We start from the raw sequence: 56210 nt of genomic DNA, 5'->3' as shown, positions 1-56210 counted from the left end.
GCAGAGGGTTGCTGAATATGACTCGGCGATGATTCCGGCGGACTAAGCTCGCCCGGAGCGCGGCGAGTTGAAACGAGTTGCGATAGATTCGCGCGCTTGTTCCCAGATCTTTCGATTGTTCGCATACGTCTCCAGCTCCCAACTCCCCGTAATCTCCCCCCATTTCCCAGCATCACCCCCCATTCCTCCCCCAAGACAAGTGTTCAGAGGGCATACATGGTGAGTGTTCAATCGCCTCCCGGTGGCCGAGAAGTCCCTTACGCACGTGTGCTGTTGCTGCCCGCCATGCTGATGGCCGCGGCCACCGGAGCCGCCGTCGCAGCGGTAACGGAACCCGCCCGCATCGCGGTGGGCTGGTGCGGCGCCATCGCGACCCTCGTGGTGATCGCGGTCGGTGCCGAAGCCGTGCGTCGCGGCCGGACCATCCGGGAGTTGCACACCCAGCACGCGCAGCGGCTCGCATTCCTTGAGCGGCGCATCGCGGCCCATGACGACGAGACCATCCGACTGGGCAGGGAGATCATCCCTGAAGCCGTCTTCCGGCTCCGGCAGGGCGAAGCGCCCTCGGAAGTCATCCGCAATCTCGTCGACGCCGACGAGTCCTTCTCCGAACTGCCGCATTCGCAGCGCAAGTTGCTCCGGAACGTCCTGGACACCCTGGACTCCGGAGAGGCGATGCGCGAGTCCTCGCAGCGCGCCTTCGTCAACATCGCCCGGCGCGTCCAGGCCATCGTCCACCAGCAGTCCGCGGAACTGCGTGAGATGGAGGAGTTCCACGGCCGCAACCCCGAGGTCTTCGACGACCTGCTCCGCATCGACCACGGCACCGCGCTGATCGGCCGCCTCGCCGACTCGATCACCGTGCTCGGCGGCGCCCGCCCCGGACGCCAATGGCCCAAGCCCGTACCGCTGTTCAGCGTGTTGCGCGGCGCCATGTCCCGGATCCTGGAGTACCAGCGCGTCGATCTGCACTCGATCGCCAAGGTCGCCATCCGCGGCACGTCCGTGGAGCCGCTCATCCACGCCTGCGCCGAGCTCCTCGACAACGCCACGCGCTACTCGCCGCCGCAGACCCGCGTGCACGTCACCGCCGTCGAGGTGCAGACCGGCATCGCCGTAGAGATCGAGGACGGCGGCGTCAGCCTCAGCGAGGAGGCGCGGGCACGGGCCGAGCGCATGCTCGCGCAGGCCCAGGCCGGCTTCGACCTGAACGACCTCGGCGAGAGCCCGCGCCTCGGCATGGCCGTCGTAGGCCGGCTCTCGCAGATGTACAACTTGCAGGTCTCGCTGCGCCAGTCCGCGTACGGCGGCGTCCGCGCGGTGCTCATCGTCCCGCACGAGATGATCACCGCCGGGCCCGCCCCCGGCCTCGCACACGGCATCGGCGCCTCCGCGGTGCCCCGGGTGAACTCCGAAGGCGTGCCCATCGAGGAGGCCGTCGGCATCCGGCGCAAGAAGCCCCGCGTGATGACGGCAGGCCCCCCGCTCTCCAAGTCGCTCGGCGCGGCCATGGAGGACGACATCCCCGAGGTCACCGAGTGGACGTCGAACGGTCTGCCGCAGCGCCGCAGCCGGGTCCGCACCCCGCTGAGCGAACGGCTCGCGCAGGAGGCCGCGGACGCGAAGTACGCCGCGCAGCGCGCCCAGTACGCCCAGCAGGCGGCCGCACCGGTCGTACCGGAACCGGCGAAGGAGAAGAAGGAGGAGAAGGAACCCGGCCTCTGGATCGAGGCCTTCATGAAGGGCGTCAACGGCGACGACTCCGCAGCCGATGACCCGTTGTACCCCAAGGGCCACAGCGAGAACGACCACGGCACCGCCGACAGTGCCGACAACGCCGACGAGGGGGGCTGGAAGTGATCCAGCAACGGGCCAATTTCGACTGGATGCTCAAGGAGCTCGCCGACGGCGTGCCGCAGACCCGGCAGATCGTGGTGCTCTCCGCGGACGGCCTGCGCATCGCGCGCTACGGCGGCGACCCCGACGCCGCCGACCGGATCGCCGCCGCCTGCGCGGGACTTCAGTCCCTGGCCGCCGCGGTGGCCACCGAGATCCCGCGGAGCGACGGCGGGATGCGCATGGTGATCATCGAGATCGACGGCGGCTACTTCTATCTGATGGCCGCGGGAGCCGGCGCGTATCTCGCCGTGCTCGCCGACGAGACCGTCGACGCGGGCCTCATCGGCAACCGCATGCGGGACCTGGTCGTCCGGATCGGCGCCCATCTGACGAGCCCGCCCCGGCGAGACGGGCAGGCCGTATGAATCCTCCGCAAGGCGAGCACCCCTCCCACCGAGACGACCCTCCCCAACGGCAGCGGCGCAGCCCGGAGAACCCCGAGCGGCTCTACATCCTGACCGGCGAGGACACGGAGCGGGCACCGCTCGACCTCGTCACGCTGATCGTCGCGCACGGCGAGGCACCGCCCTCCGCGGAGCCGGAGCACTCCGTAGTCCTGCGGCTGTGCAGCACGCCGCTGTCCGTCGCCGAGCTCTCCGCCTACCTCGCGCTGCCGTTCAGCGTGGTGACCGTCCTGCTGACGAAGATGCTCGGGGCCGACCTGGTACAGGCACGGGCGCCGATCGTCCGCTCCACGCTCCCCGATCGTTCCCTCCTCGAAGCGGTGATGCATGGACTTCAAAAGCTCTGACACGATCACCGGGCCCAGCAGCGAGGACGTCCTTCCGCACACGGCCACGGCCGCCGTGAAGGTCGTGATCGTGGGCGGGTTCGGGGTCGGCAAGACGACGATGGTCGGCTCGGTCAGCGAGATCCGTCCGCTGACCACCGAAGAGACCATGACCCAGGCCGGCATCGGCGTCGACGACAACTACGGCTCGGAGACCAAGACGGCCACCACCGTCGCGATGGACTTCGGCCGGATCAGCATCACCGAAGAGCTGGTGCTCTATCTGTTCGGCACCCCCGGCCAGGAGCGCTTCTGGTTCCTGTGGAACGGCCTCTTCGAAGGGGCGCTCGGCGCTGTCGTCCTCCTCGACACCCGGCGCCTGGAAGTCAGCTTCGACGTGATCGGCCGCCTGGAGGAGCGGGGCGTGCCCTTCGTCGTCGCCGTCAACGACTTCCCCGACGCGCCCCATCACTCGATGGAGACACTGCGCCGCGCCCTCGACCTGGACGAGGACGTGCCGATGGTGAAGTGCGACGCCCGGCAGCGCGCGTCCAGCCGGGACACCTTGCTGACCCTCATGCGGTACCTGCACACCCTGACCGTGGCCCGCGTCTGACACCTCACCTCACCTCACCCGCAACCCCGGAATCTCTTCCGCGACCCCGGAGCGACGAACGTGACGACTCCCTCCCACTCCCACCTCGGCACGGACGACCCGGCCATGCCGCCGCCCGGCTGCCCCGCGCACGGCCTCGGCCCCGGCGGCCTGCGCCGGCTTTTTGGACCCGAGGCGGACACCGACCTCGCGGGCGTCTACGAGAAGCTGCGCGCCGAGCACGGAGCGGTGGCCCCGGCCCTGCTGCACAACGACGTACCCATCTGGGCGGTCCTCGGCCACAGCGAGAACCTCCACATGGTGCGCACCCCCTCGCAGTACACCCGCGACTCGCGCCAGTGGCGGGCCGTCCTGGACGGCTCCATGCGCCCCGACAACCCGCTCGCCCCCGTCGTCACCTGGCAGCCCATGGCCAGCTTCGCGGAGGGCGACGAGCACCAGCGGCTGCGCGGCGCGGTCACCGGCGCCATGGCGGGCCTCGACCACCGGGGCATCCGCCGCTACATCAACCGCTACAGCAACCTCCTGCTCAACGACATCTGCCAGGACGGCCGCGCCGACCTCGTGAGCGGGTTCGCCGAGCATCTGCCGATGATGGTGATGTGCCATGTCCTCGGCATGCCCGAGGAGTACAACGAGCGGATGGTGCAGGCCGCCCGCGACATGATCCGCGGCACCGAGACCGCCATCGCGAGCAACGCGTACATCATGGACGCGCTGATGCGCTTGGTGGCCCGGCGCCGGGCGCAGGCCGAGGAGGACTTCACCAGCAACCTCATCGCGCAGCCCGCGCAGCTCACCGACGACGAGGTCGCCGCGCACCTGCGGCTCGTACTCATCGCCTCGTACGAGGCCACGGCCAACCTCATCGCCAACGCCCTGCGCATGGTCCTCACCGACCCGCGCTTCCGCGCCCAGCTCAGCGGCGGCCAGATGACGGTGCCGGAGGCGGTCGAGCAGTCGCTGTGGGACGAGCCGCCGTTCAGCGCGATGATCGGCTACTTCGCCAAGCAGGACACCCAGCTCGGCGGCCAGAAGATCAAGAAGGGTGACGGTCTGATCCTCGGCATCGCGCCGGGCAACGTGGACCCCGTCGTACGGCCGGACCTGGCCGCCAGCATGCAGGGCAACCGGTCCCATCTGGCGTTCAGCGGCGGCCCGCACGAGTGTCCGGGGCAGGATCTCGGCCGTGCCATCGCCGACACGGGCGTGGACGCGCTGCTCATGCGCTTCCCGGACGTGGAACTCGACGTCGAGGAGCACGAGTTGAGGTGGAACTCGTCGATCCTCTCCCGGCACCTGGTCGCGCTTCCGGTGCAGTTCGCGCCGCGGCCTCCGCAGGACGTGATGGCGCGGCCCATGGCGCGGGTGCCGGGCGCGCGCAACGACTGGCAGGTGTCGTCCCCCGCGCCGCGGCCCGCCTACCCCGCGACGCCGGCGCCCCAGCCCGTGGCGCCGCCCGCCCCGCCGCCGCCCGCGCCGGAGCCCGTACCGGCCGCGGTGTCCGTGCCGCGGCAGGGGGTGTGGCGGCGCCTCGTCACCTGGTGGCGGGGCTACTGACCGCCACCGCCCGCTGACGGGTTCGCCCAGCTGTCGTACGAGGTCCAGGCGCCCAACTCACGTGCGCTGACGAAGCGATGGTCGGCGCCCGTGACGGGGTCCGTGAACTCCAGTACGCGGGCGAGCAGTTGCAGGGGCTGCCGGAAGTCGCCCGGCGGCACCGGCCCTGCCACCACCGGGTAGACCGGATCGCCGAGGATCGGCAGGCCCAGCGTGTTCATGTGCACGCGCAGCTGGTGGGTGCGGCCGGTGTGCGGGGTGAGGCGGTAGCGCGCCAACTCGCCTTTGCGTTCGGCGAGTTCGATATGGCTCTCGCTGTTGGGCTCGGCGCCCGGGACCTCGTACGCGGCGATGATGCCGCGCTCCTTGACGATGTGGCTGCGCACGGTGCGGGGGAGTTCGATTCCGGGGTCGTGGGCGGCCACGGCCTCGTACTCCTTGCGCACCCGCCGCTCGCCGAACAGCGTCTGGTACGCGCCGCGTTCCTCCGGCCGCACGGTGAAGAGGATCAGACCCGCGGTGAGCCGGTCCAGACGGTGCGCGGCGCCGAGCGCCGGGATGTCCAGCTCCCTGCGGAGCCGGGCGAGCGCGGTCTCGGTGACGTGGCTGCCGCGGGGCATGGTCGCCAGGAAGTGCGGCTTGTCGGCGACGACGATGTGCTCGTCGCGGTACACCACGTCGATGCTGGACGGCACCGGGACCTCGTCCGGCAGATCCCGGTGGAACCACACGAAGGTGCCGGGCACATAGGGAGCGTCCGGAGCCACGGGAAGCCCGTCCACGCCGACGATCAGCCCGTCCCGCAGCATCCCGTCGATCACTTCGGGCCCGGCCCTGAGCCGCTCGACGAGATGATCCCGTACGGTCGCCCACGCTCCGCCGGCGGGCAGCTTGATCCGCATGGGGTCGACGCCCTGCCGCTGCGGCAGGGGAGAGGGCGGGATGCGGGGCTTACGGGTCACAACCGGCAAGAGTACGGGGCCTGGCGTGGGCGCTTCGCCAGGTCAGGAGCCCTCTTGGACGCGGGCGTGCAGATGCATGTCGTGCCAGCCGTCCGTGTGCAGCACCGCGCTCCGTTTGGTGCCCTCCGGCGCGAAGCCGGCCTTGAGCGCGACACGGCAGGAGGCTTCGTTGGCCGTGGCGTGGGTGAGTTCGAGGCGGTGCAGACCGAGTTCGCCGAAGGCCCAGTCGGTCAGCGCCGTGAGGGCGCGCGGGGCGATGCCCCTGCCGCGGGCCGACGGCATGGTCCAGTAGGCGACTTCGGCCTGTCCGTCGGCGAGCACGATCAGGCGCAGCGATATCCGGCCCACCACCGCGTCCGTCGTGGCGTCGGCGATGGCCCAGTGCGCGTCGCGCTCCTCGGACCAGGCCTTGAGCCAGCCGTCGATCCAGCCGCGGGTCTCGTCGACGGAATCGGCCTCGCGCGCGTGCCAGCGCTGGATCACCGGGTCCTGGAACGCCTCGTACACGGCAGGCGCGTCGTGGGGCGCCCAGGGGCGCAGGACCATCCCTCCCGGGACGGGGATGACGGACTGTTCCTGTTGGGCGAGGGCACCTGCGGCGACGACGTCCGGGATCTTGTAGGGCATGGGGGCATGGTGTCAGCGGCCGACGGTGGAGGGAACGGGTTTTCGGGGCCCCGACAGGCCGCGGGGAACTGCGCGACCAGCCCCCACCGGCGGGCGGATGCGGATGGTCCCGCACCGGGGTGGTCGTCCAGGTTCACCGGGGCGGCCACCCCGTCACTGTGCAGCCGAGGGCAACGTTTCCTGCTCTGCCTCGACCTCCGCGTTCCAGTCGCGCTTGGATGCCTGCCAGCCGTCCTCGTTGTGGCCGAGGCGCCAGTAGCCGGAGATCGAGAGGCGCTCGCGCGGCACCTCGCGCTCCATGCGGAGATAGCGGCGCAGTTCCTTCACGAACCCGGCCTCGCCGTGCACGAACGCCTGCACGTCGCCCGCCGGGAAGTCGAGGGAGCGTACGGCCTCGACGAGGGCCTGGCCCACGGGGCGCTGCCCGCGGTGCAGCCACGTGATCTCCGCGACGGAGCTGATCTTCTGCTCCTCGTCCGCGTCGGCGACCTCGACGAAGGTGTACGCCTTGGCGCCGTCGGGCAGTGCCTCCAGGGCCGCGGCGATCGCGGGCAGCGCGCTCTCGTCACCGGCGAGCAGATGCCAGTCGGCCTCGGCGTCCGGGGCGTACCCACCGCCGGGACCGAGGAAGCGGACCGTGGCGCCCGGCTGGACGCGCTTGGCCCACGGGCCCGCAAGGCCCTCGTCGCCGTGGATGACGAAGTCGACGGCGAGCTCACGGGTCTGCGGGTCCCAGGAGCGCACCGTGTACGTGCGCGTCACGGGCCACTGGTCGCGGGGGAACTCCTCGCGGATCCGCTGGATGTCGAACGGCTCGGGGTACGTGACGCCCTCGGCGCCGAAGAGCAGTTTCACGTAGAGGTCGGTGGAGTCGCCCGCCGTGAACTCGGCGAGGCCCTCGCCGCCCAGGACCACGCGCTGCATGTGTGGGGTGAGGCGCTCGGTGCGCACCACCTGGGCGACGTGGGTCTTCGGTGCCTTGCGTGCCGGTCGTTCTGCCATGGCGGCGGCCTCCCCTGATCAAATGTTGCTTAGGCTTACCTAAGCTAACACCTCACCCCTGGAGAGTCGTGAGCAACCGCTTCAGTGCTCCGCCCAGGTTCCACCGCGCGGCCAGCTCGTCCAGGGCCGCGGGATCACGCGGTTCGCCCGGCAGCGCGAGGTCCACGTCCGGCAGCGGTACGTCGCCCGCGACGCGGACCACCGTCGGCGCGACGGCCACATACGCGCGGGATTCGTCGAGCCGCTTGCGCTGGGAAGGCGTCAGCTTGCTCGTCCGGTCGTCCACCGCGGCCATGATTCCGGCCAGATTTCCATACGCGTCCAGGAGCTTGGCCGCCGTTTTCTCGCCAATGCCGGGCACGCCGGGCAGGCCGTCGCTGGGGTCGCCGCGCAGCAGGGCCAGGTCGACATAGCCGGAGCCGTCCACCCCGTACTTCTCGCGGAGCCAGGCCTCGTCCGTGAGCTGGAGGGAGCCGACGCCCTTGAGGGGGTAGAGGACGCGGACGCCCCGGGCGTCGTCGACCAGCTGATAGAGGTCGCGGTCGCCGGTGACGATGTCCACCGGTCCCGTGGCGCGGCCGGCGTACGTGCCGATCACGTCGTCCGCCTCGTACGACGGCACGCCCACGCGGGCGATGCCGATGGCGTCCAGGACGTCCTCGATGATCGGGACCTGCGGGGAGAGGGTGTCCGGGGTCTCCTCGACGTCCGGGCCCGGCTCGATCTCCTCGGCGACGCGATGCGCCTTGTACGAAGGGATCAGCTCGACCCGCCAGTGCGGCCGCCAGTCCGCGTCCATGCAGGCGACCAGGTCGTCGGGACGGTGGTCCTGGACGAGCCGGGCGATGAAGTCGAGCAGGCCGCGCACCGCGTTCACCGATGTGCCGTCCGGGGCCTTCATGGAGTCGGGGACCCCGAAATAAGCGCGGTAGTACAGGGACGCCGTGTCGAGCAGCATGAGCCGTCGCGTTCGCTGAGTCACCTTCGCATCATGCCGCACGGCACTGACAGCGGACCGGGTCCGGCTCCGTCCAGGCGTTGTTTCCGCCCCGGTGGGCAGAGGCCTGATCACAGCGCATTCCGGTCGACAGAAGTGAATGGAATGTGAACTGGAACACTCTTGCGTTTGATTTGTGTAAGTGGGGGCAGGCGCCGAGCCGGAGCGCCTCCGGTCGAGGATTCAACTATTTCGCCGGGTAAATAGCGGGCAGAACCCGCGTCGCTCCACGGCCCGCCGGCGGGGGAGGCGGGCCGTCTTGGTTCAACCCGAGAGGTGTATGTGTCCAGGCTGCAAGCCGAACACCTGTACAAGGTATTCGGCAGACGACCCGCTGACGCGGTGGAGAAACTCCGCCACGGAACCGACCGAGAGGAGCTGCGCGCCGAGGGCACCACTGCCGCGGTGATCGATGCTTCCTTCACGGTCGAGCCGGGCCAGATCTTCGTCGTCATGGGTCTCTCCGGATCCGGCAAGTCCACGTTGCTGCGCATGCTCAACGGTCTGTCGGAACCGACGGCCGGACAGGTGCTCTTCGACGGTCAGGACCTGACTGGTCTGAGCGCCCGTGAGCTGCGCGAGGTGCGCTCCAAGAAGATCAGTATGGTCTTCCAGCACTTCGCGCTCTTCCCGCACCGCAGCGTCCTCGAGAACGCCGGTTACGGCCTCGAGGTGCAGGGCGTGCCGCGCGCCGAGCGCGAGGAGCGCGCCACGGTGGCGCTCGAACTCGCTGGGCTCAAGGGCTGGGAGAAGTCCTGGCCCGACGAGCTCTCCGGCGGTATGCAGCAGCGCGTGGGCCTGGCCCGCGCCCTCGCGACCGACGCGGACCTGCTCCTCATGGACGAGTCGTTCAGCGCGCTCGACCCGCTGATCCGCCGCGACATGCAGGACCAGCTCCTGGAGCTCCAGAAGCGGCTGAAGAAGACCATCGTCTTCATCACCCACGACCTGAACGAGGCCATGCGCCTGGGCGACCAGATCGCCGTCATGCGTGACGGTGAGATCGTCCAGATCGGCAATGCCGAGGACATCCTCGTCACCCCGGCCAACGACTACGTCGCCGCGTTCACGCAGGACGTCGACCGCTCCCGTGTCCTCACGGCGGGCGCGATCATGGCCGAGCCTGAGACCGTCTTCGGTACGAAGACGTCCGAGGGCATGGAGCTGAAGACCGCACAGGACGTGCTGTCCGCGGCCCCCGCCACGGTCAGGGCCGAGACCCCGATCATCGAGCTGTTCACGCCGTGCTCCACCAGTGATGTGCCGGTCGCCGTCACCGACGTCGAGGGCGCGCTCACCGGTGTCGTGCCGCGGGCGCGGCTGCTCGCGGTGCTCGGCGAGCCGATGAACCCCGAGGACGAGCCGCAGGACACTGCCGTCCCGCTCCAGAAGACGCAGGACGACGGCGAGCAGGCCGTGGGCAAGGTGGTCAGCGGTGCCTAGGATTCCCTTCGGCGAGTGGGTCAACGACAGCGTCGACTGGCTCCTCAGCCACATGGCCTGGCTGTTCGACTTCTTCAAGACCGTCTTCCAGGGCGCCTACGACGGCATAGCCGACGTGCTCCAGGCGCCCGAGCCGCTGCTCCTCGCGGGCATCTTCGCCGTCGTCGCCTTCTGGCTGCGCGGTGTGGTCGCCGGTGTGCTGACCTTCGCGGGCTTCGCGTTCATCGTCTCCCTCGAACTGTGGGACCACGCGATGATGACGCTGGCCCTGGTGCTCGTCTCGACGATCATCGCCCTTGTCATCTCCGTGCCCGTGGGCATCTGGGCCGCGCGGTCGAGCACGGTGAGCGGCATCGTCCGCCCGGTGCTCGACTTCATGCAGACGCTGCCGGCGATGATCTACCTCATCCCCGCCATCCTCTTCTTCGGGATGGGCGCCCCCGCGGGCATCGTCGCCACCCTGATCTTCGCCCTGGCCCCCGGCGTCCGCATGACGGAGCTGGGCATCCGCCAGGTCGACAAGGAACTGGTCGAGGCCGCGGACGCGTTCGGCACCACGCCGCGCAACATCCTGCTGCGCGTCCAGCTGCCCCTCGCGCTCCCCACGATCATGGCCGGTGTCAACCAGGTCATCATGCTGGGCCTGTCCATGGCCGCGATCGCGGGCATGGTCGGCACGGAGGGCCTGGGCGCCGACGTCAACGAGGCCATCGGCCAGCTGAACGTCGGCCTCGGCTCCGAGGCGGGCGTCGCGATCGTCATCCTGGCGATCTACCTGGACCGGATGACCAGCTCCCTTGGCACTCAGGTCTCCCCGCTGGGCCGTCGCGCCATGGCGAAGGTGCGTGCCGCACAGGGCCTGAACATCTGGAACTACCGTCCGCAGGCCGCCGTCGCGGTCGTCGGTGTGGTGGTCCTCGCGCTCGTCGCGGGCGGCATGGGTGCCTTCGGCGGCTCGAAGTCCGAGAACTCAGCCACCGACGGCAAGAACGTCGGCCAGGGCAAGGAAATCAACATCGGCTACATCCCCTGGGACGAGGGCGTGGCCTCCACCTTCCTCTGGAAGGAGATCCTGGAGCAGCGCGGCTTCAAGCCGCAGACCAAGCAGCTCGAGGCCGGCCCGCTCTACACCTCGCTCTCGCAGGGCAGCATCGACTTCCAGACCGACTCCTGGCTGCCGACGACGCACGCCGCGTACTGGAAGAAGTACGGCGACAAGCTCGAGGACATGGGCTCGTGGTTCGGCCCGACCTCGCTCGAGCTCTCCGTGCCCTCGTACGTGAAGGGCGTCGACTCGCTCGAGGACCTCAAGGGCAAGAGCGGCAAGTTCAAGGGCAAGATCGTCGGCATCGAGCCGAGCGCCGGAATGATGGGGCTCCTCAAGGACAAGGTCCTGGGGGAGTACGGCCTCGACAAGGAGTACAAGGTCGTCGACGGCTCCACCCCGGCGATGCTGGCCGAGCTGAAGCGCGCGTACGCCAAGAAGGAACCGATCGTCACCACGCTCTGGTCGCCGCACTGGGCCTACAGCGACTTCGACCTGAAGAAGCTCAAGGACCCGAAGGGCGCCTGGGGGAAGGGCGACGGCGTGCACAGCCTTGCGCGCAAGGGCTTCTCCAAGGAGAACCCGCAGGTCGCCAAGTGGCTCAAGGACTTCAAGATGAGCGAGAAGCAGCTCACGAGTCTTGAGGCCGAGATCAACAAGGCGGGCAAGGGCAAGCAGCAGGAAGCCGTCAAGGCCTGGCTGAAGAAGAACCCGGGCGTCGTCGACAAGCTGGCCCCGCTGCCGAAGAACTCCACCCCCGCCGAGGCCAAGCGTCCGCTGAACGCCGCGTACTTCGCGTGGGACGAGAACATCGCCGTCACCAATCTCTGGAAGCGTGTCCTGGAGAAGCGCGGCTACAAGATGAAGCTGACGCCGTCCGACGTCGGCCCGGTCTACACCGCCCTCGCGCAGGGCGACCTCGACCTGGATCTCGACGCCTGGCTGCCCACCGCCCAGAAGCAGTACTGGGAGAAGAACAAGGCGAACCTCGAGGACCTGGGCTCCTGGTACAGCCCGACGTCCCTGGAGATCGCCGTCCCGTCCTACGTCAAGGACGTGAAGTCGCTCGAGGACCTCAAGGGCAAGGGCGACAAGTTCAAGGGCAAGATCATCGGCATCGAGCCCGGCACGGGCGTGATGACGGCGCTCAAGGACAAGGTCCTGCCGGGCTACGGCCTGGACAAGGAGTACAAGATCGTCCCCGGTTCGACGCCCGCGATGCTCTCCGAGCTGAAGTCGGCGTACGCCAAGAAGGAGCCGGTCGCGGTCCTGCTCTGGTCGCCGCACTGGGCGTACAACGAGTACAAGCTCACCAAGCTGAAGGACCCCAAGCTCGGCTTCGGCAAGGGCGACACGATCCGCACGATCTCCAGCAAGGAGTTCCCCAAGCAGTACCCGCAGCTCACGAAGTGGCTCAAGGACTTCAAGATGAGCGAGAAGGAACTGGCCAGCCTGGAGAACGAGATCAACAAGGCGGGCAAGGGCAATGAGCCCGAGGCCGTCGACACATGGCTGAAGAAGAACCCGGGCTTCGAGCAGAAGATGACTCCGCAGTCCTAGTTCTTCACCGGCTGGAACGCTGAAATCACCCCGAGGGGTGGGCCTCGCCCTTGTGGCGAAGCCCACCCCTCGGGGCGTTCCCGGGGGCACCCCCGCTCCCTAGGCTGGGCAGCCTCCCCGCGTCTCCAACGTAAGTGCCCCTCCGTGACCGTCCCCACGCCCCGTGTCGCCGTGCTCATCGCGGCCACGGCCCTCGCCCTCGCGGGCGCGCTGCTCCTCGCCCATCTGGCGAACGCGAGCTCCGCACCGGCCTCCACCGGCACCGCCCGCCTCGCCGCGCTCGCCGAGGACGTCACCGCCGCCGACGGCCACCGCTACGACACCCGGGACCACACCGGCCGCACCATGGACGCCGCGCAGATCGAGCAGACCCCCGACGGCACCTATCTGGCCGTCTACCACACCCTTCTGGACGACGGCCGCTTCCACGCCGCCGTCGCCACCTCCACCGATCTGCGGCACTGGCACCGCCGCCACGACTTCGGTCCCGGCACCCACCAGGCGTCGCTCGCCGCCGACGGACGCGGCGGATACGTCCTCGCCTACGAGAAGGACCCGAAGAACCACATCGCCGTGCGCGCCTACGCCGATGAGACCGCGCTGCTCGACGGGCGCGCGTCACGGGCCTTCGACGCGCCCCGCACCCTCTCGCGGTGCGCCGAGGGCACGCCCAGCATCACCGACGTACGCGGCAACACCATCGAGCTCACCGGGCACTACCGCGCCGACTGCGACACCGACCGCCAGCTGCATGCCACCCTCACCGGGTTCCGCGACTGGCACGCGACGCCGGACCGGCGGCTCGACCGGGCGCTGCAGACCTGGGGCAACGGCGGGAACCTCGGCGACCGGGCGCCCGTCGAGCTCGACGGGCGGCGGATGCTCCTCGTGGAGGGACAGCGGTGGCGGGGCGACTTCGAGAGCTGGCGGACCTACGCGTACGACCCCGTGAGCGGCCGGGCCGACCGGCTCGCCATCTCCACCCACGGCGGAAGCCGCGCCTTCGCCAATCCGTCGGCGACCCTCGTCACCGACCCACAGGGCAGGCCATCCTTGCTGGTCAGCCTGTTCATACCGGCGGAGGGAGCGGCTCCGGGAGAGTCGGGTCAGCTTGTCTACTGGCACAAGCTGTAGAGGGCGGTCCTCGCAACGGGGCAAAACCGTTTGGCGAACATGCGTAGGGTGCAGAAAACCCAACAGGGTTGAGAGTGGACCGACGCACAGAAGGGAGCCGAGGCGATGGACGAGCAGAAGGAAACCCTCCGGGTGGGCTCGGCCGTGCGGCGCCGCCGCCGGCAGCTGGAGCTCACCCTCGCCGTGGTGGCCGAGCGCAGCGGTCTCTCGGTGCCCTTCCTGAGCCAGGTCGAGAACGAGCGGGCGCGGCCGAGCAGACGCTCCTTGCAGCGGGTCGCCGACGCCCTCATGACGACCGACGTCGAACTGCTCGCCGCCGCGGATCCCGCGTGCACGGTCGACCTGATGCGCGCCGAGGAGGGCGACGGCGAGGGTTCCTCGCCCGACGCCGACGCCCGCGTGCGCAATCTGGTGCGCGGCCACCATCAGCTGCACGCCATCGAGTTCACCGGCGACCACGACGAGGGCCGCGAGTTCCAGCACCGGAACGACGAGTTGATGTACGTGGTGGGCGGCGCCGTCGAGGTCGAGGCGGAGGGCAGGGCATACCGCCTCGGGCGCGGCGACAGCCTGTATCTGACCGGCGGGGTGCGTCACCGGTGGCGGGCGACCGTGCCGGACAGCCAGGTGCTCGTCGTGGCCGTCGCCGATCACATCGAAGCCCTGGACGGCTCGCGGCGCTGAGGGCGGGAATTGGTCGTGGCTGGAGTACGGGTGGTCTCGCTGGTGCCCTCGCTGACCGAGGCGGTCGCGGTGAGCGTGCCGGGAGCGCTGATGGGGGCCACGGAGTGGTGCAGCCACCCCGAGGACCTGGACGTCGTCCGCGTCGGCGGCACGAAGAACCCCGACGTGCGCCGGATCATCGGCCTCGCCCCGGATCTGGTGATCGCCAACGAAGAGGAGAACCGCGCGCCCGACCTCGCGGCGCTGCGGGCGGCGGGGCTCCAGGTGCTCGTGACGGAGGTACGCGATCTGCCGGGCGCCTTCCGTGAGCTGACCCGGGTGCTTGCCGCCTGCGGGGCGGGACGGCCCGGGTGGCTGGACGAGGCCGAGGCGGTGTGGGGCCAACTGCCGGTTCCAGAAGCCCGGTTGAAGGCGGTCGTGCCCATCTGGCGGCGCCCTTGGATGGTCCTGGGGCGCGACACGTTCGCCGGGGACCTGCTGCGGCGCCTCGGTGTCGACAACGCGTACGCGACGCACGCCGAGCGCTATCCGCGGGTCCCGCTCGATGAGCTGCGGGCCGTGGGCCCGGACGTGGTGGTCCTGCCTGACGAGCCCTACCGCTTCACCCCCGACGACGGCCCCGAGGAGTTCACCGCCCCCTCGGCGCTCGTCAGCGGCCGCCACCTCACCTGGTACGGGCCGTCCCTCGCGGAGGCACCGGCTGTTCTCGGCGCGGCGCTGCGCGCGGCATGTCCGTGACCGGATGCCGGCGTTGGCGCAGGGTGAGAAGGATCAGCAGAGCGAAAGCGGCGAACGCGGCGCCTGTGCGTGCGTAGTTGAAGGCCTCCCAGCGGGCAAGGACGTCGGCGTGGTCCGCGGGTGGTGAGGTGACAGCCCACTTCTTGATGCGGCCGTTGATGGGCACGTTGCCGAGGCGGGTGATCAAGAAGGACGCGACAGCGAGGGCCCCGGCAGCCGCGGCGAGCCGCCGTGGGACGCCACGCGTCATCACGGCGAGTGCGAGCGCGCTGAGCGCCGAGATGCCCATGGCGCCTTGCATGGTGATGCCGTTCATCTGCATCAACTGGGCGTGGAAGGACAGCCTCATGTCGAGCGGTACGGCGTTGAAGGTGGGGACGAGGTTCGCCGCTCCGTAGCCGAACGCCCCGGCTAGGACGCCGGTGGACATCAGGGCGAGGCCCTGGACCAGCCGGATGACGCGCGGACGGCTCACGCTCCCGCCTCCGGTCGTTCGGCGAGCGGCGTACGGCCGAGTTGGTGGATACGCCGTACCCGTCCGTCGACGGCGACCTCGCCGATCAGGAGCAGCTCGGTCACCACATGGCCGAGCTTGCGGTGTTCCGCGCCGAGGCGGCAGCGCGCGGCGAATCGGCGGCCGTCGACCAGGAGATCGTCGATCCGCATGTCGCTGGCGGTGACGTTCTTGCGGACCGGGGTCGCGTGCGCGATCAGTTGATCGCGGCTGAGCTCTCTGCCGTCGGTGACCCAGACCGCGTCGTCGGTCAGGGTGCGACCCACGATCTGTGCCGGGTCCTCGTCGGAGAGTGCCATGTCGCGGGTGTAGTCGATCAGGAGGCGGCGTGCCGCTCGCTCAGTTGTGTCTGACATGCGCGTCAGTTTTGAGGCGTGCCATATAGTTGTCAATCGTGTCAGAGATAAGGCGTCGCCGTCAGCGGGTGGAGGTCCGGCGCAACCGCGCCGCTCTGGTGTCGGCTGCGGTCCAGGTGGTCGCCGAGCGTCCCGAGGCGACCATGGCGGAGATCGCTTCCGCCGCCGGTGTCACGCGGCAGACCGCCTACGTGCACTTCGGCTCCCGTGAGGCTCTCCTCTCGGCGGTGCGCGATGAGTTGAGCCGCCGGGCGATCGCCGTGCTGGATGCCGCTGATCTTGAGGCCGGGACGGCGACGGAAGCTCTTGCCCGCTTCCTCACCGCGGCCGGAACGCTGTTGGCCGAGCAGTCGGCGTTCGTCCCGTCGGACAGCGACGCGGAGGCCGAAGCGTCGCGGCACGTGCCGGTGGAGCAGCGGCTGGAGGATCTGATCCGGCGCGGGCGCGACAGCGGTGAGTTCACGGCAGACCTGGAGACCGGGTGGCTGGTCGCCGCGGTGATCGCGCTCGGCCACGCCGCCGATCATCAGGTCCGTGTGGGGCGCATGGACGCGGGGGGCGCGGCACGGCAGTTCCGGTCGTCGGTGATGCGTTTGTGCGGTGCCGAGGAACCCGGGCCGGAGTGAAGTTACTTCGGCTGAAGGGAAGTTACCTCCGCTGAGGCGAAGTTACGTCCGCTGAGGCGCCGCGAGCAGTTTGCCGTTGACGACACCGCGCAGTGTCCGGGCGAGCGCGAGCGCCCAGGCGGTCACCAAGAGGGCGTACAGGGCGACCGCCAGCCAGTCGTAGACCGCGAGTCCGGTGTGCTTGCCCAGGCCCTCGGCGCCCGTGACGCACGTGCCGACGGGGAAGGTGAACGCCCACCAGGTCATCGCGAAGCCCATGCCCCGACGCCGGGCCCGCACCACCATGGCTCCCGCGAGCGCCAGCCACAGCAGGGCGAAGCCCATCACCGGGACGCCGTAGAGCACGGCGAAGACGGCGAAGCCCTGGTCGTACGGGGCGGGGACGACGCCTGTCGCCGCGGTGTCGGCGAACTTGTTGACGGCGGTCGTCGACTGGCCCAGCGGTCCGAGCACCAGGAACAGCGTGGGGGTGAGCGCGAGGGGGAACGGGCCGCCGGTCAGCAGCCTGGCGAAGATCATCGGCAGCATCACCAGGGTGGCGAGCAGGCTCAGGCCGAACATCGCGAAGCAGGCGAAGAGGAGCGTCTCCTGTGCCTGGCCCGCCGGGAGATGCGGTACGAGGAGCGGGCCGAGGGCGGCGGACACCATGGGCGCCACCAGGGGCAGCAGCCAGACCGGCGACGCCTGGCCCGGCTCCACGCGGTGCTTCACCACCATCAGGTACGGGATCGCGACGGCCGCAGCGAGGCCGATGACCGTACCGGCGGTGAAGAGCACGGCGTCGAGCGCGACCGCCGCGCCCGTCCCTATCCAGTCCTCGCCCACGAGGAGCGCGCCGCCGCCGACCGCGAGCAGGGCCATGGAGAGACAGCCGTAGAAGGGGGCGACGGCCGGGTCGAGGAGATGGGCACGGGCCTGGTCGCGGTGGTGGATCCAGTGCAGGGCACGGGCGGCGAGCAGCGCGGTCAGCATGAGCAGGGAGAACGCCCAGACCGCCGTGCAGGCGGTCCGCAGGCCGGGGATGGGGACCGGCAGGGTCGCGCCCGCTCCGGCGATGATCGCCGTGCCCATGACGGAGGCGTACCAGTTCGGGCCGAGGTGGCGGGTGGCGAGGGTGATGCGGGTGCCGGGGGTGCCGGGGGTGCCGGGGGTGCCGGGGGTGCCGGGGGTGGTGGTGCGAGTGGTGGTTGCTGTGTGCGGGGGTGTCTGGGGGTGGGCGACGGTGACCATGAGTCCACGGTCGCCGTTCGGCGGGCCCCCCACCAGGAGTCATGTTCGTATGAGGGCATAACCTGGGCTTATGAGTACGTCTTCTTCTGGTTCCGCCGGTGTGTCCGATACGTCGCCGGGGGCGCCCCTCGCGCATCGGGTGCCGGACCTCGGTGCGCTCGAGCTGCTGCTCGCCGTGGCGCGGCTCGGCAGCCTGGGGCGGGCCGCGAAGGAGCTGGGCATCACACAGCCCGCCGCGAGCAGCCGCATCCGGTCGATGGAGCGGCAGCTCGGGGTCGCACTGGTCGACCGGTCACCGCGCGGCTCGCGGCTCACGGACGCGGGGGCGCTCGTCACGGACTGGGCGCGGCGGATCGTGGAGGCGGCGGAGGCGTTCGACGCGGGCGCGCAGGCGCTGCGGGACCGGCGGGACTCGCGGCTCCGGGTCGCCGCGAGCATGACGATCGCCGAGTATCTGCTGCCGGGCTGGCTGATCGCGCTGCGGACGCAGCGGCCGGACACGGCGGTTTCGTTGACGGCGGGCAACTCGACCGCGGTCGCGGAGCGGCTGCTCGCGGGGGAGGCCGACCTCGGTTTCGTGGAGGGGCTCGCCGTGCCGACCGGCCTGGACTCGGCGGTCATCGCCCACGACAGCCTGATCGTCGTCACGGCGCCTGGCCACGCCTGGGCGCGGCGCGGAAAGCCGCTGGGCGCGGGGGAGTTGGCGGCCACGCCGTTGATTCTCCGGGAGGAGGGTTCGGGAACGCGGCAGGTCCTTGACGCGGCTCTGGGCGGGCTTGCCCGCCCGCTGATCGAGCTGTCGTCCACCACCGCGGTGAAGGCGTCCGCGGTGAATGGGGCTGGGCCTGCGGTCCTGAGTGAGCTGGCGGTGGGCGAGGAGTTGTCGGCTCGGCGTCTGGTGGGCATCCCCCTGGAGGGGGTTCAGCTACGCCGTGCCCTCCGGGCGGTGTGGCCTACGGGGCACCGCCCCACGGGGCCTGCGCGGGACCTGCTTTCGCTCACTCGGGCGGGGGCGCCGTCCCCTGGGGGGTGAATGCCTGCCTCGCCTCCGGCGAGTGCTTTCCCACCCACCCACCCGATTACCGTCCCTCGTGCGGGCGAGGGTCCCGGTCCTCCGCCGTCTTTCATCTGCGGGTGCGACATCTTTCCCGCCTTCGGCGGGGTTACCCACCCACCCACCCGTTACTCCCGGGTAATCGGGTGGGTGGTTGGGGAAGGTCCTGCCGGAGGCGGGAGTGACGTTGCGGCTTCGGCGGGGCTTGGGGCCCCGTCGTTGTTGCCTGTAGCCCCGCGGCTTGGGTATGGCTGGGGCCGGCGCGGTGTGCGTGCCGGGTGATCGGGTGGGTGGGTGGGAGAGGTCCTGCCGGAGGGGATACCCGGGGGTGCGGGGAGTCGGTGGCAGGACGTGTACCCCCGGCCGGAGGGCGAACCCCCGCGGCGCGATCCGCCGAGGGTCAGGTAGAGCCCCGGCCCCGCAGAAGGCGCCGCCAAGGCTCACGCTCAAGGCCGAGCGGCCCGGACCAACGCTGACATGACCCGGAGATCCTCACCCATCTCCGGGTGCCACTGCACGCCGAGCACCCAGCCCGGAGCCGGCAGTTCCACCGCCTCCACGGTGCCGTCCTCCGCGTGGGCCGACACGATCAGGTCCCTGCCCAGTCGGTCCACCGCCTGGTGGTGGTACGTGGGCACGGCGGACGCGTCCGGCGCGATGGACGCGTAGAGCGTGCCCGGCACCGGCTTCACCTCGTGCGTCCCGAAGACGCCCACCGCCTCCACATGCCCCTCCAGGTGCTGCACCAGCGTCCCGCCCAGAGCCACATTGAGCAGTTGCATGCCCCGGCAGATGCCGAGCAGCGGCGTCCCCGACGCCAACGCCGCCTCGATCAGCGCGAGTTCCCACGCGTCCCGCTCCCGCGCCGGTGGGCCTGTACGCTCCTCACGCTCCGAGCCGTAACGGGAAGGATCGACATCGGGGCCACCCGCGATGACCACGCCGTCCAGCCTGGCGACGACGGCATCGGCGTACGAAGGATCGTCCGGCGGAAGCATCGCGGCGAGTCCGCCCGCCGCCTGCACCAGGCGCGGGTAGCCGGCGGGGAGCAGCGCAGCGGGCAGCTCCCACACGCCCCAGCTCGCCTTCGACTCCAGGTAGGTGCTGACGCCGATCAGCGGCCGGCCGGTGGTCACGCTCACCCTCTTCTCCTCCATGTCCCTCATGTCCTTCATGCTCAGCTGCGTCTTCAGCCGCGCCCTCAGCCGCGTCCTCAGCCGCGCTCCAGTTCCGCCTCCGCAGCGGCCAGCGCCGCGAACTCCTCCTCCGGCGCCCGCGCCACAAGCCGCTTCCGGCTGTAGATCCCGAAGTACGCGATCGCCACCACGTATACCGCGAGCGCGATCAACGCCGCCGTCACGTCCACCAGGAACGTCGCGACCAGCGCCGAGCAGGCAAGGGCCAGCGCCACCGACGAGGTCAGCATGCCGCCCGGCGTCCGGTACGGCCGCTCAAGGCCCGGCTCCCTGCGGCGCAGCACGATGTGCGACAGCGACATCAGGGCGTACGAGATGGTCGCCCCGAACACCGCCACGTTCAGCATCCGCGCCCCGTCCCCGGTCGCCGCCGCCAGGCCGAAGCCGATCGCCCCGGGGACGAGCAGGCCGAGGTACGGCGCCTTGCGGCTGCTCGTCAGGGACAGGAACCTCGGCAGGTAGCCCGCCCTCGACAGGGCGAAGAGCTGCCTCGACCCCGCGTAGATCAGGGAGAAGAACGACGCCACCAGGCCGGCAAGCCCCGCATAGTTGACGATGCGGCTGAGCGCCGTCGCCTCACCGCCCGGCTGCAACGCCTCCACCAGCGGATTGCCCGCGTCCTGGATCGCGTCCGCGCCGCGCGCCCCGGCCGACGCGAAGAACGTGAGGAGCGCGAGGACGATCAGGATGGCCATCGACCAGCGGATCGCGCGCGGCAGCGTGCGCGCCGGGTCCTTGGTCTCCTCGGCCGCCAGCGGCACGCCCTCCACGCCCAGGAAGAACCACATGCCGAACGGGAACGCCGCCCAGATGCCCAACAACCCCATCGGAAGCCATGAGTTGGAGCCGAAGGCCTCCGTGTCCACCGCGATGTCGTTCAGCTTCGACGCGTCGAAGTCCATGAACGCGCCGACCGCGAAGACGAGCAGCGCCGCCACCGCTATGCCCGTGACGACGAAGCTGAAGCGCAGCGCCTCGCCGACGCCCCACAGGTGGATGCCGATGAAGACGACGAAGCAGGCCAGATACACCGGCCAGCCCGAGGTCAGGCCGAACAGGCCGAGCGACTCGACGTAGTCGCCGATGAAGATGGAGATCGCGGCCGGCGCCAGGATGTACTCGATGAGGATCGCCGTCCCGGTGAGGAAGCCGCCCCACGGGCCCAGCGCCCGGCGCGCGAAGCCGTAGCCGCCGCCCGCGGTGGGCAGCACCGACGACAGCTCCGCCAGCGAGAACACCATGCAGGCGTACATCACGCCCATGAGCGCCATCGCGATCGCGAGGCCGCCGAATCCGCCCTCCGCCAGGCCGAAGTTCCAGCCCGAGAAGTCGCCGGAGACGACGTACGCGACACCGAGGCCGGTGAGCAGCAGCCAGCCCGCGCTGCCCCGGCGCAGCGTTCTTCGTTCCAGGTAGTCGTCCGCCGGTTCGGCGGTACTCGTCTTGGTGGACTCCACGGTCATGGCACGGCTCCTGGGGGCAGGCGGCTCGATGGAACGGACTCAGCGGAACGGACTCAATGGAACGGATCCATACCTTTGTCGTGTGACCCGCGAGAAATCAAGACCCCTGCGTTACGTCACCGTTAATCAGCGCTCACCCCGCCCCTTATGAGCCCCTTATGTCAGAAAACCCCGCAGCAAGGCGGCCGTACCGGCGCAGTGCTCGCGCATCATCTCGCGCGCACCGTCCGCGTCCCCGTCGAGCACCGCCTCGACAAGCGCGGTGTGCTGGCGCTGCGAATGCTCCAGGTTCCGTACCAAGAGGGGGATGCAGTCCAGGAGGTCGTTGACGGTCGCGCGGACCGCCGCGTACTGCGCGGTGAGCGAAGGGGATCCGCACAGCTCGGCAAGGGTCAGGTGCAGGAGGGTGTCCAGGCGGCGGTACTCGGAGAGGGGTGCGTCGTGCGTCTGTGCGAGCGCCGCGCGCAACCGGTCCCGCTGGTCGGCGTCCAGGCCGTGCGCCGCGCAGAGCCCGGCCGCGCCCACCTCAAGGACCTCACGGAACCGCAGCGCGTCCTCGACGTCGACGTCCGCCACGCGGCGCCGCAGCTCGTCCTCGCCCGCCGCCTCGGGGCGCGGGCGGACGAACGTGCCGCCGTACCTGCCCCGCCGCGACTCGACGAGGCCCTGGTCCTGGAGCACCTTGAGCACCTCGCGCAGCGTGACTCGGCTGATGCCGAGCCGGTCGGCCAACTCCCGCTCCGACGGCAGGCGTTCGCCGCCGGGCACCAGTCCGAGGCGTACGACCTGGAGGATCTGTTCCAGGGCCTCCTCGAAGCCGTTGCCCGCCCGCACGGGGCGAAGGACCGGCGTGAGCCGGTCGTCGGCGGTCGTGGCCTCCGTCTCGCCGGTCGCGTCGGCATCCGTGTGCGACATCTGGCCGTACCCCCTTCCCAATCAATGGTTCTCGGCAATACCTTATGGCTCTCGGCTGACCCAAGGAGGATTTTCCCGTGGCAGACCGCACACCCCCGCTCGGGATCGAGGAGCTGCGTGCTCTCGTCACGAGCGGCGAGATCGACACTGTCGTCCTGGCCTTCCCTGATATGCAAGGGCGGCTCCAGGGCAAGCGGTTCGCCGCCCGCTTCTTCCTCGACGACGTCCTCGAACACGGCACGGAGGGCTGCAACTACCTCCTGGCCGTCGACGCGGAGATGAACACCGTCGAGGGTTACGAGATGTCCTCCTGGGACCGCGGCTACGGCGACTTCGCCATGCACCCCGACCTGACCACCCTGCGCCGCGTCCCCTGGAACGAAGGCACCGCGATGCTCATCGCGGACCTCGCCTGGAACGACTCATCGCCCGTCGTGGCCGCGCCCCGCCAGATCCTGCGCCGCCAGCTCGACCGGCTCGCCGAGCTCGGCTTCACCGCCAACGTCGGCACGGAGCTCGAGTTCATCGTCTTCAAGGACACCTACGAGCAGGCCTGGGACTCCGGCTACAAGGCCCTGACCCCGGCCAACCAGTACAACATCGACTACTCCGTCCTCGGCACCGGCCGCATCGAGCCGCTCCTGCGCCGTATCCGCAACGACATGACGGCCGCGGGCCTGGTCGTCGAGTCGGCCAAGGGTGAGTGCAATCCCGGCCAGCACGAGATCGTGTTCAAGTACGACGACGCCCTCGTCACCTGCGACCAGCACGCCATCTACAAGACCGGCGCCAAGGAGATCGCGTCCCAGGAAGGTGTCTCGCTCACCTTCATGGCCAAGTACAACGAGCGCGAGGGCAACTCCTGTCACATCCACCTCTCCCTCGCGGACGCGGACGGCACCAACGTCATGGCCGGTGACGGACCCGGCGGCATGTCGCCCGTCATGCGGCACTTCCTGGCCGGGCAGCTCGCCGCGCTCAGGGAGTTCTCGCTGCTCTACGCGCCCAACATCAACTCGTACAAGCGGTTCCGCCCCGGCTCCTTCGCGCCGACCGCCGCCGCCTGGGGCTACGACAACCGCACCTGCGCCCTGCGCGTCGTCGGCCACGGCCGCTCGATGCGCTTCGAGAACCGTCTCCCGGGCGGCGACGTGAACCCGCACCTCGCGGTCGCCGGACTCGTGGCTGCCGGTCTGCACGGCATAGAGCAGAAGCTGGAACTGCCCGACGAGTGCACCGGCAACGCCTACACCGGCGACTACGCGCACGTCCCCACCACCCTGCGCGAGGCCGCCGAGCTCTGGGAGAACAGCCCCATCGCCAAGGCCGCCTTCGGTGACGAGGTGGTCGCGCACTACAGCAACATGGCCCGGGTCGAGCTGGACGCCTTCGACTCCGCGGTGACCGACTGGGAGCTCCGCCGCTCCTTCGAACGCATGTGAGGCACCCTTGCTCGACGCACAGAACCTCGAAGTACTGAATCCGGCGACGGAAGAGGTCGTCGCGACCGTCCCCGCCGCCAGCCCGCAGGACGTCGACGCCGCCGTCGTACGCGCGACCAGGGCACAGGCCAAGTGGGCGGCCACCGCCCCCGCCGACCGCGCCCGCCTGCTGCGCCGCTTCGCGGTGGCCGTCGACGAACACCTGGAAGAACTCGCCCAGTTGGAGGTGCGCGAAGCCGGTCACGTCATCGGCAACGCGCGCTGGGAGGCGGGCAACGTCCGCGACCTCCTGGACTTCGCGGCCGGGGGAGTGGAGCGGCTGAGCGGCCGTCAGATCCCGGTGCTCGGCGGTCTGAACGTCACGATCCTCGAACCCCTCGGGGTCGTCGGCGTCATCGCGCCCTGGAACTTCCCGATGCCGATCGCCGCCTGGGGCACCGCCCCTGCGCTCGCGGCAGGCAACGCGGTCATCCTCAAGCCCGCCGAGACGACCCCGCTCACCGCGCTGCGCCTCGCCGAACTCGCCCTGGAGGCAGGCCTTCCCGAAGGCCTCTTCCAGGTCCTGCCCGGCGCCGGCGACGTCGCGGGCAACGCCCTGGTGGAGCACCCCGGCGTCGCCAAGATCGTGTTCACCGGCTCCACCCGTGTCGGCAAGCAGATCATGACCAAGTGCGCCGACCGCGTGAAGCGCCTGACGCTCGAACTCGGCGGCAAGAGCCCGAACATCGTCTTCGCCGACGCGGACGTGGAGGCCGCCGCCCTTGCCACCCCGATGTCGTACCTCGACAACTCCGGCCAGGACTGCTGCGCCCGCACCCGCATCCTCGTCCAGCGGTCGGTGTACGAACGCTTCCTGGAGATCGTGCGGCCCGCGGTCGAGTCGGTCGTCGTCGGCGACCCGTCCGACGAGAAGACCCAGATGGGTCCGCTGATCTCCAGGTCCCAGCTGGAGCGCGTGCGGTCGTACGTCCCCTCCGGCACCGGCATCCACGGCACGGCCCCCGAGGGCCCCGGCTTCTGGTTCCCGCCGACGCTCCTCACCGACGTCGACGCCGCGTCGCCGGTGGCGACCGAGGAGGTCTTCGGACCCGTCGCCGTCGTCCTCCCCTTCGACGACGAGGCCGACGCGATCCGCCTCGCCAACGCGACCGAGTACGGCCTCTCCGGATCCATCTGGACGCGGGACGTGGGCCGCGCCCTGCGGGTCTCGGGAGCCGTCCAGGCCGGGAACCTGTCCGTCAACTCGCATTCCAGCGTGCGCTATTGGACCCCGTTCGGGGGTTACAAGCAGTCCGGACTCGGCCGTGAGCTCGGCCCGGACGCACTCGCCGCCTTCACGGAAACCAAGAACGTCTTCATCAGCACGGAAAGCACGGAGGCCTGAAGCCCTATGTCAGAGAACATCTGCCGCCGCCTCGTCGGCCGCACCGCCGTCATCACCGGCGCCGGCAGCGGCATCGGCCTCGCCACCGCGCGCCGCCTCGCCTCCGAGGGCGCGCACGTCGTCTGCGGCGACATCGACGAGACCGCGGGCAAGGCCGCGGCCGACGAGGTCGGAGGGACCTTCGTCAAGGTCGACGTCACCGACGCCGAACAGGTCGACGCGCTGTTCAAGACCGCGTACGACACCTATGGCTCGGTCGACATCGCCTTCAACAACGCGGGCATCTCGCCGCCCGACGACGACTCCATCCTGGACACGGGCCTGGAGGCCTGGAAGCGCGTCCAGGAGGTCAACCTCACCTCCGTCTACCTGTGCTGCAAGGCCGCCATCCCCTACATGCGGCGCCAGGGCAAGGGCTCCATCATCAACACCGCGTCGTTCGTGGCGAGGATGGGCGCCGCGACATCGCAGATCTCGTACACGGCCTCCAAGGGCGGCGTCCTCGCGATGTCCCGCGAGCTGGGCGTGCAGTTCGCCCGCGAGGGCATCCGCGTGAACGCCCTCTGCCCCGGCCCGGTCAACACCCCGCTCCTCCAGGAGCTCTTCGCCAAGGACCCCGAGCGGGCCGCGCGCCGCCTCGTCCACATCCCCGTGGGCCGCTTCGCCGAGGCCGAGGAGATGGCCGCCGCCGTGGCGTTCCTCGCCAGCGACGACTCCTCGTTCGTGAACGCCACCGACTTCCTGGTCGACGGCGGGCTCACCGGGGCGTACGTCACCCCGCTGTAGGCACCGCGAGCAGTTCACCCCGAAGCCACCCACCCGTCAGCCGGGCGTCGCACGACGCCCGGCTGACCTGCGTAAACACGGGAGTGTGTTCGTGAACTTCAAGCGCCGCGCCGCCGCGGCAGCAGCAGTGATCGCCGTCGCCGGAGCCGGTCTCGTCACCGTCCAGGCCACCGCGGAAGCAACCCAGCCCGCGCGGTCCCAGCCGGAGGACTGCCCCTCGCTCACCGTCTCCAAAGGCTGGTACGGCGAGAACAGGGCCAGGCTTCAGAAGATGATCGATACGTACGGGAAGTGCGGCGAGCGCCACGGCCGAGGCGCGGCCAAGCCCGTCGCCACCTTCGACTGGGACAACACGGTCATCAAGAACGACGTCGGCGACGCCACCATGTTCTGGCTCCTGCGCAACAGCAAGATACGTACGCCGAAGAACGCCGACTGGCACACCACGAGCCGCTATCTCACCGACCCGGCGGCCAAGGCCCTCGCCAAGGCCTGCCCCGCCGACGGCACCACCCTCCCCACGCGCCGCGACACGGACTGCGCCGACGAGATCGCCTCCGTCTACAGCGAGGGCACCACCACCGTCGGCGAAGCGGCCTTCGCCGGCTTCGACCACCGCCGCATGGAACCCCAGTACGCCTGGCTCGCCCAGCTCACCCGCGGCTGGTCCACCCGCCAGGTCAAGGGCTTCGCCGCCGCGGCCCGCGAGGAGAACCTCGCCGCACCCGTCGGCACCGAACAGCGCGTCGGCAGCGGCAAGTTCACCGGCTGGGTCCGCTACTACGACCAGCAGCGCGATCTGATCCGTACGCTCAAGAAGGCCGGATTCGACGTCTACGTGGTCTCCGCGTCGCCCGAGCCGGTCGCCGAGGTGTGGGCGAAGAGCGTCGGCGTCGACGCCCGGCACACCATCGGCATCCGCAACGTCGCCGCACACGGGAAGCTGACGGCCCACCTCAAGGGCTGCGGCACCGTCAAGGACGGCGACGACTCGATGATCACGTACATCGACGGCAAGCGCTGCTGGATCAACCAGGAGATATACGGGGTCCGGGGCGCGGCCGCCGAGAAGGTCCAACCGGCAGCCCGGCGCCAGGTGTTCGCGGCCGGCGACTCCGACACCGACATCTCCTTCCTGCGCGACGCCACGGCCCTGCGCCTCGTCCTGAACCGCAACAAGAACGAGCTGATGTGCCGCGCCTACGACAACGGCGACGGCCGCTGGCTGGTGAACCCCATGTTCATCGAGCCCAAGGGCAAGCTGGCCGAGCCGTACCCGTGCGCGAGCACCGGCTACACCGAACGGGACGGCGCTGAAGGCCCCGTGCGCCGCGCCGACGGTTCCGTCATCCCCGACCAGAAGGACACGGTGCATGGGGTCTGACCTGGCTCGGAAGATTGATGTACGGTCCATGCGCATGCGCAAAAGACATGCCTTGGCGTTGACGCTGGCCACGGCCGCCACTCTGGCAGCCGTGCCCGCGTCGCTCCCCGCGGCCGCCGCCACGCCCGTGAACTCCCCGAACTCCGCCGCTGCGAAGGCCCGTTGCCCGCAGCTGTCCAAGAAGCTGACCTGGTTCGGCGACAATCGTGACCGGCTCCAGCGGATGATCGACGAGCGCGGACGCTGCGGCTCCCACCGGGGGCACGACCAGAAGCGTCCCGTCGCCGCCTTCGACTGGGACAACACCGTCGTCAAGAACGACATCACCGACGCGACGATCGCCTGGGCCCTGCACCACGACAAGATCCTGCGTCCCGCCACCTGGAAGTCCACCAGCAAGTGGATGACGGACGGCGCCGACAAGGCGCTCACCAAGGCCTGCGGCACGAAGGTTCCGGTCGGCAAGCCGCTGCCCACCTCCACCGACACCGACTGCGCCGACGAGATCTTCGAGGTCCGCGAGGACGGGAAGACGATGAGCGGCGCGGCCGCCTTCGCGGGGGAGTGGGACCACCGGCACACCGTGCCGCAGTACGCCTGGGTGCCCCAGCTCTTCGCCGGACACACCGTCCCCGAACTGGAGTCCTACGCGGCGAAGGCCCGCAAGGAGGCCCTGGCCGCCCCCGTCGGCGCCACCCGGACCGTCGGTACGCACACCATCCCCGGCTACGCCCGCTACTACGACCAGCAGCGCGATCTGATCCGCACGCTCAAGAAGGCCGGGTTCGACGTCTATATCGTCTCGGCGGGCTCGGAGCCGGTGACGGAGGTGTGGTCGAAGAGCGTCGGCATCGACCGCGAGCACACCATCGCCATCCGCTCGGTCCTCGACCGCAAGGGCCGGATCACGCCCTGGAACGAGGGCTGCGGCAACGTCCCCGTGAACAAGGGCGAGGCCATCCCCTACATCGACGGCAAGCGCTGCTGGATCAACCAGGAGATCTTCGGCGTCAAGGGCAAGTCCGCCTGGGACAAGCAGGACCGGGCCCACCGCATCGCCCTCGGCGGCGGCGACGCCGACACGGACGTGACGTTCGTCGGCGACGCCACGGGCGCCCATCTCGTCCTGAACCGCGAGAAGAACGAGTTCATGTGCCGTGCGTACGACAACGCGGACGGCCGCTGGGTCGTGAACCCCATGTTCATCGAGCCCATGAAGCAGAAGCCGGACCTCTACCCGTGCTCGACGGCCGCGTACAACGCACCGGACGGCAGCAAGGCCCCGGTCCTGCGCGACGACGGCTCGGTGGTGCCCGATCAGGAGGACTCGGTGTTCTGACGGTCCGACTGTGCTGATCTTCACGGCACGTCCTAGAGTGCCGGGATGAGCATGTCGCCCCCTCCCGGCTGGTACACGGACCCGTCGGCCCCGCCCGCACAGCACGTCGAGCGCTGGTGGGACGGGTCCGCGTGGACCGAGCACCGGCGTGCGCCCGAAGCGCCCCAAATGGGCCGGGCGCAGCCGGGGTTCGGCCCGCCGCAGCCGGTGCGGCCTGCGGGTTCCGGCGGGGGCGGCCGGGCCAAGGTGGTGGCGCTGGCCACCGCCGGGGTCGTCCTGGTCGCGTCGATCGTCACCGGCGTGGTGCTCCTGGGCGAGGACGACGGCGAGCCGCAGGTCGAGGGCCCCGTGCCCGGCACGTCGGAGCCGGTGGACCCGCCTTCGCCGACCTCGCCGACCCCGACCACCTCGGCACCCGACCCCGACCCCTCCACCCTCGTCGACCAGCTCAACGGCATCACGCTCCCCGTGCCCGACGGCTGGGAGAAGGCCGACAGCACGGTCGGCGGCGATCCGACCGTGCGCACCCCGGACACCTACGACTGCCCGGGCGAGGGCAGCCTCTGCCGCCACGGCACGGTGTACTCACGCACGTCGACCGCGACCGACGAGCGCTCGCCCAAGGCGCTGGCGCTCAAGGACATCAAGGACGCGGCTGACCGGGCGTACGACGAGGACAAGGTCGGCATGCGGCCCTTCGGCGGCATCGCGAGCCACGAGAAGGTCAAGGAGGGGATCGTCGCGGTCGCGGGCCGCTCCGGTTACCTCGTGCGCTGGCGGGTCCGCACCGAGAAGGGCCCCGGCGGTTACGTCCAGTCGCTGGCCTTCCCTTCCAGCGTCGGATCCGAGGCGATGGTGATCGTCCGCTTCGCCATCGACGCGCGAACCGACGAAGGCGCGCCGCCCCTCTCCGACATGGACGAGATCACCAAGGGGATCCGCCCGGTCGGCGGCGGAGAGACCAGCGGCGGCGTGGGCAACAGCGTGGGCGCGACGCCGCCCTGACAGGGCCCCTCAGAGGAAGGTGTGGCCCTCGCCGCGATACGTCGGGACGGTGGCCGTCACGCGGTCTCCCTCGACGAGGTGCAGCGCGTCGAACCGCTCGCACATCTCCCCGGCCTTGGCGTGCCGGAACCACACCTTGTCGCCGATCAGCAGGTCGTCGGCGGGCGCGCCGAGCAGTGGTGTCTGCACCTCGCCCGCGCCTTCCTGCGGGTCGTAGCGCAGGCCTTCCGGGAGATACGGCACCGGGGAGCGGTCGGGGCCCGCGGCACCCGAGGCGGGGTACCCGCCGCCGAGCACGGTCACGGTGCCCACGCCGGGGCGGCGCACGACGGGCTGGGCGAAGAGCGCGGCCGGACGTCCGCTGAACGACGTGTAGTTGTCGAAGAGGCGCGGTACGTACAGGCCCGACCCCGCGGCGATCTCGGTCACCGCCCGCTCGGCCGCGGTGTGCTGCACGCTGCCGGTGCCGCCGCCGTTGACGAACTCCAGGTCAGGCGCGACCGCCCGCACCGCGCGGATGGTCTCGGCCCGCCGCGCCACGAGCTCCTTGCGGGCGGCGGCCTGCATCAGCCGGATCGCCCGGGAGCGCGCGGGATGACCGGCGACCGCGTCACCCACCCCCGCCACATGCCCTTCGTACGCCATCACGCCCACGAGCTTGAAGCCGGGCCGCCGGGCCACGGCGCGGGCGAGGGCGGCGACTTGGACGGGGGAGTGCAGGGGTGAGCGCAGCGCGCCGATCCGCACGCGCCCGCCGAGGATCTTGTAGGCGGTGTCCAACTCCAGGCAGACCCGCACCTCTTCGCGCCCGCCGTTCCTGGCCTCGTCGATGAGCCGCAGCTGCGCGGGGTCGTCGATCATCACCGTCACCGAGGACGCGAGCTTCGGGTCGGCGGCGAGCTCGGCGAAGGCGGCGCGGTCGGCCGAGGGGTAGGCGAGCAGGACGTCGTCGAACCCGGACCGCGCGAGCCACAGGGACTCGGCCAGGGTGAAGGACATGATCCCGGCGAAGCCGTCGCGGGCCAGGACACGTTCGAGCAGGGCCCGGCAGCGCACGGACTTGCTCGCGAGGCGGATCGGCTTGCCGCCGGCCCGGCGCACGAGGTCGTCGGCATTGGCGTCGAATGCCTCCAGATCGACGATCGCGAGGGGGGCGTCGAGGTGTGCGGTGGCCCGGTCGTAGCGGGCCCGGTCTGCTGCACGGGAGGTCATGGCCGAAGCCTGCCAGACGCGATTACCCGAGGGTAGGGGGATGATCCGGGCAGATCGCCCGGGGCCCCGGACTGGTTCCCGCACGACCGGAATCTGCCTTTAGAGTTACGCGCAGACGAGCGAGGAAACGGGGGGTGCATGAGCACGGAAGCGCGACGGGCCCCAGTCCCGCCACGTCCCACGACTCCACCCCCACCGCCGGGCCCGCCCTCGACGCTGCCGCCGCCCCCTCCGTCGGCCCGCTTCCCCGACGTGCCTCCGCCGACGGCCGATCCGGCTCCGGAGGACTCGCCATCGCCATCGCCATCGTCAGCCGATGCCCCCGCGCCCGCCGACGCTGACAGGGACTCCGTCCTGGGGGACTTGCTCGCACCCTTCGACCGGGTGCGGATGCCGGGGCGGTCGGTGGCACTGGACGACGCGGACGACGTGGTCGACGCGGACGACGTGGGATACGCAGGCAACCCGGGCAATGCGGACGACGCAGCCGCCGGGGCTCAGGAGTCTCCGCCCCCGCCGCCCGCGTCGGCGCGCTTCCCCGACACCCCGCCGTCCACGACGACAGGGACGCGCGCGCGGGCCTCCGAGCCCGCCGCCCCGGACCCTGGTCCGCCCCCGCCGCTGCCTCCTGCCCCGCCGCGCGTGGGCGCCCCGGACGCGGAGGACGAACAGCGCGCCGCGGAATACCCCCTGCGTCCCCCGATGCCTCCGGTGCCGCCGTCGGACCCGGGGCGGCTGTCGGACCCGGGGCGGCTGTCGGACCCGGGGCCGCTGTCGGATCCTGTGCCGTTCTCGGAGCCGGTGACGGGGGGCATACCCGTGCCCGACTCCTCGCCCGCTCCTTCACCCCGGACCGCGTCAGGCCACACGACCGGCCCCGCAGCCGCGTCCGTGGAGGCGCCCGAGCCCTGGGACATGCCGGACACGCGGCCCAACTCCGCACGCCCCGCTCCGGAACCCGGCCCCGCGCCCGACTTCGTACCCGGTGCGTCCGTGGAGGCGCCTGAGGTGCGGGACGGGCGTGGCGCGCGGCTCGAGTCCGCACCCGCCGCTCCGCCCGCCGCGGCCCCTCTGTCCGGCGGCAAGAGCAGGACCTCCGCCCCCGCGGCCTCTCCCGCCCACGCATATGCCCACACTCCCAAGCCCATATCCCCACCCACCCCCGCCCCTTCCCCTCGAACTGCCGCTGCCCGCCGCGCGGTTGGCGCCGTCGACCTCACCCCCGGCCCCGGAGCCGGGCGGCCCTTCGTGTCGTTCGCCCGGCCCGCGCTGTACGACGACAGCACCACCCGGCTGCGTCCCGTCCGCACCTGGGTACAGCCCCGAGTGACCGCCGCGGCTGCCTGTGTCGTGCTCGGCCTCGGGCTCATCGCGGGTGCGGCCACCGGGAGTTGGCTGACCGGGGGCTCCGCAGGGACGGGCACCACGCGGAACGCGTACGCCGTGGCGGGCGAGCTCTGGCACAGTGTGCCCGTCGACCAGCTCTTCCCGGCCACCATCAAGGGAGAGGGCGCGGGACCCGGCGGAGCCGACCGCGCCTGGACCCGCGTCGCCGTCGCCCCCGACTCCCACTGCAAGAGCGCCTTCGACCCCCTCCTGCGCAAGGCACTCGCCCCCGCGGGCTGCCTGCGGCTGCTGCGCGCCACGTACACGGACGCGACCCGCAGCCATGTCACCACCGTGGGCCTGCTGTTCACCAAGGCCGACGCCGACGCGATGCGCTCGCTGCGTACCCGCTTCACGGAGGAGGGCCTCGACCGGCGCCCCGACCTCATGCCGCGGCCGTATGCGGCCAAGGGCACACCCGCCGCCGACTTCGGCGACGCCCAGCGCGCCTCCTGGACCGTGTCCGTGCTCCCGGACGCCCCCGTCGTCGCCTTCTCCGTCTCCGGCTTCGCCGACGGCCGCGCGGTCACCGAACCCGAGCCCGCCGACGAGGCCATGAAGACCTCCGCCACCTCCGCCCCCGCCCAGGCGGGCCTCGGCCACGAGGCGAAGGGCATCGCCGACCGGGTGGAGCGGCGTCTGCGCAAGACCATCGCGGCCACGGAGAAGCCCTCATGAGAATCCGTCAGCCGCTCGTCGCCGCCTTCGCCGCGTCGCTCGCCCTCCTGCCCGCGACCGCCCACGCCGACGACGGCATACGCGCCCAGCAGTGGGCCCTCGACGCCATGCACACCAGCCAGGCCTGGCAGACCACCAAGGGCAAGGGCATCACCGTCGCCGTCCTGGACACTGGCATAGACGGCGACCACCCCGACCTCGCCGGCAGCGTCCTCGAAGGCAAGGACATGGTCGGCTTCGGCGCGAAGAAGGGCGACCGCCCCTGGGCCCGGCACGGCACCGCCATGGCCGGCATCATCGCGGGCCACGGACACGGCGCGGGCCGCGAGGACGGCGTGGTCGGCATCGCGCCCGAGGCCAAGATCCTGCCGATCCGCGTGATCCTCGAGGACGGGGACCCGGACCGCTCGAAGGCCCGCAACACCCGGGGCAACGCGCTGGCCGACGGCATCCGCTGGGCCACCGATCACGGCGCCGACGTCATCAACCTCTCCTTGGGCGACGACTCCAAGTCCGCCCATCCGGAGCCCGCCGAGGACGCCGCCGTCCAGTACGCCCTGAAGAAGGGCGCCGTCGTCGTCGCGTCGGCGGGCAACGGCGGCGAGCGCGGCGACCACATCTCGTACCCCGCGGCCTATCCCGGCGTCATCGCCGCCACCGCCGTCGACGAGAGCGGCGACCGCGCCTCCTTCTCCACCCGCCGCTGGTACGCCACGGTCAGCGCCCCCGGCAAGGACATCGTCATCGCCGACCCCGACCGGGAGTACTACGAAGGCTGGGGAACGAGCGCCGCGTCGGCGTTCGTCTCCGGCGCCGTCGCCCTCATCCGCGCCGCCCACCCCGGCCTGACCCCGCCCCAGATCAAGCAGCTCCTGGAGGACACCGCCCGCGACGTGCCGAGCGGCGGCCGCGACGACTCACACGGCTTCGGCTTCGTCGACCCGGCGGCCGCGATCGCCGAGGGCGGCAAGAAGAAGCCGGACGGGCTGAAGCCGGCGGCGTACGGAGAGAAGTACTTCGGCCCGGGCCCGGACGCGGACGGGGGCGACGGAGGGCCCGCAGGCTGGGTGGGCCCGGTGGCGGGCGGCACTGGCGTGGCGCTTTTGGTGGCGGCGGTATACCTGTGGCGCGGGCGTCGGGGAGCCCGCCCCGGCACCGCTCGGCAGGTCCCGTAACGCGGTCGATAGGGTCATGCCCGTGGCGAACAAGAACATCCCGGACCCCGGCTTCTCCGACGACGACGGCTCCGCCGACCCCCGGCTCACCGCGGCCCTGACCGCGTGGGCCGAGGACCGCACGGCCCACGGCCCCGTCCTGGAGGCGCTGACCGGAGCCCGGCTGCTCGTCCCCGTGGTCGCCGTGCTCGGCGAGGTCGAGGAGGACGAGAACGGGCTGCGCCGCGAGAAGTCCAGCGACATGGCCGTCCCCACCCTGAAGGCGGGCGACCGCAAGGCGCTGCCCGCGTTCAGCTCGACCCAGGCCCTCGCCCTGTGGGACCCGGAGGCCCGGCCCGTCGCCGTCCCCCTGCACCAGGCGCTCCAGGCCGCCGCGCACGAGCAGGCCGACACGATCGTCCTCGACCTCGCGGGACCCGTCCCCTACGAGATCAACCGGCCCGCCCTGATCGCCCTCTCCGAGGGCCGCCACACCCGGGACACGCTCGCCGACCCCGCCGTCACGGCCGCCGTGCGCGCCTCCGTCGCCGCCGAGCCCGCCGTCCTGCGGGCCTACCTCGGCGCGGGCACCGCGGACGGCACCCTCGCGCTCGTCCTCGACCCCTCGGCGGACCCGGCCGAAGCCGCCCAGCGCGTCGCCCGGCACATCGCCGCCGACGAAACACTGAGGGCCCGCCTGGTGAGCGGCCTCGACCTGGCACTGCTGCCGGCCGAGGCGACGCCACCGGGCGAGCCCTTCTACGTACGTCCGTGAATCACGTACCCAGGTGAGTCCTCAGCCGAAGACCGGGCCCGTGTACTTCTCGCCAGGGCCCTGGCCCGGCTCGTCCGGCACATCGGACGCCTCGCGGAAGGCCAGCTGCAGCGACTTCAGGCCGTCGCGCAGCGGGGCCGCGTGGAACGAGGAGATTTCCGTGGCGCTCGCGTCCATCAGACCGGCGAGCGAGTGGATCAGCTTGCGGGCCTCGTCGAGGTCCTTGTGGCCCTCGCCGCCCTCGGCGAGGCCGAGGTTCACGGCCGCGGCGCTCATCAGGTGGACGGCGACCGTGGTGATCACCTCGACCGCGGGGACGTCCGCGATGTCACGGGTCAGGGTGTCGAAGTCGGGGGAATCGGGGGCGGAGCCGGTGGCGGACTCGGGGGTGGGGGTCGCGTCGCTCATGTCCCATACGATATGCGGAGCCCCACCGGGAGTACGCCGCGGGAGTCCGTGAGGACCGTTCGGCACCGTCGGTTAGCCCCACCCCCGTGGACCTGCTAACCTTGTGTAACGACCGGCCGGACACTCGCGTGCCACGCAGAGACCCGGCCCACAAGTGGAGGCTCCGCTTCCCACCTAGCCGCTCTCCGGAGCGGCGGGTCACCGGTCAGGCGGCCGCAGTCCCCGAGACTACGGCAGGCCCGAGATGCGCCCCGCGATCACCGCGGAGGTGCTCCGGTAGTAATGGAGCCCCTTCCTGTGATCGGTTGGGGCATTTTTTATGCACTCACTCGGTTGGTCGAGATAACAGACGTAACGCGGCTGTCCGCCAGACCGCCGCGTGGTGCTACCGAGGAGGATCCATCAGCGCCGAGCCCCGCATCAACGACCGGATTCGCGTTCCCGAGGTGCGACTTGTCGGTCCCAGCGGCGAGCAGGTCGGGATTGTTCCGCTTGCCAAGGCCCTGGAGCTCGCACAGGAGTACGACCTCGACCTGGTCGAGGTGGCGGCTACCGCCCGTCCGCCCGTGTGCAAGCTCATGGACTACGGGAAGTTCAAGTACGAGTCGGCCATGAAGGCCCGTGAGGCGCGCAAGAACCAGGCGCACACGGTCATCAAGGAGATGAAGCTCCGGCCGAAGATCGACCCGCACGACTATGACACCAAGAAGGGTCACGTCGTCCGGTTCCTCAAGCAGGGCGACAAGGTCAAGATCACGATCATGTTCCGTGGTCGCGAGCAGTCCCGGCCGGAACTCGGCTACCGACTGCTGCAGCGTCTCGCGAACGACGTCGAAGACCTCGGGTTCATCGAGTCGAACCCGAAGCAGGACGGCCGAAACATGATCATGGTCCTCGGTCCGCACAAGAAGAAGACCGAAGCCATGGCTGAGGCTCGCGAGGCCCAGGCGGTCCGCAAGGCGGACGCCAAGGCCAACCCGGGCCGCTCGCAGAACGCCGTCGCGGAGGAGGCCGACAAGGCCCCCGCCGAGGACGCTGCCGAGGCCGAGGCACCTGCCGAGGAGCCTGCAGAGGCCTGATCCGGGACGCGCCTCCCACGCGCGCCCTGGTGACTATCGATACATCTGACGCTCCCTGCCTCCGGTTCGCAGGAACCGGGAAACGGCAGGGAGTGCCACTGACGAGGAGAGAACGGCGCTATGCCGAAGAACAAGACGCACAGCGGTGCCAGCAAGCGCTTCAAGATCACCGGCTCCGGCAAGGTGCTCCGTGAGCGCGCCGGCAAGCGCCACCTGCTCGAGCACAAGTCGTCCCGTCTGACGCGTCGCCTCAGCGGCAACGCCGAGATGGCCCCGGGCGACGCCAAGAAGATCAAGAAGCTTCTCGGCAAGTGAGCTCAGGCGCACACCGCGCCTGAACTCTGACCGGGACCCAATCGATACCGGGTCGTGTGAGTCCAACCACGGCCCCGCTACAAGGAGTTAACAAGTGGCACGCGTCAAGCGGGCAGTCAACGCCCACAAGAAGCGTCGGGCGATCCTCGAAGCCGCCAGCGGCTACCGCGGCCAGCGCTCGCGCCTGTACCGCAAGGCCAAGGAGCAGGTCACCCACTCCCTGGTCTACAACTACAACGACCGCAAGAAGCGCAAGGGCGACTTCCGTCAGCTGTGGATCCAGCGCATCAACGCCGCTGCCCGCCAGAACGGCATGACGTACAACCGCCTCATCCAGGGTCTGAAGGCCGCCAACATCGAGGTGGACCGCAAGATCCTCGCGGAGCTCGCCGTCAACGACGCGAACGCGTTCGCGGCGCTCGTCGAGGTTGCGCAGAAGGCTCTGCCTTCGGACGTCAACGCGCCCAAGGCTGCCTGACGCTGCGCTGAGCTTGAACGTGATCGGACCCGCAAGCCTGTGGCTTGCGGGTCCGATTGCGTCCGTTGTCCGTCGACCGCGGGCCGCATTGGGCTGGTCGCGCAGTTCCCCGCGCCCCTGACGGGGCGCTCTCTCCGAGGTGAATTACATGGTTGCCGCCCCCGAGCCCGAGTTGATCTCCCCCAAGTCGTCCCGCGTCAGCGCCGCCCGGCGGCTTGCCAAGCGGAACTTCCGGGGGAAGGAACAGCTGTTTCTCGCCGAGGGGCCGCAGGCCGTGCGGGAGGCCGCCGCGTACGGCGAGACAGCCGACACGCTCGTCGAGCTGTTCGCCACCGTCGAGGCCGCCGAGCGCTACGCCGACATCGTGGGGGAAGCCCGTGCCGCGGGGGCCAGGGTGCACCTCGCCGACGAGGACGTCATCGCCGACATCTCCACGACCGTCACGCCACAGGGGCTTGTCGGTGTCTGCCGGTTCCTCGACACCCCTTTCGACAGCATCCTCGCCGCCCGGCCCAAGCTGGTCGCCGTCCTCGCGCACGTCCGTGACCCCGGGAACGCCGGGACCGTACTGCGGTGTGCCGACGCGGCGGGGGCCGACGCCGTCGTCCTGACGGACGCCTCCGTGGACCTCTACAACCCCAAGTGCGTGCGCGCGTCGGTCGGTTCGCTGTTCCATCTGCCCGTCGCCGTCGGCGTACCCGTCGAGCGGGCCGTCCAGGGGCTGAAGGACGCGGGCGTGCGGATCCTGGCCGCCGACGGAGCGGGCGAGGACGACCTCGACGACGAGCTCGACAAGGGCACCATGGGTACGCCGTCCGCCTGGGTCTTCGGCAACGAGGCCTGGGGGCTCCCGGAGGAGACCCGCGCACTCGCCGACGCCGTGGTGCGCGTTCCGATCCACGGCAGAGCCGAAAGCCTCAACCTCGCGACGGCGGCGGCCGTGTGCCTCTATGCGTCCGCCCGTGCACAGCGTGCGGCTGGAGGGTGCCGTTCCGTCACTCCCAGCTAGTAGGGTGACGGGCTCGGAGGCCTCCTGCGCCGGTCCGAGAGGTGGGGTACGGGGAATGAGCATCGGCACGAGCAGATCACCGGGAGTACAGGACATCCTGTCCACTCGCGCGGACCATGGCGCCCTCGGTGACCTCGGCTGCCTCGGTGTCCACCCGGACGACCTGCCCGACGGCCTCGTCGTCGCGGACGAGACGGGCCACGTCATCTGCTTCAACGCCGCGGCCGTGCGCATCACCGCGGTGCACGCCGACGAGGCGATCGGCGCGCCGCTGGAGCGGGCCCTTCCTTTAGAGGACCTCGAAGGCCGCCGCTGGTGGCAGCTGACCGATCCGTACGGCGGCCTTGCCACCCGCTTCGCACAGCCCGAGCGCAATCTCCTGCTCCCCGGCGGGCGTGAGGTCCTCGTCTCCGCGCGCTATGTGCGCACCGCGCCCACCGGCCCCGTCCGCCGCGTCGTCGTCTCCATCCGCGACACCGAGGCCCGCCGCCGCACCGAGCGCAGCCACGCCGAGCTGATCGCCACCGTCGCCCACGAGCTCCGCTCGCCCCTCACCTCCGTGAAGGGCTTCACGGCGACGCTCCTTGCCAAGTGGGAGCGGTTCACCGACGACCAGAAGAAACTCATGCTGGAGACGGTGGACGCCGACGCCAACCGCGTCACGCGGCTCATCGCCGAGCTTCTCGATATTTCACGGATCGACTCGGGACGCCTGGAACTGCGTCGCCAGCCCGTCGACATCGGTGCCGCCGTCGGCCGCCACATCCAGGCCCATGTCGCATCCGGCCAGGACGCCGACCGCTTCCTCGTGCGGATACAGCAGCCCATGCCCGACCTCTGGGCCGACCCCGACAAGATCGACCAGGTGCTCAGCAATCTGCTGGAAAATGCGGTGCGGCACGGCGAGGGAACCGTCACCATCGACGTGGCACCTTCGTCGTCCCCGCGTGAGCGGGGCGGGGCCGAGACGGCCGTGACCGTGAGCGACGAGGGAAGCGGCATTCCGGAGGAATCGATGGGCCGCGTCTTCACCCGCTTCTGGCGGGGCAGCAAGCGCGGCGGGACGGGACTCGGCTTGTACATCGTGAAGGGCATCGTGGAGGCGCACGGCGGGACGATCACCGTCGGCCGCGCGCCCGGTGGCGGCGCCCAGTTCCGATTTACGTTGCCCGTGGGCACTCCGGCGTATCTCCTCTGATCCCCTCACCGATCAGTTCTTGATCCGCCCGAGCACCGCCCGCGGGCTCATTCACCTGCGTCACCCCCGTTAGACTCGATCCTTGGCACGTTTGCGTCCCCCTATGTGGACGATTCGTCTCCGAGTCGTAGACGGGGACCATCACCAGCCAACCGGAAGCACGGGAAGAGATGTCGGCACCGAACAAGTCGTACGACCCTGTTGAGGTCGAGGCACTGAAACCTGAAGAGATCGAGCGCATGCGGGCCGAGGCGCTTGCCGCCTTCGCCGCCGCGGGCGACCTCGAACAGCTCCAGGAGGCCAAGGTCGCGCACACCGGCGGCACCTCGCCGCTGGCGCTCGCCAACCGCGAGATCGGCGCGCTGCCCCCGCAGGCCAAGGCCGAGGCCGGCAAGCGCGTCGGCATGGCGCGCGGCGCGGTCAGCAAGGCGCTCGCCGCCCGCCAGACCGAGCTCGAGGCCGAGCGCGACGCCCGGGTGCTCGTCGAGGAGGCAGTGGACGTCACGCTGCCGTACGACCGCGTCCCGGCCGGTGCCAGGCACCCGCTGACCACGTTCATGGAGCGCGTCGCGGACGTCTTCGTCGCCATGGGCTACGAGATCGCGGAGGGCCCCGAGGTCGAGGCGGAGTGGTTCAACTTCGACGCCCTGAACTTCACCCCGGACCACCCGGCCCGGCAGATGCAGGACACCTTCTTCGTCGAGGGACCCAAGGGGACGGAAGGCGACGAGTCCGGTGTCGTGCTGCGCACCCACACCTCCCCGGTGCAGGCCCGCGCGATGCTCGACCGCGAGCCGCCCGTCTACATCGTCTGCCCCGGCCGTGTGTACCGCACGGACGAGCTGGACGCGACGCACACCCCGGTCTTCCACCAGATCGAGCTGCTCGCCGTGGACGAGGGCCTGACCATGGCCGACCTCAAGGGCACCCTTGACCACATGGTCCAGTCGCTCTTCGGCGCGGACATGAAGACCCGCCTGCGCCCGAACTACTTCCCGTTCACCGAGCCGTCCGCCGAGATGGACATGGTCTGCTACGTCTGCCGTGGCGAGTCCGTGGGCAACCCCGACCGCCCCTGCCGCACCTGCGGCAGCGAGGGCTGGATCGAGCTGGGCGGCTGCGGCATGGTCAACCCGAAGGTGCTCACCGCCTGCGGCGTCGACCCCCAGAAGTACAGCGGATTCGCCTTCGGGTTCGGCATCGAACGGATGCTGATGTTCCGCCACAACGTCGAAGACATGCGAGACATGGTCGAGGGTGACGTCCGGTTCACCCGGCCCTTCGGGATGGAGATCTGATGCGGGTCCCGCTTTCCTGGCTGCGGGAGTACGTCGATCTCCCCGCCACCGAGACCGGCCGTGACGTGCAGGCCAAGCTGATCGAGGTCGGCCTTGAGGTCGAGACCGTCGAGCAGCTCGGCGCCGGCCTCACCGGCCCCCTTGTCGTCGGCAAGGTCCTCACCATCGAGGAACTGACGGAGTTCAAGAAGCCCATCCGCTTCTGCACCGTCGACGTCGGTTCCGCCAACGGCACCGGCGAGCCGCAGGAGATCGTCTGCGGTGCACGGAACTTCGCCGTCGGCGACAAGGTCGTCGTCGTGCTCCCGGGCGCCGTCCTGCCCGGCGACTTCAAGATCGCCGCGCGCAAGACGTACGGCAAGACGTCGCACGGCATGATCTGCTCCGGCGACGAGCTGGGCATGGGCGACGACGGAAGCGGCGGCATCATCGTCCTTCCGCCCGAGCACGAGGCCGGCACCGACGCGATCAAGCTGCTCGAACTGGTCGACGAGGTCCTGGACATCGCCGTCACGCCCGACCGCGGCTATGCCCTGTCGATGCGCGGCGTCGCCCGCGAGGCCGCCATCGCGTACGGCCTGCCGCTGCGCGACCCGGCGCTCCTGGACGTGCCCGCGCCGAACGCCTCCGGCTACCCGGTCAAGATCTCCGACCCGATGGGCTGCGACCGCTTCACCGCGCGCACGGTCACGGGCCTGAAGCCCGAGTCCCGCTCGCCGATCTGGCTGCGGCGCCGCCTCCAGAAGGCGGGCATGCGCCCGATCTCGCTCGCCGTCGACATCACGAACTACGTGATGCTGGAGCTCGGCCAGCCCCTTCACGCGTACGACCGCTCCCGCATCGAGGGCACCATCGGCGTGCGCCGCGCGGAGCAGGGCGAGAAGTTCACGACGCTCGACGGCGCCAAGCGCGTCCTCGACGCCGAGGACCTGGTCATCACCGACGACCGCGGCCCGATCGGCCTCGCGGGCGTCATGGGCGGCGCCAACACCGAGATCGCGGACCTTCCCCAAGCTCTCGACTCCGCTCGAGCAGGGGAGACCCCAATGGAGACGGCGGGTACCACCGACGTCGTCATCGAGGCCGCGCACTTCGACGCGATCTCCATCGCCCGCACGGCCCGGCGCCACAAGCTGCCTTCCGAGGCGGCCAAGCGCTTCGAGCGCGGCGTCGACCCGCAGGCCGCGTCCGCCGCCGCGCAGCGCACGGTGGATCTCCTCGTCCTGCTCGCGGGCGGCACCGCCGAGAGCGGGGTCACCGAGGTCATCGCACCCTCCGCCCCCCACACGATCACCATGCCCGCCGACCACCCGGACAAGGTCGCCGGCGTGGAGTACGGCCGCGAGACCGTCGTGCGCCGCCTCCAGGAAGTCGGCTGCGACGTCTACGGCCAGGACGCCCTGACCGTCACCGTGCCGTCCTGGCGTCCCGACCTCGCCGAGCCGAACGACCTCGCCGAAGAGGTCATCCGGCTCGAGGGGTACGAGAACCTCCCGTCGACGCTGCCCAAGCCCCCCGCGGGCCGCGGTCTGACCGACCGGCAGCGGCTGCACCGCCGATTCGGCCGCGCCCTTGCCGGAAGCGGATTCGTCGAGGCGCCGAACTACCCGTTCATCGGTGAGCAGGTCTTCGACCAGCTGGGCCTCGAACCCGGCGACCCCAAGCGCCGGGTCGTGAAGCTGGTCAACCCGCTCTCCGACGAGGAGCCCGCTCTTCGTACGACGCTGCTTCCGGGGCTGCTCGGCGCGCTGCGCCGCAACGAAGGCCGCGGCAGCCACGACCTGGCGCTCTTCGAGACGGGTCTGGTCTTCCAGCCGCGTGAAGAGGCGCGCATCGCGGTGCGTCTTCCCGTCGACCGGCGGCCCACGGACGAGGAGATCGCCTCCCTGACCGAGGCGCTTCCCGTGCAGCCGCGGCATGCCGCCGTCGTCCTCGCGGGCGCCCGCGAGCAGGCCGGCTGGTGGGGCAAGGGCCGTCCGTCCGAGTGGGCCGACGCGGTCCAGGCCGCGCGCGCCCTCGCCGCCGAGTCCGGCACCGAACTGCTCGTGCGCCAGGGCCAGTACGGCCCGTGGCACCCGGGCCGGTGCGCCGAGCTCGCCGTCGTGATCGACGGCGCGGAGGAGGTCATCGGGCACGCGGGCGAGCTGCACCCGCGCGTCGTCAAGGCGCTCGGTCTGCCCGCGCGCACCTGCGCGATGGAGCTCGACCTGGACCGTCTGGAGGACGCCGGAGCCGGTGTCCCGCAGGGGCCGAAGATCTCCACCTTCCCGGTCGCCACGCAGGACGTCGCGCTCGTCGTCGACGGGGGCGTCCCCGCCGCCGACGTCGAGAAGGTGCTGCGTGAGGGCGCGGGTGAACTCCTCGAGTCCATCCGCCTGTTCGACGTCTTCACCGGCGAGCAGATCGGTGCGGGCAAGAAGTCCCTCGCGTACGCGCTGCGCTTCCGCGCGGCCGACCGCACGCTGACCGTCGACGAGGCCTCCGCGGCCCGTGACGCCGCCGTCGCCCTGGCGGCCGAGCGGACCGGCGCGGTGCTGCGCGGAGCGTAGTCACCGCCAGTAGTCGCCGCCAGGCGCACAAGAGGCGCAAAGAAGGGCGTATCCGGGCCCCCGGATACGCCCTTCACTCGTTTGAGTGACAAGTAAGCCCTCTCTGGTCCGATCGGCTCAGGCGGTCGACAGAATCAGTCCGGCCGCAGGGTCCGTGATCTGTACGGTCTGCGCGGACTGCACGCTGAACAGGGCCTTAGGGGGGCCATCGGCATGATCCGTATCAGGGCTGGAGCTCCCCGACGGGTGTTGCTTCGGGCAAGGAGCCGGGCGAGGGCCGGGCCGAGGGTGTTCCGTGTGGACCCGCCGCGGATCCGGCGCGTTCTCATGCTCGGCCTCCCCGCGGTGTGGGGCGCGGCCGCCATCACGTACAAACTCGTCTGCCCGCTCGCCCAGCGGGACGGCCTCGAGGCGCGGATCGTCACCAGCGCGGTCTTCTTCGCGGTCGGCGCCGGTCTGATATTGCATGTCCGCGCCTCGCTGCTGCGGGAGTTGCGCCAGCTCCGTGAGGTCGCGGGTGCCGCGCAGAACGTCCTGTTGCGCCCGCTGCCGCCACGTGTCGAGGGCCTCACGGTCGCGGCCGGGCGGCTCTCCGCGTCACGCGGCGCCTCCGTCGGCGGGGATCTGTACGAGGTGGTGGCCACCGACCACGGCGTCCGCGTCGTCATGGGCGACGTGCGTGGGCACGGCCTGACCGCCATCAGTACGGCCGCCGCCGTGCTCGGAAGCTTCCGCGAGGCGGCGCACGAAGAGTCGGAACTGCCGCATGTGCTCAGGAAGTTGGAGCGCGCCCTGGGGCGGCATCTGCGGGAGAGGTCGCGGGCCGAGCATCCTGCGAACGGCGCTCCGGCGCCCGACAGCCCGCTGGCCGAGGAGTTCGTCACCGTACTCCTGATGGAGATCGGCCCGGACGGCGAGCTGACCGCGCTCAACTGCGGTCACCCTTGGCCCTACCGCCTGAGCGGCCACGCCGAGCCGGTCACGGGCGGGGATCCGCTGCCGCCGCTCGGTCCCTTCCCGCTCCCCGCCGAACTGTCCCTGCTGCACTGCGGACCGCTCCTTCCGGGGGAGGCGCTCGTCCTGCACACGGACGGCATGGAGGACGCGCGGGACGCGGCCGGACGGTTCTTCCCGCTCCAGGCGGCGCTCTCCGAAGCGGTGCGGGTCCCGCCGGTCGCGCCCCAGACCGTGATCCGCGCGGTGTACGCCCAACTCCTGCGCCACGCCGGGCGGTTCCCCACCGACGACGCCGCGCTCCTGGTCCTGCGCAACGACCGCCGGCGGGTGCCGGTTCAGCAGGGGGAGACGGTGCGTCGGCAAAGCACCATGACATGACGCACCGTCAACCTCCGCCGGCCATGCGCCGCCCGTCCCGCCCTTGGAGTTGTCGGGCAGACGACGGGGCGGACGGCGCCAGTGAGGGCCGCCGTACTTTTCGAGGGGGAGCCGGCGGCCCGGCCGGCCTCCTTGTGAGGAATCTCAGTCAAGCGTGACAGGAGTGGCGACGGCAGAGCGCACACCCCCCGGATTCGGGCGTTCCGTTCACACCCCGTGTGAAGTCACCTCTACTACGCTGGCGACACCGAGTCACCGGAGGGCCTCCATGCAGCCCAATACCCTGCTCGACGCGATCCTCGACGAGGCGGGAATCTCCCACGCGGGCCTGGCTGCCCACGTCAATCAGGCGGGGAAGAGGCGCGGCCTCGCCCTGCGGTACGAACACACCGCCGTCTCCCGGTGGTTGAAGGGCCAGCGCCCGCGCGGCCAGGTGCCCGACCTCATCTGTGAGGTCCTCGCGGGGCGGCTCCAGCGCACCGTCACGCTCGACGACATCGGCCTCGGCGTGCCGGGCGGCCTGCCGGCGGTGGGTCTCGGCTCCGCGGCCTCGACGCTGTCCGGTTTCGTGGAGAGAGCCACGGCCTTGTGGCGCTCGGACGAACAGCAGCGCCCGCATCTGCTCGGCGCACCCGCGGTCACGGGAACACCCGCGGTGATGCCCGTCTGGGAGTGGGAGAACCCACCCGAGGACGTGGACGTCTCGCGCGGCGGCAGGCACCAGGTGAGCACGGCCGACATCGACATGATGCGCGCGGCCCGCGCCCACTACGAGCAGATGTACCGCAAGACCGGAGGCATCGCGACCCGCACCCGCATCGTCGGCTTCCTCAACGCCGAGGCCGCACCTCTGCTGCGCGGCAGCTATACGGACGAGACGGGACGCCAACTCCACAGATCCACCGGCGGGTTGGTGGCCATCGCGGGCATCTGCGCCTACGACTCGGACGCGCACGGCCTGGCCCAGCGCTACTTCCACCAGGCCCTGCGCCTGGCAAAGGCCAGCGGGGACAGGGGACTTGGGGCCTACGTCATCGCGCTGCTCGTCAACCAGTCCCTGTTCATGCGCGAGTACCGCCAGGCGGTGGCCTTCGCGGAAGCCGCTCTGCGCGCCGCGGGGCGCGAGCTGACCCCGGCCCTCGCCTCCGACCTCTACGCCATGCAGGCCAAGTCGTACGCACACCTGGGCGACGGCAGCAGCGCGCTGTCCTGCATCCGGCGTGCGGAGGCCGCGGCGGACCGTATCCGGCGTGGGCGCGAGCCGGACGAGACCGGCTATGTCCAGCCCGGACTCGTCAACGTACAAGTGGCGGAGGCGCTGCTCAGCCTCGGCGACCTCACGGGAGCGTACGAGCATGCGGCGGCGGCGGTGGACACGCCGGCTCACGACCGGGGCCGGGTCCATCGGCTCGCCATGCTCAGCCAGATCGAACTGCGCCAGGGAAACACCGACGAGGCGGTGGCCACGGCGGTGGAAATGGCAGAGCAGGCACGGGGGATGGAGTCCCAACGGCTGCGCGACCGGCTGCGGGCCGTGCGGGAACATCTGGTGCGCAGCGACTGCGCGGGCACGGCCGAGGCGGCCGAACTCATCGACGGGGCACTGCGCGTACCGCTGTGACATGAAGCGCGTACCACTGCTCTGAACACCCTCCTGCTGCGATATTGCCATCTACTCGGCGGAAGGTGGCAGAACCGTGCAGTGGACGAAACAAAGCGAACAAACTGTATATGGAAACAGGTGGTTCACGGTCAATCTGGCAGATGTGGAACTGCCCGACGGCCGGCACCTCGACCACTTCCTGATACGGCTGCGGCCCGTCGCCGTGGCCACCGTCGTCAATGAGGCCAACGAGGTGCTGCTGCTCTGGCGGCACCGCTTCATCACGGACAGCTGGGGCTGGGAACTCGCCGCGGGCGTCGTCGAGGACGGCGAGGACCTCGCGTACGCGGCCGCCCGGGAAATGGAGGAGGAGACCGGCTGGCGGCCGGGCCCGTTACGACACCTGATGAGTGTCGAGCCGTCCAATGGGCTCACCGACGCCAGGCACCACATCTACTGGTCGGATGAGTGCACCTACATCGGTCATCCCGAAGACGACTTCGAGTCCGACCGCCGTGAATGGGTCCCACTCAAACTCGTCCCTGACATGGTGGCCCGCGGAGAAGTGCCGGCCGCCAACATGGCGGCTGCGCTACTCCTCCTGCACCACCTGCGTCTTGGCCAGGACGCGCACTAACGGCCGATGGCCTGCCAAACTGCCACGGCGAGCGCACCTACCGCCGTAAGGGCGAGTAGGGCGGGCAGTGGCCAGCGAGTGTGCTCCAGTGCGGTGATCCTCACGGTCAGCTCATCCTGGTTCTTGGCGCTCTGTTCGTCATGTTGGGTGAGCAACGCGAGCTGTCCGTCGACGCGGGCGAGGCCCACGTCCAAGCTGCGGCGTAACTCGGCGAGTTCCTCGGGGACCACGCGAAGTTCAGGGTCGGCGGTCACAAGTCCGTTCCTTTCTGTAGCTGTCCATCCCCCTGATGCGCACGGAAAGTCAACTCGCCTGGTGGCCAGGGCGGGAGAGTGTGCGAAGGGCATATGCGAGCCCATGGCGCACACGGTGTGTGAACGCCGCGGGCCCGGCACTCGATCGAGTGCCGGGCCCGTGTGCGGTGCGAAGTTCCGGGTGCCAGTGTGAGCCCGGAGCGTGCCGTGTCAGGCGTACGGGTAGAAGCCCGAGCCGGACTTGCGGCCGAGCCTCCCTGCGTCCACCATCCGCTGGAGCAGCGGGGGAGCGGCGTACAGCGGCTCCTTGTACTCGGCGTACATGCTGTCCGCGACCGAGGCGACCGTGTCGAGGCCGATCAGGTCGGCGAGCTTGAGCGGACCCATCGGGTGGGCGCAGCCCATCTCCATGCCGTTGTCGATGTCCTCGCGGCTCGCGATGCCCGACTCGAACATCCGGATCGCGGAGAGGAGGTACGGGATGAGCAGCGCGTTGACCACGAAGCCCGAGCGGTCCTGGGCGCGGATCGCGTGCTTGCCGAGCACCTTCTCGACCATGGACTGCGCGCGGCTGATCGTCCCCTCGGACGTCGTCAGCGCGGGGATCAGCTCGACGAGCTGCTGCACCGGGGCCGGGTTGAAGAAGTGGATGCCGATGACCGCGTCGGGGCGGGACGTCGCGACGGCCAGCTTCACCAGCGGGATGGAGGAGGTGTTGGAGGCGAGGATCGCGTCCTGCCGGGTCACCACCTGGTCGAGCACCTGGAAGATCTCGGTCTTGACCGCCTCGTTCTCGACGACCGCCTCGATCACGAGGTCGCGGTCGGAGAACTCCCCGAGGTCGGTCGTGAAGCTGAGGCGGGCGAGCGTCTCGTCCCGCTCCTCCTCCGAGATCTTGCCGCGTTCGGCGGCCTTGGAGAGTGAGTTGTAGAGCCGGGTGCGGCCGATCTCCAGGGCCTCGCCGGTGGTCTCCGCGACCATCACGTCCAGTCCGGAGCGGGCGCAGACCTCCGCGATCCCGGCGCCCATCTGGCCACAGCCCACTACTCCGACGCGTGCGATGTCGGGCATAGAGTCGGTCACCTCGTGCCTTTCGCTGATCAACGGACGGGCAGTCCCCCGTTCGGATGCGGTGTCTGCCCCAGCGGTGAACGTTACCGCCGAACCTCAGGTGCATGACGTGCCGGGTCGGGCATGCTGTCCGGTACAAGCAGCGGTTCCGGCGGATATACAGGCCAGGGGGCGAGCGGATGAGGCGTATGTCACGCCGAGGGTTCACGATTGCGGCGGCCGCGATGGTGGCGGGGCTCACAGCCGCGGGGGACGCGGCGGCCGTGCCGGGGAAGGCCCCCTCGCGCCGCGAGCTGCGGGGCATGTGGCTGGCGACCGTCGTCAACCGCGACTGGCCTTCGAAGCCCGGACTTCCGGCGGCCGAGCAGCGCGCCGAACTGATCGGCCATCTCGACACGGCCGTACGGCGCCGGCTGAACGCCGTGATCTTCCAAGTGCGGCCCACCGCCGACGCGTTGTGGCCTTCGCCGTACGAGCCGTGGGCGGAGTGCCTCACCGGCGTGCAGGGCAAGCACCCCGGCTGGGACCCGCTGGGCACGGCCGTGGCCGAGGCACACCGCAGGGGCCTTGAACTGCACGCCTGGTTCAACCCCTTCCGTATCGCCAACCACACGGACCCCTCACGCCTCGTCCCGACGCACCCCGCGCGGCTGCACCCCGACTGGGTCGTGCCGTACGGCGGGAAGCTCTACTACAACCCCGGCCTGCCCGAGGTGCGGCGCTTCGTCCAGGACGCGATGCTCGACGCCCTGCGCCACTACGCCATCGACGCGGTGCACTGGGACGACTACTTCTACCCGTATCCGGTCGCCGGGCAGGTCTTCGACGACGACGACGCCTTCGCGCGCTACGGCGGCGGCTTCCCGGACCGGGCCGCCTGGCGGCGCGACAACATCGACCGCCTGGTGCGCGAGATGGCGGCACGGGTGAAGAAGGTGCGCAAGAACGCGCAGTTCGGGATCAGCCCGTTCGGGGTCTGGCGCAACGCCTCGACCGATCCGCTCGGTTCGGACACCCAGGCCGGCGTGCAGACCTACGACAACCTGCACGCCGACACCCGCGGCTGGGTCAAGAAAGGCTGGCTCGACTACATCTGCCCGCAGCTCTACTGGAACATCGGTTTCACCGTCGCGGACTACGGCAAGCTGCTGCCCTGGTGGGCCGACGTCGTCAAGGACACGGGCGTGCGCCTGTACGTGGGGGAGGCCCTCTACAAGGCGGGCGACCCCGCGCAGCCCGCCGCCTGGCAGGACCCCGCCGAGCTGTCCCGCCACCTCACGTACGCCAAGGGGTTCCCGCAGGCGCGCGGGCATGTGTACTTCTCGGCGAAGGAAGTGGGCGTGGACAAGATCGGCGCGATGGCGCGCGTGGTCGCCGACCACTATCAGAAGCGGGCCAGGCCCTGAGTCAGTCGGTGTCCCCGAAATGCCGTACGACGGTGTCGGGGCCCGGTGACATCAGGGTCTCGTGACCGTCCTCGAAGCGGACGCGGTACGGCGGTGTGCCGTTCTCACCGAGCACCTCGATGACCTCCGCGGTCCGGTCGTGCTGACCGACGATCCTGCCGTGGACCAGCAGCCTGTCGCCTACGCTTGCCTGCATCTGGAGCGACCTCCTCGTCCCACCCTGCGGTTGCTTTCCGTGGCCGTCAGTCTACGTCGGGTGGTGTGAGGTAGGCCCTAGCCGCGCGCCCGTTGCGTGACCGCGATGCACACGAGGACGGCCGCGGCGGTCAGCGGCGCGGCGATGGTGAGGTGCTCGCCGAGCAGGAACACCGACCAGACCAGGGTGAGCAGCGGCTGGGCGAGCTGGAGCTGGCTGGCCTTGGGGACGCCGATCGCGGCCATACCGCGGTACCAGACGACCAGACCGAGGAACTGTGAGCCGATGGCGGCGTAGAGCAGCCCGGCGGTGCTGTGCCCGGTGAGCTGGAAGGGCTCGTGCCGGAGGGCGACGGCTGCCCCCACCACGGCGAGCGGCAGGCACAGGATCAGCGCCCAGCCGATGACCTGCCAGCCCGGCATCTCGCGGGCGAGGCGGCCGCCCTCGGTGTAGCCGGCGGCGCAGATGAGGAGCGAGGCGAAGAGGTAGAGGTCGGCGGTCGACAGGGCGCCGCCGCTCTGCTGGATCGTGAACGCGATCACCGCGGCGGCGCCCGCGACGGCAGCGGCCCAGAACGCCCGCGACGGCCGCGCCCCGGTGCGCAGCGCCGAGAACACGGCGGTCGTCAGCGGGAGCAGACCGACGACGACGGCCGCGTGGGCGGTGGTGGAGGTCTGCAGGGCGAGCGTGGTGAGCAGCGGGAAGCCGACGACGACTCCGGCGGCGACGACCGCGATCCCGGGCCAGTGGCGGCGGGCGGGCAGCGGAACGCGCAGGGCGAGCAGGGCGCCGCCCGCGATGACCGCGCTCAGCACGACGCGCAGGGCCACGAACGACCAGGGGCCGATGCCCTCAAGGCCCCAGGCGGTGGCGGGGAAGGTGAGCGAGAAAGCGGTGACGCCGAGCGCGGCCATGACGGTGCCGGCGCGGCGGGAGCTGTGCTGCGTGCCCACGGTTGCTGCGGGGACTGCTATCCGACTCGGGCGAGTAGCGCTATCCTGTGCTGTCATGCATGAGGGTAGCAGTGTGACTGAGCTGGCAAACCGCCTGCGGAACGAGCTGGACCGCTACTCGCCAGGTGGAAAGCTGCCGTCGAGTCGGGCGCTGGTCGAACGGTTCAGGGTGAGCCCGGTGACCGTGTCGCGGGCCCTGGGGCAGCTGGCCGCCGAGGGCCTTGTCGTCTCGCGGCCGGGCGCCGGAGTCTTCCGTGCCGAGCCGCAGGCCACCGCCGCGCCGGCGGGGGACACCTCGTGGCAGGAGGTGTCGCTGAGCGCCGACGCGGCGACGGAGCTGGTGCCGCGCGCGGTGGACGCCTCCGGGGTCCTGGTCACGCTCGCGGCGCCGCCGCACGGTGTCATCGAGTTCAACGGCGGCTATCTGCATCCCTCGCTGCAGCCCGAGCGCGCGATGGCGGCGGCCCTCGCGCGGGCGGGGCGGCGGCCCGGCGCGTGGGGGAGGCCGCCGATCGACGGGCTTCCCGAGCTGCGGGAGTGGTTCGCGCGGGGCATCGGCGGCGCGATCACGGCCGCCGAGGTGCTGATCACCGCCGGCGGCCAGAGTGGGCTCACCACGGCACTGCGGGCGCTCGCACCGCCGGGTGCGCCGGTCCTGGTCGAGTCGCCGACGTACCCCGGCATGCTGGCCATCGCCCGCGCGGCGGGGCTGCGGCCGGTTCCGGTGCCGGTGGACGTGGACGGCGTACGCCCCGAGCTGCTCGCCGCGGCGTTCAAGGCCACGGGGGCGCGGGTGTTCGTCTGCCAGCCGCTGTTCCAGAACCCGACGGGGGCGGTGCTCTCCGCCGAGCGCCGCCCGGAGGTGCTGCGCATCGCGCGTGAGGCCGGTGCCTTCGTCATCGAGGACGACTTCGTGCGGCGCCTCGTCCACGAGGACGCGGGGCCGCTGCCGAGGCCCCTGCAGTCCGACGACCCCGACGGAGTCGTCGTGCACGTCTGCTCGCTCACCAAGGCCACGTCACCGAGCTTCCGGGTGAGCGCGCTGGTCGCCCGCGGGCCGGTCCTTGAGAGGCTGCGCGCGATCCAGGTCGTCGACCACTTCTTCGTGCCGAGACCGCTCCAGGAGGCGGCGCTCGAACTGGTCGGCTCCCCGGCCTGGCCGCGCCATCTGCGGCACGTGGCGGGCGAGTTGAAGGACCGCAGGGACGCGATGGCCGCGGCCCTCCGCCTTGACCTGCCCGAACTCGCCCTGCCGCACATCCCCGCGGGCGGCTACGTCCTGTGGCTGCGCCTGCCCGACGGCACGGACGAGGCGGCCCTGGCGGGCGCGGCGCTGCGCGCGGGCGTCGCGGTGGCCCCCGGCCGCCCGTACTTCGCGGCCGAACCCCCGGCGGCGTACCTGAGGATGAGCTTCGCGGCGGTCGCGGGGGTCGGGGAGATCGCCGAGGGGGTGCGGAGGCTTCGCGTGGCGTGCGAGGAGGTCTGGGGGCCCACCCACTGAGCGGCACCCGCTGAGGCTCACCTGCTGAGGCGGCCTCCGGGTATCCGCCGACGTCGCCCCCCTCGACGCCGCCCGCGTCCATCAGTGGCTCTCCACGGACGCGTACGCGCGGGTCGTCACGGATCACACGACCTTCGCCTGGCTCTGTGACGTGTACGTGGACCGGTCGGTGCGCGGCAAGGGCTTGGGGAGCGCCCTCGTGGGCGCCGTCAGGGACCACCTGGAGCCGTGCGGCGTGCGACGGATCCTGCTGGCTACGGCCGACGCGCACGGGGTGTACGAGAAGGCCGGATTCAGCGCCCTGGAAGACCCGGCGAAGTGGATGGCGTTCGGGCGGCAGTGAGGGGTTCGCGGGGTCGCGTGTACGTGGTCGTGAGGATCAGGTCCTTGGCGGGGCCCGCGACCCGCCACCGCATCCGCCAGTGCCGCTCGTCGTACACCTCGAAATCGCCCCGGTAGAGGTCGAGCGCGCACGGATGGTCGGCGGTGTGCCTGCCGGTGCGCAGGTCCAGGTCGTGGAAGGGGCGGCCGTCGGCGAAGAGGACGTGCGCGGTGGCCGGGTCGTCGCCCGGCACGAAGCGCAGGGTGCGCTCGGCGGGGCGGGGAGTGCCGCGCCAGGTGAAGGTGCCGGACTCGTGGTGCAGGAGGCCGCCGTCGTCGCCCGGCGTGAACACCGTCGTGCCCGAGAAGTGGCCCTCAGCGTCGCCCGCCACATCCCGCGCCGTCCGCTCCACCTGCCAGGTTCCGGCGAGGTAGGCCAGCACATCCGGTACGCCGTACAAGGCCTCGCTCATCGCACATCCCGTCCCGCACCGACCGCCGCGCCTTGATCCAGGCTACGCGGCCCCCCGCCCCGGCCACCGTCCAGGATGTCTACTTGTCGACGAACGCGAGACTGCCCTCGTCGTAGCGGGTCCCGGCGACCGCACCCGCCGGTGCCGCCGCGTCGATCGCCGCGAGCTCTTCGGCGGAGAGCTCGACGGCGAGGGCGCCCAGGTTCTCCGTGAGGTACTTCTCCCGGCGCGTGCCCGGAATCGGTACGACGTCGTCGCCACGGTGCTGCACCCAGGCGAGGGCGAGCTGCCCCGCGGTGACGCCCTTCTCCTCGGCGAGGGTGTTGAGGGCGGTCACGATGGGCAGGTTCCGCTCCAGGTTCCCGTCGGCGAACCGAGGCTGGGTGCGCCGCATGTCGTCTTCCTGGAGGCCGGCTGCCGAGGTGTAGCGCCCGGTGAGGAAACCGCGCCCGAGCGGCGAGAACGGCACGATGCCGATGCCGAGCTCGCGGCAGACCGGCGCGATCTCCGCCTCCAGGTCCCGCGTCCACAGCGACCACTCGCTCTGCAGCGCGGCGATCGGATGCACCGCGTGCGCCCGCCGGATCGTCCGCGCGCTCGCCTCGGAGAGCCCGAGGTGCCGTACCTTCCCGGCCTCGACGAGCTCCGCCATCGCGCCCACGGTCTCCTCGATCGGCACGCTTCCGTCGACGCGGTGCAGGTAGTACAGGTCGATGTGGTCGACCCCGAGCCGCCGCAGCGAGGCGTCGCACGCCTGCCGTACGTAGGCAGCGTCGCCCCTGATCTCCGCCGGCTCGCCGAGGCGGTTGACGAAGCCGAACTTCGTGGCGAGGACGGCCTGTTCGCGCCGGCCGGCCAGGGCGCGGCCGATCAGCTCTTCGTTGTGCCCCGCGCCGTAGAAGTCGGAGGTGTCGAGCAGGGTGACGCCGAGGTCGAGGGCGCGGTGGAGCGTCGCGATCGACTGCGCGTCGTCCGAGGCGCCGTACGCGTGACTCATCCCCATGCAGCCGAGCCCCTGCGCCGAGACGGTCAGTGATCCGAGACGGCGCGTAGGAATGCTGGTCATGCCGGTACCTCCAGGTGGAGCCGTGTGCCCTGTTTCAGGCGGACGGTTGCGACCCTAGGAGCTGGAGTCGACTCCAAGTCAAACGACTTCGGCGGGCTTTGGCGCATTGGCGTCGCCGGAGCGACGGACCGGACGGTGCGAATTCAGCTCTCGTGCGGGCGGCGCCCGGCTGTCTTTCGGGCCGTCCCGTCGCCGTCGTACGTCTCGGGTTCGCTGGAAACTCCGAACGAGTGATCGGCTCGTTGCATAAAAGTGCGGAACTGCGTATAGTCATGCCATCTAGGAGGAGGGTTCCATGGCGGTACGCGCAGCAGTGGCAGGAGCGAGTGGGTACGCGGGCGGTGAATTGCTGCGTCTGCTGCTCGTCCACCCCGAGGTGGAGATCGGCGCCCTGACCGGCAACTCGAATGCGGGTCAGCGCCTGGGCGCGCTGCAGCCGCACCTGATGCCGCTCGCCGACCGTGTCCTGGAGCCGACCACCGCCGAGGCCCTCGCCGGTCACGACGTCGTCTTCCTCGCCCTGCCCCACGGCCAGTCCGCCGCCGTCGCCGAGCAGCTCGGGCCTGACGTCCTCGTCGTCGACATGGGCGCCGACTTCCGGCTGAAGGACGCGGGGGACTGGGAGAAGTTCTACGGCAGCGAGCACGCCGGGACCTGGCCCTACGGCCTGCCCGAACTGCCGGCCGCGCGCGCGGCCCTCGCGGGGTCCAAGCGCGTCGCGGTGCCCGGCTGCTATCCGACCGCCGTCTCGCTCGCGCTTTTTCCCGCGTACGCGGCCGGGCTCGCCGAGGCCGAAGCGGTGGTCGTCGCGGCTTCCGGGACCTCGGGCGCGGGCAAGGCGCCCAAGCCGAACCTGCTGGGCTCCGAGGTCATGGGCTCCATGTCGCCGTACGGCGTGGGCGGCGTCCACCGGCACACCCCGGAGATGATCCAGAACCTCTCCGCCGCCGCGGGCGCCCCCGTCACCGTCTCCTTCACGCCCACCCTGGCCCCGATGCCCCGCGGCATCCTCGCGACGTGCAGCGCGAAGGCGACGGACGGCGTCACCGCCGAGTCCGTGCGGGCCGCGTACGAGAAGGCCTACGCGGACGAGCCGTTCGTGCGCCTGCTCCCCGAGGGGCAGTGGCCCGCGACCGCCGCCGTGTACGGCTCGAACGCCGTGCAGATCCAGGTCGCGTACGACGAGGCGGCGGGGCGCGTCATCGTGATCAGCGCCATCGACAACCTGACCAAGGGCACCGCGGGTGGCGCGGTGCAGAGCATGAACATCGCACTCGGGCTCTCTGAGGAGCTCGGTCTTTCCACGATCGGAGTGGCACCGTGAGCGTCACGGCAGCGCAGGGATTCACGGCGGCGGGCATCGCCGCCGGGATCAAGGAGAACGGCAACCCGGACCTGGCCCTCGTGGTCAACACCGGGCCCCGCCTGGCCGCCGCGGGCGTCTTCACCTCCAACCGCGTCAAGGCCGCCCCCGTCCTCTGGTCGGAGCAGGTCGTCAAGGGCGGGCTCGTCTCGGCCGTCGTCCTCAACTCCGGTGGCGCCAACGCCTGTACGGGCCCCCAGGGCTTCCAGGACACGCACGCGACCGCCGAGAAGGTAGCCGAGACGCTCGACCTGAACGCGGGTGAGGTCGCCGTCGCGTCGACCGGGCTCATCGGCGTCACCCTCCCCATGGACAAGCTCCTGCCGGGAGTCGAGAGCGCGGCGGGTGAACTCTCCGCGCACGGCGGCGAGAAGGCCGCCATCGCCATCAAGACCACCGACAGCGTGCACAAGACGGCCGTGGCCACCCAGGACGGCTGGACGGTCGGCGGCATGGCCAAGGGCGCGGGCATGCTCGCCCCCGGGCTCGCCACGATGCTCGTCGTCCTGACCACGGACGCCGATGTCGAGGCCGACGTCCTGGACAAGGCGCTGCGGGACGCGACGAAGGTCACCTTCGACCGAGTCGACTCCGACGGCTGCATGTCGACGAACGACACGGTGCTGCTTCTCGCCTCCGGTGCGTCTCAAGTCGCCCCGGTATACGCGGAGTTCGCCGAGGCCGTCCGCACCGTCTGCGACGACCTGGCACGCCAGCTCATCGGCGACGCCGAGGGCGCGAGCAAGGACATCCGGATCGAGGTGGTGAACGCCGCCTCCGAGGACGACGCCGTCGAGGTGG

54 protein-coding genes and 1 pseudogene (1 of these 55 cut by a window edge) are annotated in these 56210 nt (G+C 70.8%); 37 read left to right on the top strand and 18 right to left on the bottom strand.

All coding sequences use genetic code 11. From position 1 onward, the window contains the following. Window positions 1–216: 216 nt before the first annotated feature. From E5671_RS12390 to E5671_RS12370, 5 genes are read left to right on the top strand one after another with little or no spacing between them, the layout of a single operon-like run. Window positions 217–1860 carry a sensor histidine kinase gene (locus E5671_RS12390; RefSeq protein ID WP_202121091.1) on the top strand — a complete coding sequence of 548 codons (1644 nt, stop codon included), beginning with the start codon at window positions 217–219 and terminating at the stop codon, window positions 1858–1860. Further along, the gene (locus tag E5671_RS12385; protein ID WP_160503956.1) at window positions 1857–2264 is read left to right on the top strand and encodes a roadblock/LC7 domain-containing protein; all 408 of its coding nucleotides are present in this window, start codon (window positions 1857–1859) and stop codon (window positions 2262–2264) included. Before E5671_RS12390 ends, E5671_RS12385 begins: the two co-directional genes overlap by 4 nt. Continuing rightward, window positions 2261–2650, top strand: coding sequence for a DUF742 domain-containing protein (locus tag E5671_RS12380; protein WP_160503954.1), 390 nt, complete (start codon window positions 2261–2263; stop codon window positions 2648–2650). Before E5671_RS12385 ends, E5671_RS12380 begins: the two co-directional genes overlap by 4 nt. After that, window positions 2631–3245: a GTP-binding protein gene (locus E5671_RS12375; protein ID WP_160503953.1), complete on the top strand. Its 615-nt coding sequence runs from the start codon at window positions 2631–2633 to the stop codon at window positions 3243–3245. The genes E5671_RS12380 and E5671_RS12375 overlap by 20 nt, the downstream gene beginning before the upstream one ends. 60 nt (window positions 3246–3305) lie before the next feature. Then, window positions 3306–4805 (top strand): cytochrome P450, encoded by a 1500-nt coding sequence (locus E5671_RS12370; RefSeq protein WP_443032601.1) that lies wholly within the window; start codon window positions 3306–3308, stop codon window positions 4803–4805. Here E5671_RS12370 and E5671_RS12365 read toward each other — a convergent pair. The 4 genes from E5671_RS12365 to E5671_RS12350 all read right to left on the bottom strand — a co-directional run bounded on the left by E5671_RS12365 (window position 4799) and on the right by E5671_RS12350 (window position 8354). Beyond that, window positions 4799–5767 carry an RluA family pseudouridine synthase gene (locus E5671_RS12365; protein WP_443032600.1) on the bottom strand — a complete coding sequence of 323 codons (969 nt, stop codon included), beginning with the start codon at window positions 5765–5767 and terminating at the stop codon, window positions 4799–4801. The genes E5671_RS12370 and E5671_RS12365 overlap by 7 nt on opposite strands. Window positions 5768–5809: 42 nt before the next feature. Continuing rightward, window positions 5810–6394: a GNAT family N-acetyltransferase gene (locus E5671_RS12360; RefSeq protein ID WP_160503951.1), complete on the bottom strand. Its 585-nt coding sequence runs from the start codon at window positions 6392–6394 to the stop codon at window positions 5810–5812. 153 nt (window positions 6395–6547) lie between these two features. After that, window positions 6548–7396, bottom strand: coding sequence for a siderophore-interacting protein (locus tag E5671_RS12355; protein ID WP_160503949.1), 849 nt, complete (start codon window positions 7394–7396; stop codon window positions 6548–6550). Between the two features lie 52 nt (window positions 7397–7448). Continuing rightward, on the bottom strand, window positions 7449–8354 hold the full coding sequence (locus E5671_RS12350; RefSeq protein WP_160510143.1) for a 5'-3' exonuclease: 906 nt from the start codon (window positions 8352–8354) through the stop codon (window positions 7449–7451). A 321-nt stretch (window positions 8355–8675) separates the two neighbouring features. On the opposite strand from E5671_RS12350, the gene E5671_RS12345 reads away from it, so the two are divergent. The 5 genes from E5671_RS12345 (at window position 8676) to E5671_RS12325 (ending at window position 14997) form a co-directional block, all read left to right on the top strand. Continuing rightward, window positions 8676–9836, top strand: a complete 1161-nt coding sequence (locus E5671_RS12345; protein ID WP_160503947.1) for a betaine/proline/choline family ABC transporter ATP-binding protein — start codon at window positions 8676–8678, stop codon at window positions 9834–9836. After that, window positions 9829–12441 carry a glycine betaine ABC transporter substrate-binding protein gene (locus E5671_RS12340; protein WP_160503945.1) on the top strand — a complete coding sequence of 871 codons (2613 nt, stop codon included), beginning with the start codon at window positions 9829–9831 and terminating at the stop codon, window positions 12439–12441. The genes E5671_RS12345 and E5671_RS12340 overlap by 8 nt, the downstream gene beginning before the upstream one ends. A gap of 144 nt (window positions 12442–12585) precedes the next feature. Beyond that, window positions 12586–13575 carry a hypothetical protein gene (locus E5671_RS12335; RefSeq protein ID WP_160503943.1) on the top strand — a complete coding sequence of 330 codons (990 nt, stop codon included), beginning with the start codon at window positions 12586–12588 and terminating at the stop codon, window positions 13573–13575. Between the two features lie 105 nt (window positions 13576–13680). After that, window positions 13681–14259: a helix-turn-helix domain-containing protein gene (locus tag E5671_RS12330; protein ID WP_160503941.1), complete on the top strand. Its 579-nt coding sequence runs from the start codon at window positions 13681–13683 to the stop codon at window positions 14257–14259. Between the two features lie 15 nt (window positions 14260–14274). Then, a complete protein-coding gene (locus tag E5671_RS12325; protein WP_160503938.1) occupies window positions 14275–14997 on the top strand; it encodes a helical backbone metal receptor in 723 nt (240 codons plus the stop codon). On the opposite strand, the gene E5671_RS12320 is transcribed toward E5671_RS12325, so the two are convergent. After that, window positions 14924–15472, bottom strand: coding sequence for a DUF1772 domain-containing protein (locus tag E5671_RS12320; protein WP_336605739.1), 549 nt, complete (start codon window positions 15470–15472; stop codon window positions 14924–14926). The genes E5671_RS12325 and E5671_RS12320 overlap by 74 nt on opposite strands. Continuing rightward, window positions 15469–15867: a nuclear transport factor 2 family protein gene (locus E5671_RS12315; protein ID WP_160503936.1), complete on the bottom strand. Its 399-nt coding sequence runs from the start codon at window positions 15865–15867 to the stop codon at window positions 15469–15471. The genes E5671_RS12320 and E5671_RS12315 overlap by 4 nt, the downstream gene beginning before the upstream one ends. Window positions 15868–15905: 38 nt before the next feature. Here E5671_RS12315 and E5671_RS12310 point away from each other — a divergent pair, with 38 nt between their 5' ends. Beyond that, window positions 15906–16493, top strand: a complete 588-nt coding sequence (locus E5671_RS12310) for a TetR family transcriptional regulator (RefSeq protein WP_160503934.1) — start codon at window positions 15906–15908, stop codon at window positions 16491–16493. A 42-nt stretch (window positions 16494–16535) separates the two neighbouring features. Here E5671_RS12310 and E5671_RS12305 read toward each other — a convergent pair whose 3' ends face one another. Continuing rightward, complete coding sequence (locus tag E5671_RS12305; RefSeq protein ID WP_160503933.1) at window positions 16536–17723, bottom strand: TDT family transporter; 1188 nt, start codon at window positions 17721–17723, stop codon at window positions 16536–16538. Between the two features lie 70 nt (window positions 17724–17793). On the opposite strand from E5671_RS12305, the gene E5671_RS12300 reads away from it, so the two are divergent. After that, the gene (locus E5671_RS12300) at window positions 17794–18756 is read left to right on the top strand and encodes a LysR family transcriptional regulator (protein ID WP_160503931.1); all 963 of its coding nucleotides are present in this window, start codon (window positions 17794–17796) and stop codon (window positions 18754–18756) included. A 467-nt stretch (window positions 18757–19223) separates the two neighbouring features. On the opposite strand, the gene E5671_RS12295 is transcribed toward E5671_RS12300, so the two are convergent. The 3 genes from E5671_RS12295 to E5671_RS12285 all read right to left on the bottom strand — a co-directional run bounded on the left by E5671_RS12295 (window position 19224) and on the right by E5671_RS12285 (window position 22351). Beyond that, the gene (locus tag E5671_RS12295) at window positions 19224–19943 is read right to left on the bottom strand and encodes a gamma-glutamyl-gamma-aminobutyrate hydrolase family protein (RefSeq protein ID WP_237330159.1); all 720 of its coding nucleotides are present in this window, start codon (window positions 19941–19943) and stop codon (window positions 19224–19226) included. 47 nt (window positions 19944–19990) lie between these two features. Next, on the bottom strand, window positions 19991–21436 hold the full coding sequence (eat, locus tag E5671_RS12290; RefSeq protein ID WP_160503929.1) for an ethanolamine permease: 1446 nt from the start codon (window positions 21434–21436) through the stop codon (window positions 19991–19993). A gap of 156 nt (window positions 21437–21592) precedes the next feature. Beyond that, the gene (locus E5671_RS12285; protein WP_160503927.1) at window positions 21593–22351 is read right to left on the bottom strand and encodes a FadR/GntR family transcriptional regulator; all 759 of its coding nucleotides are present in this window, start codon (window positions 22349–22351) and stop codon (window positions 21593–21595) included. Between the two features lie 77 nt (window positions 22352–22428). Here E5671_RS12285 and E5671_RS12280 point away from each other — a divergent pair, with 77 nt between their 5' ends. The 6 genes from E5671_RS12280 (at window position 22429) to E5671_RS12255 (ending at window position 29691) form a co-directional block, all read left to right on the top strand. Next, complete coding sequence (locus tag E5671_RS12280) at window positions 22429–23793, top strand: glutamine synthetase family protein (protein WP_160503926.1); 1365 nt, start codon at window positions 22429–22431, stop codon at window positions 23791–23793. Window positions 23794–23800: 7 nt separating this feature from the next. Beyond that, the gene (locus tag E5671_RS12275; protein ID WP_160503924.1) at window positions 23801–25177 is read left to right on the top strand and encodes an aldehyde dehydrogenase family protein; all 1377 of its coding nucleotides are present in this window, start codon (window positions 23801–23803) and stop codon (window positions 25175–25177) included. A gap of 6 nt (window positions 25178–25183) precedes the next feature. Next, window positions 25184–25963, top strand: a complete 780-nt coding sequence (locus E5671_RS12270; protein ID WP_160503922.1) for a 3-oxoacyl-ACP reductase — start codon at window positions 25184–25186, stop codon at window positions 25961–25963. A 91-nt stretch (window positions 25964–26054) separates the two neighbouring features. Continuing rightward, on the top strand, window positions 26055–27347 hold the full coding sequence (locus E5671_RS47400; protein WP_160503921.1) for a haloacid dehalogenase-like hydrolase: 1293 nt from the start codon (window positions 26055–26057) through the stop codon (window positions 27345–27347). A gap of 34 nt (window positions 27348–27381) precedes the next feature. Further along, the gene (locus E5671_RS12260) at window positions 27382–28686 is read left to right on the top strand and encodes a haloacid dehalogenase-like hydrolase (protein WP_160503919.1); all 1305 of its coding nucleotides are present in this window, start codon (window positions 27382–27384) and stop codon (window positions 28684–28686) included. Between the two features lie 45 nt (window positions 28687–28731). Further along, on the top strand, window positions 28732–29691 hold the full coding sequence (locus E5671_RS12255; protein WP_237330158.1) for a DUF2510 domain-containing protein: 960 nt from the start codon (window positions 28732–28734) through the stop codon (window positions 29689–29691). A gap of 9 nt (window positions 29692–29700) precedes the next feature. Here E5671_RS12255 and E5671_RS12250 read toward each other — a convergent pair whose 3' ends face one another. Beyond that, window positions 29701–30903, bottom strand: coding sequence for an amino acid deaminase/aldolase (locus tag E5671_RS12250; RefSeq protein ID WP_160503917.1), 1203 nt, complete (start codon window positions 30901–30903; stop codon window positions 29701–29703). Window positions 30904–31037: 134 nt separating this feature from the next. Between E5671_RS12250 and E5671_RS12245 the strand changes: the two genes are divergently transcribed. From E5671_RS12245 to E5671_RS12230, 4 genes are read left to right on the top strand one after another with little or no spacing between them, the layout of a single operon-like run. Beyond that, complete coding sequence (locus E5671_RS12245) at window positions 31038–31244, top strand: hypothetical protein (RefSeq protein WP_160503915.1); 207 nt, start codon at window positions 31038–31040, stop codon at window positions 31242–31244. A 22-nt stretch (window positions 31245–31266) separates the two neighbouring features. Next, window positions 31267–32967 (top strand): hypothetical protein, encoded by a 1701-nt coding sequence (locus E5671_RS46190; RefSeq protein ID WP_237330546.1) that lies wholly within the window; start codon window positions 31267–31269, stop codon window positions 32965–32967. Further along, window positions 32964–34142 (top strand): type VII secretion-associated serine protease mycosin, encoded by a 1179-nt coding sequence (mycP, locus tag E5671_RS12235; RefSeq protein WP_160503913.1) that lies wholly within the window; start codon window positions 32964–32966, stop codon window positions 34140–34142. Before E5671_RS46190 ends, mycP begins: the two co-directional genes overlap by 4 nt. 22 nt (window positions 34143–34164) lie before the next feature. Then, on the top strand, window positions 34165–34896 hold the full coding sequence (locus E5671_RS12230; protein WP_160503911.1) for an SseB family protein: 732 nt from the start codon (window positions 34165–34167) through the stop codon (window positions 34894–34896). A 21-nt stretch (window positions 34897–34917) separates the two neighbouring features. Here E5671_RS12230 and E5671_RS12225 read toward each other — a convergent pair whose 3' ends face one another. Beyond that, window positions 34918–35304 carry a DUF1844 domain-containing protein gene (locus E5671_RS12225; RefSeq protein ID WP_160503909.1) on the bottom strand — a complete coding sequence of 129 codons (387 nt, stop codon included), beginning with the start codon at window positions 35302–35304 and terminating at the stop codon, window positions 34918–34920. A 401-nt stretch (window positions 35305–35705) separates the two neighbouring features. Between E5671_RS12225 and infC the strand changes: the two genes are divergently transcribed. The 10 genes from infC (at window position 35706) to E5671_RS12175 (ending at window position 46805) form a co-directional block, all read left to right on the top strand. After that, window positions 35706–36383: a translation initiation factor IF-3 gene (gene infC / locus E5671_RS12220; RefSeq protein ID WP_336606047.1), complete on the top strand. Its 678-nt coding sequence runs from the start codon at window positions 35706–35708 to the stop codon at window positions 36381–36383. A gap of 120 nt (window positions 36384–36503) precedes the next feature. Next, window positions 36504–36698 (top strand): 50S ribosomal protein L35, encoded by a 195-nt coding sequence (gene rpmI / locus E5671_RS12215; RefSeq protein ID WP_135330421.1) that lies wholly within the window; start codon window positions 36504–36506, stop codon window positions 36696–36698. 94 nt (window positions 36699–36792) lie between these two features. Continuing rightward, window positions 36793–37176 (top strand): 50S ribosomal protein L20, encoded by a 384-nt coding sequence (gene rplT, locus E5671_RS12210; RefSeq protein WP_003970214.1) that lies wholly within the window; start codon window positions 36793–36795, stop codon window positions 37174–37176. 148 nt (window positions 37177–37324) lie between these two features. Then, window positions 37325–38185 carry a TrmH family RNA methyltransferase gene (locus tag E5671_RS12205; RefSeq protein ID WP_160503906.1) on the top strand — a complete coding sequence of 287 codons (861 nt, stop codon included), beginning with the start codon at window positions 37325–37327 and terminating at the stop codon, window positions 38183–38185. A 55-nt stretch (window positions 38186–38240) separates the two neighbouring features. After that, a complete protein-coding gene (locus E5671_RS12200; protein ID WP_160503904.1) occupies window positions 38241–39383 on the top strand; it encodes a sensor histidine kinase in 1143 nt (380 codons plus the stop codon). A gap of 170 nt (window positions 39384–39553) precedes the next feature. Beyond that, window positions 39554–40681: a phenylalanine--tRNA ligase subunit alpha gene (pheS, locus tag E5671_RS12195; RefSeq protein ID WP_160503902.1), complete on the top strand. Its 1128-nt coding sequence runs from the start codon at window positions 39554–39556 to the stop codon at window positions 40679–40681. Further along, window positions 40681–43230: a phenylalanine--tRNA ligase subunit beta gene (gene pheT / locus E5671_RS12190; RefSeq protein ID WP_160503900.1), complete on the top strand. Its 2550-nt coding sequence runs from the start codon at window positions 40681–40683 to the stop codon at window positions 43228–43230. The genes pheS and pheT overlap by 1 nt, the downstream gene beginning before the upstream one ends. A 213-nt stretch (window positions 43231–43443) precedes the next feature. Next, a complete protein-coding gene (locus E5671_RS12185) occupies window positions 43444–44565 on the top strand; it encodes a PP2C family protein-serine/threonine phosphatase (protein ID WP_160503898.1) in 1122 nt (373 codons plus the stop codon). Window positions 44566–44833: 268 nt separating this feature from the next. Further along, a complete protein-coding gene (locus E5671_RS12180; RefSeq protein ID WP_160503896.1) occupies window positions 44834–46186 on the top strand; it encodes a transcriptional regulator in 1353 nt (450 codons plus the stop codon). A gap of 76 nt (window positions 46187–46262) precedes the next feature. After that, window positions 46263–46805, top strand: coding sequence for an NUDIX domain-containing protein (locus tag E5671_RS12175; RefSeq protein WP_160503895.1), 543 nt, complete (start codon window positions 46263–46265; stop codon window positions 46803–46805). Here the strand turns inward: E5671_RS12175 and E5671_RS12170 are convergent. Beyond that, the gene (locus E5671_RS12170; protein WP_160503893.1) at window positions 46802–47059 is read right to left on the bottom strand and encodes a hypothetical protein; all 258 of its coding nucleotides are present in this window, start codon (window positions 47057–47059) and stop codon (window positions 46802–46804) included. The genes E5671_RS12175 and E5671_RS12170 overlap by 4 nt on opposite strands. Before the next feature lie 210 nt (window positions 47060–47269). Next, window positions 47270–48130, bottom strand: coding sequence for a 3-hydroxybutyryl-CoA dehydrogenase (locus E5671_RS12165; protein ID WP_160503891.1), 861 nt, complete (start codon window positions 48128–48130; stop codon window positions 47270–47272). A gap of 179 nt (window positions 48131–48309) precedes the next feature. Between E5671_RS12165 and E5671_RS12160 the strand changes: the two genes are divergently transcribed. Continuing rightward, entirely contained in the window at window positions 48310–49536 is a 1227-nt protein-coding gene (locus E5671_RS12160; RefSeq protein ID WP_160503889.1) for a glycoside hydrolase family 10 protein, read from the top strand. Between the two features lies 1 nt (window position 49537). Here the strand turns inward: E5671_RS12160 and E5671_RS12155 are convergent, their stop codons facing one another. Both E5671_RS12155 and E5671_RS12150 read right to left on the bottom strand, forming a co-directional pair. Further along, window positions 49538–49732 carry a DUF1918 domain-containing protein gene (locus tag E5671_RS12155; protein ID WP_160503888.1) on the bottom strand — a complete coding sequence of 65 codons (195 nt, stop codon included), beginning with the start codon at window positions 49730–49732 and terminating at the stop codon, window positions 49538–49540. Window positions 49733–49809: 77 nt separating this feature from the next. After that, window positions 49810–50742: a DMT family transporter gene (locus tag E5671_RS12150; protein WP_160503886.1), complete on the bottom strand. Its 933-nt coding sequence runs from the start codon at window positions 50740–50742 to the stop codon at window positions 49810–49812. Here E5671_RS12150 and E5671_RS12145 point away from each other — a divergent pair. Together E5671_RS12145 and E5671_RS45375 are read left to right on the top strand one after the other, a co-directional pair. Continuing rightward, window positions 50741–52186, top strand: a complete 1446-nt coding sequence (locus E5671_RS12145; RefSeq protein ID WP_160503885.1) for an aminotransferase-like domain-containing protein — start codon at window positions 50741–50743, stop codon at window positions 52184–52186. The two genes, E5671_RS12150 and E5671_RS12145, sit on opposite strands and share 2 nt — an antisense overlap. Before the next feature lie 31 nt (window positions 52187–52217). Further along, a pseudogene (locus tag E5671_RS45375) lies at window positions 52218–52529 on the top strand (GNAT family N-acetyltransferase); the annotation flags it as partial. Here the strand turns inward: E5671_RS45375 and E5671_RS12135 are convergent. Both E5671_RS12135 and E5671_RS12130 read right to left on the bottom strand, forming a co-directional pair. Beyond that, window positions 52480–52980, bottom strand: coding sequence for a DUF6314 family protein (locus E5671_RS12135; RefSeq protein WP_160503881.1), 501 nt, complete (start codon window positions 52978–52980; stop codon window positions 52480–52482). The pseudogene E5671_RS45375 and the gene E5671_RS12135 sit on opposite strands and share 50 nt — an antisense overlap. Before the next feature lie 79 nt (window positions 52981–53059). Beyond that, on the bottom strand, window positions 53060–54046 hold the full coding sequence (locus E5671_RS12130) for an aldo/keto reductase (RefSeq protein ID WP_160503880.1): 987 nt from the start codon (window positions 54044–54046) through the stop codon (window positions 53060–53062). A 295-nt stretch (window positions 54047–54341) separates the two neighbouring features. On the opposite strand from E5671_RS12130, the gene argC reads away from it, so the two are divergent. Both argC and argJ read left to right on the top strand, forming a co-directional pair. Next, window positions 54342–55370 (top strand): N-acetyl-gamma-glutamyl-phosphate reductase, encoded by a 1029-nt coding sequence (gene argC / locus E5671_RS12125; protein WP_160503878.1) that lies wholly within the window; start codon window positions 54342–54344, stop codon window positions 55368–55370. Further along, window positions 55367–56210: the 5' portion of a bifunctional glutamate N-acetyltransferase/amino-acid acetyltransferase ArgJ gene (gene argJ, locus E5671_RS12120; RefSeq protein ID WP_160503876.1), read on the top strand. 311 nt of this gene lie beyond the right edge of the window; the window shows 844 of its 1155 coding nt (coding positions 1–844); the start codon lies at window positions 55367–55369; its stop codon lies off the right edge, out of view. The genes argC and argJ overlap by 4 nt, the downstream gene beginning before the upstream one ends.

The organism is Streptomyces sp. BA2 (assembly GCF_009769735.1).
Lineage (GTDB): Bacteria > Actinomycetota > Actinomycetes > Streptomycetales > Streptomycetaceae > Streptomyces.
The sequence above is the reverse complement of the archived record's forward strand: the minus strand, read 5'-3'. Positions and strand labels throughout refer to the sequence as shown.

What these genes read in the sequence shown, in the direction of transcription:
- E5671_RS12390 (WP_202121091.1), top strand. Translation starts at nt 217, where the DNA reads ATGGTGAGTGTTCAATCGCCTCCCGGTGGCCGAGAAGTCCCTTACGCA.
- E5671_RS12380 (WP_160503954.1), top strand. Translation starts at nt 2,261, where the DNA reads ATGAATCCTCCGCAAGGCGAGCACCCCTCCCACCGAGACGACCCTCCC.
- E5671_RS12375 (WP_160503953.1), top strand. Translation starts at nt 2,631, where the DNA reads ATGGACTTCAAAAGCTCTGACACGATCACCGGGCCCAGCAGCGAGGAC.
- E5671_RS12360 (WP_160503951.1), bottom strand. Translation starts at nt 6,394, where the DNA reads ATGCCCTACAAGATCCCGGACGTCGTCGCCGCAGGTGCCCTCGCCCAA.
- E5671_RS12355 (WP_160503949.1), bottom strand. Translation starts at nt 7,396, where the DNA reads ATGGCAGAACGACCGGCACGCAAGGCACCGAAGACCCACGTCGCCCAG.
- E5671_RS12350 (WP_160510143.1), bottom strand. Translation starts at nt 8,354, where the DNA reads ATGCTGCTCGACACGGCGTCCCTGTACTACCGCGCTTATTTCGGGGTC.
- E5671_RS12330 (WP_160503941.1), top strand. Translation starts at nt 13,681, where the DNA reads ATGGACGAGCAGAAGGAAACCCTCCGGGTGGGCTCGGCCGTGCGGCGC.
- E5671_RS12315 (WP_160503936.1), bottom strand. Translation starts at nt 15,867, where the DNA reads ATGTCAGACACAACTGAGCGAGCGGCACGCCGCCTCCTGATCGACTAC.
- E5671_RS12305 (WP_160503933.1), bottom strand. Translation starts at nt 17,723, where the DNA reads ATGGTCACCGTCGCCCACCCCCAGACACCCCCGCACACAGCAACCACC.
- E5671_RS12300 (WP_160503931.1), top strand. Translation starts at nt 17,794, where the DNA reads ATGAGTACGTCTTCTTCTGGTTCCGCCGGTGTGTCCGATACGTCGCCG.
- E5671_RS12295 (WP_237330159.1), bottom strand. Translation starts at nt 19,943, where the DNA reads ATGAGGGACATGGAGGAGAAGAGGGTGAGCGTGACCACCGGCCGGCCG.
- eat (WP_160503929.1), bottom strand. Translation starts at nt 21,436, where the DNA reads ATGACCGTGGAGTCCACCAAGACGAGTACCGCCGAACCGGCGGACGAC.
- E5671_RS12285 (WP_160503927.1), bottom strand. Translation starts at nt 22,351, where the DNA reads ATGTCGCACACGGATGCCGACGCGACCGGCGAGACGGAGGCCACGACC.
- E5671_RS12270 (WP_160503922.1), top strand. Translation starts at nt 25,184, where the DNA reads ATGTCAGAGAACATCTGCCGCCGCCTCGTCGGCCGCACCGCCGTCATC.
- E5671_RS12260 (WP_160503919.1), top strand. Translation starts at nt 27,382, where the DNA reads ATGCGCAAAAGACATGCCTTGGCGTTGACGCTGGCCACGGCCGCCACT.
- E5671_RS12255 (WP_237330158.1), top strand. Translation starts at nt 28,732, where the DNA reads ATGAGCATGTCGCCCCCTCCCGGCTGGTACACGGACCCGTCGGCCCCG.
- E5671_RS12250 (WP_160503917.1), bottom strand. Translation starts at nt 30,903, where the DNA reads ATGACCTCCCGTGCAGCAGACCGGGCCCGCTACGACCGGGCCACCGCA.
- mycP (WP_160503913.1), top strand. Translation starts at nt 32,964, where the DNA reads ATGAGAATCCGTCAGCCGCTCGTCGCCGCCTTCGCCGCGTCGCTCGCC.
- E5671_RS12225 (WP_160503909.1), bottom strand. Translation starts at nt 35,304, where the DNA reads ATGAGCGACGCGACCCCCACCCCCGAGTCCGCCACCGGCTCCGCCCCC.
- rpmI (WP_135330421.1), top strand. Translation starts at nt 36,504, where the DNA reads ATGCCGAAGAACAAGACGCACAGCGGTGCCAGCAAGCGCTTCAAGATC.
- E5671_RS12205 (WP_160503906.1), top strand. Translation starts at nt 37,325, where the DNA reads ATGGTTGCCGCCCCCGAGCCCGAGTTGATCTCCCCCAAGTCGTCCCGC.
- E5671_RS12200 (WP_160503904.1), top strand. Translation starts at nt 38,241, where the DNA reads ATGAGCATCGGCACGAGCAGATCACCGGGAGTACAGGACATCCTGTCC.
- pheS (WP_160503902.1), top strand. Translation starts at nt 39,554, where the DNA reads ATGTCGGCACCGAACAAGTCGTACGACCCTGTTGAGGTCGAGGCACTG.
- pheT (WP_160503900.1), top strand. Translation starts at nt 40,681, where the DNA reads ATGCGGGTCCCGCTTTCCTGGCTGCGGGAGTACGTCGATCTCCCCGCC.
- E5671_RS12185 (WP_160503898.1), top strand. Translation starts at nt 43,444, where the DNA reads ATGATCCGTATCAGGGCTGGAGCTCCCCGACGGGTGTTGCTTCGGGCA.
- E5671_RS12180 (WP_160503896.1), top strand. Translation starts at nt 44,834, where the DNA reads ATGCAGCCCAATACCCTGCTCGACGCGATCCTCGACGAGGCGGGAATC.
- E5671_RS12165 (WP_160503891.1), bottom strand. Translation starts at nt 48,130, where the DNA reads ATGCCCGACATCGCACGCGTCGGAGTAGTGGGCTGTGGCCAGATGGGC.
- E5671_RS12160 (WP_160503889.1), top strand. Translation starts at nt 48,310, where the DNA reads ATGAGGCGTATGTCACGCCGAGGGTTCACGATTGCGGCGGCCGCGATG.
- E5671_RS12155 (WP_160503888.1), bottom strand. Translation starts at nt 49,732, where the DNA reads ATGCAGGCAAGCGTAGGCGACAGGCTGCTGGTCCACGGCAGGATCGTC.
- E5671_RS12145 (WP_160503885.1), top strand. Translation starts at nt 50,741, where the DNA reads ATGCATGAGGGTAGCAGTGTGACTGAGCTGGCAAACCGCCTGCGGAAC.
- E5671_RS12150 (WP_160503886.1), bottom strand. Translation starts at nt 50,742, where the DNA reads ATGACAGCACAGGATAGCGCTACTCGCCCGAGTCGGATAGCAGTCCCC.
- E5671_RS12135 (WP_160503881.1), bottom strand. Translation starts at nt 52,980, where the DNA reads ATGAGCGAGGCCTTGTACGGCGTACCGGATGTGCTGGCCTACCTCGCC.
- E5671_RS12130 (WP_160503880.1), bottom strand. Translation starts at nt 54,046, where the DNA reads ATGACCAGCATTCCTACGCGCCGTCTCGGATCACTGACCGTCTCGGCG.
- argC (WP_160503878.1), top strand. Translation starts at nt 54,342, where the DNA reads ATGGCGGTACGCGCAGCAGTGGCAGGAGCGAGTGGGTACGCGGGCGGT.